This window comes from Lunatimonas lonarensis, from assembly GCF_000390185.1.
Taxonomy (GTDB): domain Bacteria; phylum Bacteroidota; class Bacteroidia; order Cytophagales; family Cyclobacteriaceae; genus Lunatimonas; species Lunatimonas lonarensis.
The window spans coordinates 288,358-330,294 of the sequence record NZ_AQHR01000088.1 but is presented as its reverse complement, the minus strand read 5'-3'; the positions used below and the strand labels follow the sequence as shown (position 1 = coordinate 330,294).

Sequence of the window (41,937 nt, the reverse complement as noted above, 5' to 3'; positions counted from 1 at the left end):
CGGTATTACCAAAACGATGGCTAGTTTAACTTAGTAAAGTAGAATTAGACATGGAAAGGATCAAAAACAAGTTCAATCGTCCAATGGCTTGTATCCCATACTAGGTACAGGAGGATTAATGGGATATGCTAATAATTACCTATACAATAAACCGTCCGTTTTGATTGGTCGGAAAGGTACTATTGATAAACCTCAGTATATGGAGACTCCTTTCTGGACAGTTGATACTCTCTTTTATTCAGAAATTTCTGAGAATTATTCGGCAAGATTTATTTTTTACCTTTTTCAACAAATTGAATGGAAATCATTTAATGAAGCATCTGGTGTTCCTAGTTTGAACGCCAAAACTATCGAGAATATAGAAGTTTCATTCCCGTCATTTGGCGAACAAAATCGTATTGCTAAGGTGATATATGATTTTGAAAAAGAAATCAAACTTACTGATTCCAAACTCCAAAAACTCAAACTCCAAAAACAGGGGATGATGCAGGCTTTGTTGACGGGAAAGATACGGTTGGTCTAATGGAAAGATACCAGAACAAATATCGTGTAGCCTCCGCCCGTGCCTCTTGGTGGGATTACAGCTGGGCTGGTGCCTATTTCATTACCATTTGTACACAAAACAGGTTTCATTATTTAGGTGAAATCAATCATCAAAAAATGGTTTTGTCGCCTGTCGGGGTTTTGGCAGACGTATTTTGGTACGAAATCCCCAAACACGCCCCAAACGTGGAATTGGGTTCATTTGTCATCATGCCCAACCATATGCACGGGATATTGATCATTAATCCGCCCAAATTATCGGATTTATCGAAATCGGGTGGTGACGTTGGCGTTGGCGTGGAACCCAATATCGGGGCCAAACGATTTCAAAATCCGGGGAAAAATACGGTTTCATCGATTGTGGGATCCTATAAATCCGCCGTCACCCGCCATGCCAACCGATTGGGGTTTGAATTTGGTTGGCAATCCAGGTTTCATGACCATATTATCCGCAGCGATGCCGATTACCAACGAATCAATGATTATATTGAAACCAATCCCATCAAATGGGCATCGGATAAATTTAATTCAAACCAGCGATGAGAAAGGAACGGATCACACAAAACAGGGTTGTCAAGCTGCTGCAAGAGCAGTTGGGCTATTTTTACCTGGGAAACCTGGAAGATCAGGAAAACAGCAATATCCGGGAAGAAAGCCTTAAACCTTGGCTGCGGGAAAATGGCTATTCAGATGCTGTGATCAGCCGTGCGATTTTTGAGTTGAAGAAAGCAGCAGCCCTGAATCCCAGTGATGACCTCTATCCCATCAATCGGGAGGTGTACACCAAGTTGCGCTATGGGGTGAAGGTACGGGATGAGGCATCGGATCTGGTGCAGACGGTCCGCCTGATCGATTGGGAGGAACCTTATAATAATGCATTTGCCGTGGCGGAGGAAGTCACCGTCCGTGGGGAAAATTCTAAGCGCCCGGATATTGTGCTGTATGTGAATGGGATTGCTTTGGGTGTTTTGGAACTGAAGCGGGCCAGTGTATCCGTATCGGAGGGCATCCGACAGAATTTGGACAATCAGCAGCACCGTTTTATCAAGCCTTTTTTCTCCACCGTGCAGACTATATTGGCGGGTAATGACAGCCAAGGTCTGTACTATGGCACCATCAAGACGCCCGAGAAATTTTTCCTGAAGTGGAAGGAGGATAATTTCACCTACGATCCAGACAAGAACATCTTGGATCAGCATCTCTTACAGTTTTGTGAGAAATCCCGCTTTCTGGAGTTTATCCATGATTTCGTAGTTTTTGACTCCGGTATCAAGAAAACCTGTAGACCAAATCAGTTCTTTGGGGTAAAGGCTGCCCAAGCGTTTATCAAGCGAAGAGAGGGAGGGATTATCTGGCATACCCAAGGATCCGGCAAGAGTCTGACCATGGTTTGGTTGGCCAAGTGGATACGGGAAAACCAAACCGATGCCCGTCTGCTGATCATTACCGATCGAACAGAACTGGACGAGCAGATTGAGAAGGTATTCAAAGGGGTAGATGAACAGATCTACCGCAGTAAAAGCAGCAGCGATCTCCTTCAGCGCTTGAATGATTCCACCCCTTGGTTGCTCTGCTCCCTGATCCACAAGTTTGGAGGCAGGGAGAATGAAGAGGATATGAAGGATTTTATCCGTGAACTGAAAAAGCCAGCGGATTTCAAGCCCAAAGGAAACCTGTTTGTCTTTATCGATGAATGTCACCGTACCCAGAGTGGAGAGCTGCATACGGCCATGAAGGAATTGTTGCCCGATGCGCTGTTTATCGGTTTTACAGGTACGCCCTTGTTGAAGACAGACAAGAAAAAGTCCATTGAGGTCTTTGGCAGGTATATCCATACCTACAAGTTTGATGAAGCTGTAAAGGACGGGGTGGTCCTGGATCTCCTGTATGAGGCCCGTGATGTGGACCAGAAAATCACCGATCAGAAAGGGATTGATGAATGGTTTGATACCGTCACCCGAGGGATGAACGACCTGCCTAAAGCCGAACTCAAACAGAAATGGGGGACCATGCAGAAAATCCTAAGCACCAAAGACCGCTTGCAGAAAGTGGCTTTTGACATCATCAAGGACTTCAGGGTGAAGCCCCGGTTGAAAGATGGTAGAGGCAATGCCATGTTGGTAGCCAGAAGTATTTATGAAGCCTGCCGTTATTATGAGATTTTTCAGCAGTTTGGCTTTAAGAAATGTGCCATTGTAACCAGTTTTGAGCCTACCACTTCCAGCATCAAGGGAGAAAGTACAGGAGATGGAGAAACCGAGAAGTTGGAGCAATACGAGATTTACCAAAAGATGCTCAACGGCAAGGACCGGGAGCAGTTTGAGAAAGATGTCAAAAAGCAGTTTATCGATGAACCTGCCAATATGCAGTTGCTGATCGTGGTTGATAAGCTGCTGACAGGGTTTGATGCTCCTTCCTGTACCTATCTGTATATCGACAAGGAAATGCGTGACCATGGTCTGTTTCAGGCCATCTGTAGGGTGAACAGGACAGAAAAGGAGGACAAAGAGTTTGGATATATTGTGGATTACAAAAACCTGTTCAATAGCCTGAATCAATCCATTACCGATTACACCTCCGATGCTTTTGATGATTTCGAGGAAGAGGATGTCAAAGGCTTGTTGGTGGACCGCTTGGTGAAGGCCAAAGAAAGGCTGGATGATGCCCTGGAAACCCTGTATGAATTGACCAAGCAGGTAGAATCTCCCAAGGAGATTGAGCAGTACTTGAAATACTTTGTAGGCAATACCGAGGACAAGGATGCTCTGAAGGAAAATGAGGAAAAGCGACTGACTTTTTACAAGGCGGTGGTTTCCCTGATCCGTGCTTACAACAACATTGCTCCCGAAATGAAAGAGGCAGGTTACAGCGATGCAGAAGCTGAGCGCATCAAATACAAGGTGGATAGCTACACCGAGTTGAGAAACGCCATCAAAACTGCCAGTGGGGAATACATAGACTTGAAGCAATATGAGCCCGATATGCGGCAATTGTTGGACATGTACCTGAGTGCAGATCCGAGCAGGACCATATCCAATTTTGAGGATGCTTCTTTGTTGCAGCTGGTGGTGGAGATCGGTATAGGAGCTGCAACCGACCGATTGCCCAATATGGTCAAGAAAAGTAGGCAGGCAGTAGCAGAAACCTTGGAAGCCAATATGCGAAAGGTAATAACCCAAGAAATGCCCATCAACCCTGTGTATTATGAACGCATGAGTGTGCTCTTGCAGGAATTGATCCATCAGCGGAAAAGTGGGGCAGTGGCCTATGAGGAGTTTTTGAAGAAGATAGAAGAACTGGCCAAAAACCTGCAACCAGAAAACAAGCAAAGCCAATATCCGGAAGGGATCGATACACCAGTCAAACAAGCACTCTACGAGGTTTTGAAAGATGTAGAGGCAACGATAGCCATGGAAGCAGATGTGGCTTACAATGTGGAGGAAAACTGGATTGGCAATACCTTGAAAGAACGGAAGGTGAAACGAGCCATTAGCAGGCATGTGGCAAATGAAGAGGATGCCACTAGGATATTAGAGATAGTAAAAAATCAAAAGGAGTACAGAAGATGAATGTAGCAGGAATAGAAGTAGAGTTGGTACAGAAGGAGATCAAAAACCTGCACTTGGCTGTTTATCCTCCCGATGGCAGAGTACGGTTGGCAGCGCCTGTGGAGGTCAATGAAAAGACCTTGGAATTGTATGTGATTTCCAAAATCCCATGGATCCGCAAGCAGCAGCGCAAGTTTGCCAATCAGAACAGGCAGTCTCCCAGAAAATATGTGGATCGGGAATCCCATTATTTCCTGGGTAAGCGCTATTTGTTGCGGGTGAACGAAACGGGCCATTCCTACCGATCTGCCAAAGTGGAGGTGAAGACAAAAACCTATCTGGATATGTATGTGAAGCCTGGCTTTACCACCCATCAGAAAGCAGAATTATTAAAAGAATGGTATCGTGCAGAATTGAAGAAAGTATTGGCTGAGTTGCTTCCCAAGTGGGAAAAGATCCTGGGCGTTCATGCCAATGACGTAAAAGTAAAGACCATGCTTACCAAATGGGGCAGTTGTAACACCGAAAAAGGCAATTTGCTATTCAACATCGAACTGGCCAAAAAGCCTTATGACTGCATCGAGTATGTAGTGGTCCACGAACTCGCCCACCTACTCGAACGCACCCACAATGACAACTTTATCGCCTACCTGGACAAGTATCTTCCTAATTGGAAGCATTTGAAGGAGGAGTTGAATAGGTTGCCTGTAGCCTATTTGGATGCGGGTTATTGAATTGCCAGAGGATTGGTGTTGTTTGTTAGCGCATTGTTTATGATTTAATTCGTTTATAATCCCTAAAATCCGCAGGATTTTAGGCACTATTTAAATGAGGAAAACTCACCGAGAAAAATCTAAACCGAATACCTACAGATAAATGTATAGACTCTCCCAATCCAACCCATTTACTCAAATTTTCATTCTAATTGTTTCCGTTCAAATTGTGTTCGCTTGCTATCCAGTCGGCCCCGGGCAACCCAAGGTCGGGAACGATAAATTCCGGACCATAATCCTTACGGATATGACCCATGATGACGGCAATTCATTGATCCGTTACTTATACTATGCGTCTTTTTTTGATTTGGAGGGGTTGATCATTACCAATCAGCTGCCGGACTTTGACTACGATGATGCCGGTCCTTGGGACAAAGGAATGGGGATTTTAAATGCCTATCGCGATGAACTGCCGCAATTGCGCCTCCATGATCCTGAACTTCCGGATTACGAAGACCTGCTTGCGGTGACCAAAAAGGGAAGAGGGGCATTGCCCATTATTTGGCTTACCAATACAGGTGAGTTTTCAGGCAAGATTGCGGATCGATATGTTACCTCAGCTTGGGATTCGGTCAATTACCATGACTGGATCGGTGAAGGGCTCACGCCACATGGGGAGCCAAAGGATTCCGAGGGCAGCGATTTTTTGGTACAAGTTTTTGAAAAGGACGATGACAGGCCTATTTTCATTCAGGCCTGGGGAGGAACCATCACCTTTGTACAGGCCTTATACCGATTCAGGGAAAAACATCGTGTGGAGAAGTTTAAGGAACTTCTCCAAAAACTGCACCTATACGGCATCCTGTTTCAGGATATTTCCTTTGAGTTTTTTGCCGACTTCATTAATATGCAGGAGGAAACCTGCGCCGGTTTTGGAACAGCCATTCCTACTTATGGAGAGAATCCCGTGGATTTGGGAATGGTTTTGTATGACAACGGACACTTTTGGCATTTTGTGGGGAGCCAAGATCCGGAGTGGGTAAAGCCTATCACAGCCAATGACGTAAATGGCCACGGACCAATGTCTGCTATCTATGATGATGGGGGTGAGGGGGACACGCCGGCTTTCCTTTACCTGCTCAGTGCGGCCTTTGGACTGAATGACCTGTTGGAACCGGAACAGGGAAGTTGGGGAAGCCTCTTTAAGCCCATGGGTGAGGGATTTCCAGATCAGTATTACAGCACTTGTAAAGTGGACAAACAGGAATTGGTTCGCTGGGTGCCTGCATCCACGGCAAGCTTTAAAAACCGGCTACAGTGGTCCGTGAAGGCTCCGGGAGAAGTTAACCGGGAACCTGTAGCTACCATTAATGGGGATAATACCAACCAAATCCTTCAAGTTAAAGGCAAAGCCGGATCCCAACTAAAATTGGATGCTTCCGGATCCTCAGACCCCGACGGAGATTCAGTCCGTTTTAACTGGTTTCGGTATGAACCGGCTGACACCTATTCGGGAGACTTCTATATTCCCAACCCAGACCAAGCAGTACAAGAATTAACCATTCCCGAAAGTTTGGGAACAGCAAACATTCACCTTATTCTGGAAGTAACGGACAGCGGAGAACCGTCTTTGGTAAGTTATAGAAGGGTGATTTTGCAAGTTGATTGACTTCGTTAAAAAAGGGACACGGCGCACACAGAGTGGACTCAAAGTCCATAAAGGTAATTTTTACTGTCCGTCTACTAACTGGGGCATTGGCAGTCCTATTTGATTGGATAGTATGATGGGTGCTATGCCTGTCATCCAAAGACAATTCTGTTATTGGGTTTCAAATTCTAAAATAAAAAAAATTTAGTTGAAAACCCATTTTGGGATTCCGTTTATAAAGAAAATTGTATATACGAACGCCATCGATCGCCCTTCTCTTCCCACAAGGGGAGGGAAGCCGAAGGCTAACCACCTGTTTAACCAGCATCTAGCTTTCATTTCGCACGGCCTATTTCCTGTTGACGGTACCAAAACAGCCCTTATTCAATAACCAAAAAACCTCCTTGGGGAGCGATAAAGGCCTGCGCGCACTTGTCAGGTGTGCCCAGCATAAAGCCCCTGCCCGGAAACTGGGGGAGAATTTCAAATTCTCCGGACTTGATTACATATTCCTCCCAACTATCCGAATGGTCCCGCAATCTCATGAGAATTACGTCCTTGGGGGTTGGGTTATAGAAGAGGTAGTAGTTGAACATGGGGTATTGCCTTTCCCAGTTTCTGGGCAGGGATTCGCAGGGTACGGGAATCAGTGGCTTAAGACCCAATGACTGGTAATAGGCAGTCCATTCCGCCGGTGCCTCTCCTTTTAGTTTTTTGATTTCCCCCATCATGGCCGCCCTTAGGGCTGTTAATGCGGTGATATGCGAGATTTGGGAACCGAATTTTTTACGAAAGAGGGACAGGCGGTTCCTGTAAAACGGATCGGACAGGTAGTATTCCAGCCGCTTAAGTTGGTCCTCTCTGCCCTGCCCCGAAAACCAGTCGAAGTTTTCGGCCATAAATTGATCGTTCCAGTTGGACAATTGATTCATCTCCTCCACAGCGTAGTCTAGGTCATCCAATTTTGATTTGTAGCTTTTGATCAATTTAAAGAGCTGATTGTAGGTCGGGCTGAAATCCCTTTCCTTTTGGAGGAGGGTCATGATATTTTCATCGTTCAGCCAGGTGTACTGTGTGCCCGGCGTCATCAACTCCGTCAGCATGCGGTTTCTACCATAGCTTTCCTGAGATACCTTGTTTTGTATCACCGCCTCCATCAGGGAATCCTGGCTATATACCCTACGGGCAAAGCGTTCCATCAAAAACTGGTTGTTCATCAGCCCTTTTTCGAGATCTGTCACCAAGCGGATATTTTCCCGTTCCGCCTTTTTTTCCGAATTCAGGTTGTTGAGGTATAGGGCTATCAATATGCCAATGACTACCAAAAAGATTTCCCCAATCGAGTAAAGGAAATACCGCTTTACCTGGCTCTCTTTTAAAAGTGCGTTCCGGATGTTTCTGAATATTCTTGACATAAGCCTCAAAGTATAGGTTATCGGGGAGAATTGCAAAACACATCAGTGTAAAAGTTGAAAGGTACAAGCTTTTTTGTTTGTTCGCCATCGAGTTTGCCGACGATCAGTCCCTACCGCTCCCTAGGGCAGGGAATATTCTGTCCCCTCTTTGGGAATATACAGTGGTGGTTGGGGAATCTTCAGCCCCTTGAAGCCACCGCATTTCGGTTTGGGGCGGACAGATCCGGCTTTGTGGGGCCATCCTGCGTACGTTTTTGGCCAAATTTTTTTTGAAACCTGTCTAGCGGTTTTGCTTTCACATCGATCCAGGTAACCGATTCGTCGATTAGGTGTCGTTTGAGAATTTCCCTCAGTAAACCACGGAGCTGTTTTTTGATCAAAGTAGTGGATCCGAAAGAAAAATGAAATAGACCCCTCCAACGCCAGACAGGCAAACCTGGAGCGTCAGATACTGGGATGCCCCGATAGCTATGCGGGACAACCATACGATCTGCCACGAAGGATAGTGGTTGGTTATCAGACAGAAAGAAAACTTAAACACATGAAATCGAGCACGACGCAAGCGACACACGGAGGGACGATTGTAATTCGTGCGAGATTCCATCTGACCGCTTAAAGACATATTATAAAACAGATGAAAACTTTACATTTAGTACTCGCAATATCCATCGCTTCCATGCTGTTTCATTACTTGGATGTAAATGCGCAGCAGGCAGGTGGCGAATCCGTGATAAAAGGAAGAATCATAGAGGACAGTTCGGGTGAGCCCGTGCCCTATGCTTCTGCTGCCCTCGTTGAGGTCGAAGCTAGCCAACGTGTAATGGGTGCCGTGGCGGACATTGATGGGAAATTCCAAATTGGCAACGTCAAACCGGGAGCATATCAGCTTAAGGTTTCCTTTGTGGGTTATTCGACGTTCGAGTCAGGACTAATTGAAGTAGCTGAAAACCAACGGTCTATTGACCTGGGGACAATAAAGCTGGCGTCGGCAGACATTGCCTTGGAAGAAGTGGTGGTAGTGGGGCAAAGGGACCTGATAGAAGAAAAGGTAGACCGGACGATTTACAACGCAGAGCATGATAGGACCCTGTTGGGAGGCGATGCTTCCGATGTCCTCAGAAGGGTGCCCATGCTGTCGGTGGACATGGATGGGAACGTGTCCATGAGGGGAAGCTCCAATATCCTGGTTTTGATCGACGGCAAGCAGTCTGCCATCGTGGCTTCCAACGTTTCGGATGCCTTGAAGCAGATCCCTGCCGAGGAGATCAAAACGGTCGAGGTGATCACCTCACCATCGGCCAAGTACGATGCTGAAGGAACGGGTGGCGTGATAAATATTGTGACCAAAAAGAGCAACCTGCAGGGAATGTCATTGAACATTAATTCTACGGCAGGTTGGAGAGCTTCCAATCTCGGATTGAATGCCAGCCTGAAGACCGGAAAGATGGGGTTTACGCTTGGTGGATTTGGTAGAGCGGGCTATAATATTCTTGGTTCCTTCGCAAATGAGCAATGGATCACCCATGGAGACGGCAATACCCTGCATGTCCTGCAACGTGCGACCACACAGACCAACCAACTCTTTGGACGGTACAATTTTGGGTGGGACTACGAAATCGACACGCATAATTTTTTGATGGCCTCTGTAGGTTTTGGACTGAGAAACAGAAGTTCCCACCAAGATGGGTTATTGACGGATACCTACCTGGGCGATGATTTGTTGGCCTCGGTGTTGAGGGATGTGGAGATTTCCAATCTCTCAAATAATATGGATGTCAGTTTTAACTATACCAAGACATTTGAGCAAAAAGGCAAGGAATTCAGTGCCTCTACCCTTTATTCAGTGAATAACCTTACCGATAACTTCATCAATAGCCTGTACCTCGGTACGTTCGATGACATTGCCAGCCGGATCAGGAATAACAACCTGGGGAGAAACGAGGAATTCACCTTGCAGCTGGACTACATCAATCCTTTGGGGGGGTCAAACGGACCTTTGTTGGAATATGGTGCCAAGACGATCCTGAGACGGGCAGAAAGCGATTTCACCTACTTCAGGGCGGAAGGGCCGGAAGGCCCCTATGAGGTCATAGATGATCTCGCGTTGTCCAACGAATTCAGCTACCACCAAAACGTGACAGCCGGTTACTTCACCTTTATGAGCAATTTCCTTACGGATTATACCTTCAAAGGGGGGCTGCGCTACGAATACACCCATATCAATGCTGACTTTGGGAATGCCGAATCAACAGCGGATATCACTTCCTACGGGATCCTTGTACCCAGCATGAATTTGAGCAGGAAACTGGAAAATGGCAATATGATCAAGATGGCCTACAACAGAAGGGTACAGCGGCCTTTCCTGAATTTCCTGAACCCAAATATCAACGCAGCCAACCCCCAGCAGATTTCCCAGGGCAACCCGTTTTTGGATCCGGAACTGACGGACAACTATGAAATGTCCTACAGTACCTATTTGTTGGGGTCTTCGTTCAACGTTACCGGATATATGAGAAACACCACTGGATCCATTCAGCCTGTCCGGACGGTTATGGATGACGACGTGATATTTACCACCTTCGAAAATATCGGTGGAGAAAAGGCTTATGGGTTGTCCCTGTTTACCAATGTCAATGTTTCCAACAAGTTTAGCCTAAGTGGAAGCGTGGATAGCTACTTTGCCCGCTTGGAAAATGGGCTGACGGATCCCATGTATGCGGCCAGTAATTCGGGATTTGTGTTGAGCGGACGGGCGCGGGCAAGTTATCAGTTGGAAAACAACTGGCAGTTGGAAGCCTTTGGATTTGCCAGGGGAAGGCAGGTACAGCTTCAGGGGTCGGCAGGTAGTTTGGCCATTTACAACCTGAATATCAACAAGCAGTTCAACGATAAGAAGGGATCGATTGGCTTTGGGATAGAAAACTTCCTGACCCGGGAATTTACGATGAGAAACGAATTGATCACACCGACCATCCTACAGCAAAGTACGGTAGGTCTGCAAAACATGAGCTTCAAAATCAACTTCAACTATCGTCTTGGAAAACTCAGCACAGATAGCCGTAAAAAGCAACGAGGGGTCACAAATGACGATATCAAGGGCAGTGGAGACAGTGACGCTACTGTGAACTAACGAAAGGCAGCTTCTTTTGGATGGGTGCTTGCTCAGGGTGAAGATGTAGCCTAAACTCCCTTTCCCGTATCAGCTAGTTGACGTAAGACATCCGCCTGCCAATGCCATCGTGCATCAGCAGGCGGGTTGTTTTTTTAGATACCAAGCGTTATGGGCTGTTCCTTGGATCGGTGTCCGACGGGCTTGATGGGGCTATTAATCCAAACGATTCAGGATGATGTGTGGGACTGGTTGGTTTTTGGTGAATTGAAGTTGTTTCGATTATTCCCATGCAGCTACAGTGCAAAGCGGATAGGAAGTCTAAGTATCCCCTCCTTCGGGTTGCCATATCGATCTTCCATGGGCTCAAAGGTCAAGGGGTAGGCGCTGACCACCCGCAGGGCCTCTTCGATCAGTATTGGGTCCACGGCTTCCGGATTTGCCACTTCTATAGACCGCAGCCTGCCTGAATCATCCATATCGAAGGCAAGGTACACGACGCCAACCAGGCCTTTTTGCCTTGCTTCCTTTGGATATCTTATTTCTTTGGCCAGGTATCGATAGAAAATCTCCTGTTGCGACAATCGGGGGATTTGCCTCACCTCATCCATGGGAATCCTGTCTCCATCGTCATTCAGCTGCCAACCTTCTTTGAATTTTCCGTTGTACATGATTGCTTCGGCAAATAACAGTCCATCCTCATAAAAAAGTAGGCGATCGCTTTTTCCTGCAAGGGTGTGGTCGGATACCGATGCCGTGTCACCCTCCGAAGTAAACCGGATCGTAAGGTCCCGTTCAGTCACCCATTCCTTTTTTCGCTTGGTTGACCAACACTCTGAAACTGATTTCAGTTGTCCCAGTGTATCGTACACTGCGGTTTTGAGGTATCCGTCTGATTCGATCAGCGTGGTACGGAAACTGCATGCTGTATATTTTTTGGTGTTTTTGATCTCAAACCCATGGGCATTTAGCGGGGTGCTTTTTTTCTGGGCCTGGGTAGGGGTGCAAAACACCAACGATACCAACCAAATGCCTGTGAGGCAGGCAAGCCATGGGCGGGTCTTACCCAAATACATCAGTGCCCTAGGGGCAGAGGAATAAAGTGTTTCAGTGGAAAGGTTCATAGGATGGTATTTTTTGGTTGATACTAGGCTTGTTTATGGGGGTATCTGTGAGGCTATTTTTTTTGCGTTTCCGGATGTATCGAATGGGTGAAAAGCTTCCCGTCAAAATTACTCCCATTCGCGAAGCGATCACGCTGTTTAGCGAATTAGTACACGCTAAAATGGATTTCGATTTCTAAATTTTGTCGTTGAAACTTTGTTGAACGCTAGCGACACCCAATGGGAAAACTCCGCAATAGGTTCATTTCCCTTTTTCCCGGGACTGGTTTTGGCCATTGAAAAAACGATTTAAAAACAGAAATACCGATTGAATTGAAAAACAAGGGGGGTATTGGCTGATTTCTTTCCGTTCACGCCCTCACCTCCTGAGCATCAACTAGTCAAAGATACCACTTAAATGCCCACGTTTATGAAACCTATGATTCTTTTAGCACTTTTTTTTGTCCTTCAGATGATAGGTGCCCCGTTTAGTTTTGGTCAGCGCGACAAAGACGCCCAGAAGAGTGCGCGGGAGGCTAACCGAGCGTATAAAGACAAAGACTACTACACGGCCATCATTGCTGCCTGTGATGCTTTCCAAGGAAGTTTAAACAAAAAAGGGCTGAAGGACATGGGCCAGGTTTTGGCCGATTCCTATCGACTCTACCTGCCCGGTACGCTGGACAGAGTGAAGCGTCATGAGTCTGAGCGGTCAGGTTCCTACAGTGGAAAGGCATCTGTGGAAGAGGCCCGATACGTTGTTCAGGCCTACGAGAAGATGATCGACATACAGCAAGCCGTTAAGATGCTTTCTCCTGGGGTTTTGAGTGATGCGGGCATTCAAGCCGTCGATTTGGGGGATTATGGCGAAATGCTGGAAAGGGCAAGGCATTGGTATGATGTCTTTGCCGGTCAGTACGCGAAAGAATGTTATGAAAATGGGCAGGCAGAGTTGGCGAAAGGGACGAAGGGTGGAGCTTTACGAGCCTACCATTTATTTGCCGAAGCCAAGCAAGTGGACAAAAACTTCAAGGATATTTCAGATGAAATCCGGCAGGCCCACCAATCTGCCCAATATAGGATAGCGTATGTGGAATTTGGCACCAAGTTTACTATGCCCGTAACCTCTTTTTTCAGTTCGAATGGGTTATCGGTTTCGAGCTCAGCGGCGGAGTTTGTGGCTAAAAACCCCTATCCCAATTTCGTGGCTATTGTGCGGCACGAGGAGACCTTCGACTTGTGGCTGAATGCGGGAAATGTACAAGCGATCCATGATTTTTGTGTTGCCAAGGGGTTTGACGGGGTAGTGTTCGGTTCTTACGAAATTCCTAGTGGATCATCGGTAAACCTACCGGTTGATAAAAAGGAAATAGAGAAGGAAGTAGTCGTTGGAGAGACCAGAACAAAGGGTTCGGATGGCAAAGAGGTTGTGCAGCAGCAGAAGCAAAAGGTAAAAGGCGTTCTACATAGCTATGTCCGGGAACATCGAGGTGATGTTACGGGTCAGGTTTTTTTTTACGATGCGGTACAGGGCAAGTACGTGCTCAATCGATTTGTGGTAAAAGGGGAGACTTTTCATAGGGAAAGTTGGGAAAGAGGAACCGGAGACCTTCGGGTTTTTTCGGAGCGGGAGCAAAAGCGGTTTAGGGAAAAGGATCCGGCCCCTACTCCTCCTGGCGACATGCAGATTGGTGCCATCAGCAATTTTGGATCCCGGGTATATGTGAAATTTCTGGAAACCTTGCCGTCGCTTTATGAATAGTCCTATAAGAAAGCTAGTCTGGATCTTCTTGCTGCTGGGGTGTTACAGACCGGCGGTTTGTCAGTCGGTTTACGATCTGGAGTTTATTACGCGTAGTACGGCCTCCATCTTTACAGGTGAGGGAAAGGATTTTTCCCCACAGGCCGAAGCCTATGCAATTTCCCCAGGTGCACAAAGCGAAGAGGGCTTTATGGCGGTTCCTCAGTGGTTCAATTTAGGTTACGGGACAGGTGGATTCTACATTTCGTACTGGAATACGCATTTAAAGGCATTGTTTAAGCCCTTGACCGAGGCGGGAAACAGCAGTGGTCTGTATATTGGGTTGTATAACACCTTGCGGGGACTTGATGAAAAAGATCTTGCGGGAGATTTTGGGGTCAGGGGAACTTTTTTCCTAAATAATCTAGAGGACAAATTCAATGTTTATGGTAAGGGGGAGTTGGCGTTGGTGAATTTTGGGGACGATGACTTAAGGTATTTTCTTCCAAGAGTCGGAATAGGTGTAAGATGGAGGTTCCTTTATGCAGAAGCAGGCACTGGGCCTAATCCGCTTCATGCTGGCATTTGCTGGCAATGGAGTAGCAAAAAAAACCGGTAACCAAGAGCTATTGGGTTTCGGGATTTGCAGGATCCCTTTAGGCAGATATTGCAGTATTATCTGAAAAATCACTTTTTTTTTCAAATAACTGAGGTTTTCTATTGTCGATTTAAATTATTTATGGTCTATGTCTTTCAAACCATTTAGTATATGAGCTCAAAATTAATCTATGGAAGTTCTTTTGCCATTTTTCTTATCGGCATCACTGTTTCTTTCATCGCGCAGTCACAAAGTGTTTCAGCTAGTATGGATACGTTATTTCACTGGGTCAATTCCAACCAGGCTATTGAGGGTAGGGTTCTCAATCTACCGCACATTCAGTACGAAACCAATAGCCATGACCTTACCAGGGAATCTAAAATGGCAATAGATACGCTAGTGTATGGTCTTCAGGAAGTTAACAATTTGGCTATAAGTATCGGAGGACATACCGACGATGTTGGAGACGAACGTTACAATATAGAGTTGAGTGAAAGGAGGGCACAGGCCGTTTATAACTACCTTATTGACAAAGGTATTGAAGTTGATCGACTTGATTTTCGCGGGTTTGGGAAGTCAAGCCCCTTAGTTCCAAATACGTCAGCTGCAAATAGAGCTTTAAATAGGAGAGTTGAAATAGTGCTGAAGTTAAGAGACGATATCCAAGTTGAACATGTTTCGCAATCGATATACCTTGCCAATGGTAGAGTTATCCCGGTAAAGGAATATTCCATCGAAGAGACCGTCTTGTCCTATCAACAATATGGCAGTAAAGAGCGATACACCGAGCCCTTAAGCAATGTCCAATATATTTTGGGGGTAGATGGTAGACGAAGATATGAGAATCCAACGTTTGGATTTAGAGAAACCAGTACGAAAGCTAGTCCTACGCCAGTTACTCCTCCGAAGGTTCCTGCCAATCCGAATGACTATTCCGGGTATTATATAGGAGTTGGTGGGAGGTCGACCAATATTGAAAGTGTTCTTATCTCATTAAACTACGTTGATGAGAGTCCCAGCAGAGATTCTTTTTCAGGTGAGAAAACATTGAAAGAACAAGAATTTGGGATCTCATTCGACTTTGGGCTGCAATATGGAAATCTGAGAGGATATCACATGGAGTTTGGAGGTAGTGGTATTACAGGATCCGTAAATTTTTTGGCTTTCCATATTGGTTACGGGAACAATTTTGCTCTTGGTGCTACGGGAAAAACCATAATCAGGCCAGTTTTGGGTCTGGAATTCGGAAGAGCCAAATCACCTATGGGAAAGATCGTCAATAACGATACCTACATAAGAGTGAATCAAACAGATTTTTATAGTGATGAAGTAGCAATAAAAATTATCTCGAACCAGGGTACTATTAAGCCAAGAGTTGATTTATGTTTTCCAGCAAAAAGGGTCGATAATCATTCATTATTTTCTTTATCACTAGGATATTCCTATAATATTTACTCGAATGAGCCGATGATTAAGTTTACTGGAACGAATTCGGCAGGAGAAAGTGTGCGTGCAAAGGAGAATTTGGAAGATGATAACGTCGATTTTAGGATGGATGGTGCCAGAAGTACCGAAAAATTGCCTTTCAATTTAAATGGTCCTTTTGTTGGGTTCAGTTATAAGTTCTAACACATGAGGAAGGCCGAATACAAAATCTCTAGTCGGAATTCGAATGGGTTTAGAACATAAATGTAAAGAAATTGTAGACGCAGTAAGGTCATCAATCATGGGGAGAATTTCCGAAATCGGGACGGACTAACCTGACTTGTGATTGTTCGCAAAACTTGGCTAAAAAAAATAGACAAATGGAAAACCGCCTAAAACGAGTTGGATTGCTAATGATAATCTTGCTCTCAACAACTTTCAATTCGTACGGATTCGATGGTCTATGGTCGGGACGGTTAAAGGTAACTGGGTTGGGCCTGAGTTCGAATGTGCACCTTTACTTGGAAGAAATTCCGGCTGGTGGAGGTTATAAAGGAATATTGATTTACAATTTGGGGAAGAAATCCGAAAATATTACCTCTGTATTTGGCTATAGTAACTCCAGGGGCATCCGGATTATGGAGGTTTCTCAAATCAGAGGTGTTGCCAATACCAACTTGATCTCGATTTCGCTTCGGGCCTCGAAAAACCCGAAAACCGGGGTGGATGTGTTGAGGGCAGAACGAATTTATCAGGTTAAGTCTTCATTGGTTTTCGATACAGGGAGCCTAGAAATGAGTCAATCAACGGATCCATTATCTGCATCATACCGGTCGCTGGTAAATCATAATCCTCCTGTAACCATTAGGAGTCCACTGGTGAAAAACGCGGCCTTTGCAACCACAAAAATAGCACATAATTCCTACTCTATTCTCCAGTTTGGACTTGGAACTTCCCAGGATTTGAATAGGGATTTGATTGAGCCTTTGATGGAGATCATTCCTGATGAAAATAGCTTTAAGGAGCGTTCGCCAGATTATACGAGTTACTTGAAGCTACCTAGTCCCGAGCAAAATGAAGGAGCGAGGGTTCTACTAAGGTCCGTTTTTTTGTCCAGTAGTACTCAGGCTCAAGTAAAAGTCAAGCTGTCTTTGGTGAACGAGTATTACAAAGACACCTTTCGTCTAGCAGAATCTATCTTGTTCCTGCCGGTGGAGGATCTTTTTGCCGAGAACCAATCTAGTGCGGCAAATTATAATGATAATCCAACTATGAAAGCAGTGGGTTATGAATATGGTCTAGGGCAGATGGAGCCTGTGGTGGGAAGGCGGACCCTTGAAGGACTGGCCCAACAAGGGGATGCTAAGGCAATAGGTTGGCTCGGATATTTTAAGTTTTTTGGAAAGGGAGGATTTAATATAGACAAAGGAAGCGGTAGGGAGTTAATGTTTTCAGTAAGAGATAGGTTGACCCGGCAAGCTGAAGGAGGAGATCCTGAGTCTATGTTTCTCATCTACCAAATTCTGTCAAATACTTCCCCAAACCCAAGTGAAAGGAAAATTTCCATCAACTATTTGCAACGAGCCTCATTTATGGGGTATTTACCGGCGCAATACGAATCAGGGCTGATCGCTCTGACTTCGGGGAGCACAGAGGTAGCCCGCAAACTGGCTGAACAATCCTTCGCAAAAGGCCTTCCCAAATCAGCACTGATTTTGGGTCTAATGCATGTGGAGGGCAGGGGGGGTCGGAAGGATGTCAAACAAGCACTTGCCTGGTATCAACGTGCAGCAGACGCGGGTGATGCGACAGCACTCGGAATATTGTCCCAACTATATTCCAATGGAATGGATCTTCCACCGGATCCAACGAAGGCAGTTGCTTTTGCCAAGCAGGCAGCCAATCGTGGTAATTCCGGAGCCATGGTCTTTTTAGGAGATGTTTTTCTAAACGGAAACCAGGGTGTAAAAAAGGATCCTAAGGAGGCATTGAAATGGTACACAAATGCTGCCGAAGCGGGGAATTCCCAGGGAATGTTGAGCTTAGGTTTAATGTTTGAAAAAGGGAACGAGCTAGGATTAGTGACGGACCAGAAAAGTGCTTTTTATTGGATTAATTTGGCCGGAATAAACGGAAACGTTTCGGCTATGTTTGCACTTGCGGGGATATACGAAGAAGGCGTCTATACAGAAATGAGCCAAGTGAAATCTCGCTTTTGGAGGGCAGAGGCAGAAGCCCTTCGACCATCTGAGCAGCGGGCGAGTCCTAGGGCAGGTGAAGATATTGCCAATTTTTGGAAATATGCAGATTTTTCTCCAACCTATTATTATCTACCCGACGAGGATAGGGTTGTTAGTACCGGTACAGACGTAATGGGAGGTATTTTTTCCGGCTTATTTGGCTCATATCTTGAGAGCCGTTCGCAGGTTCAACCTCAATTTAATAAAGTGGAATTGATTTATGAAAAGGATGGAGAAAGGGTGTATGGTGGTACCATTAGCAGTGGTGTGCGCGAGGCTATTAGGATTGTGGGGGGTAAAGAAGTAGAAGCCTTTGCTAGAGGTCGTATCAAACTTGGATTCCTTTTGGACAATGTCACTGCCAACGGAATCAGCGGATACCAAAATTTCAGTATAGATCCCAAGTTGCCTCATGGGGCCTTTATTATGCGTATCCCGGGATCTCCTTGGGTCAATTTTGGTACAAATAACGTGCATCGCTTTAATCAGGGTGGCCTTATTGATATAGCGATTAATGATGCAGATTACAGTAACAATGCTGGATATTTTGATGTGAAAATAATTGTTAGAGACTAAAAACAGGGTTGCTTTTTTTATAGGTTTTTTGTCCGGTCAATTTCCACTTTAGTCGTAATATCTCGGCTAAACGTTAACTTTGTTTTAGGGTTTGTTTGAAAGATGGATTCTCCGGTGCATCGGGTGTAGCGTTCTTCAAGATGCCATGACCATTACAGGAAAACGGCGTCCGGTCTGGGTACAGGTATCCACGCTCTACCCTAATCCCGCCCCTGCGCCACCTGCTCCCGCGCCAACCAAGACGGAGCTAATCGTAAAGAATTGGAAATTGACCTCGGTCACATTTAATAATCAGTCGGCCAATGTGTCGCAGTTCTCCGTAAAATTTGAAGCAAACAAGAGTTTTAGTTTCACAACGGAGGGGCTAACGGGATTTCCTCAGAGCGGTACCTGGGCCTTGAATGTCAACGAGACGGTGATCATTCTCAATGGGACCATCGAGCTACCGATAGAAACCCTCACCAGTACCCGATTTGGATTTAAATATTCTTACAAAAACCACAAAGAAGGGAATGTGGATGTTCGGTTTTCGATGGACTTATGAGCTTGGATGATGGGTAATCATGGCGATTGAAGAGTGCGATACACTTTGTCCTTACGTGTGTTGATCATAGTGAGAAGCAAATCAGCATGGATTAGTTATCTCCGTCGCCGATTCCCAGACCCCCACGTAACTTGTAGCCCAGCCTAGCAAAAAGCAGTCGTTTGGCGTCACCGTTTTTGGGGATGGGAAGCCGAAAGTAGGGGTCTTCGTTTGCATTACTTACTTTTCGAGGTAGTATCACATGATTATCTTTGATCTGGATGACATGGTCGAGACTGAAAACATATTTTCTTCCAAGGTGATAAAAATCTTTCAAGAGGTAAAGATGGCTGTGGTAAAAATTGCGCAGCCCGGGTGACGTAAAGTGTATGGGTGCCGCTTGGTCTGCGGTGTAGGCACGCATCAGTTTGTCGTCTGCTTCCAATAGAACTAGGTTTTTGATGGGTATCGCGGTGATTTCTCCGTGGTTGGTGGTAATAAAAATACTTTTGTTCTGGATCGAATTTTTTAAGTTAGGCATGTTCTCTACCTTATTTCGCTGAAAATTGTAGATGGAAGCCAGTTCTATTTTTTCCATTAACCGCTCCATTTCAACCGGTTTGGGAATAAAGTCTAGGGGCAAACTATGCTTTGCAAGGTCAAACCCCAATTTTTTTGGGAGGCCAGACAAAAAAATGGTGGGTATCGGATGAGACTGATTTAGGTATTGGGAAAGTCGGATACCAGCATCCATATCATCATCCAAAGCCACGTCAAGAATGGCAATGTCTGGAGAATGTTCGTTGATAAGCTCTACAGCATGCATATAGTTGTCTACCGGGCCTATAATTTCAAGCGAGGTGAATTTGAATCTCTCTCTGATTGCCTCTGATAGGTCTTCCCCGGTAATGAGGTCATCTTCCACGATTAGAATTTTCATAGATTTTACCGTTTATCGTCAGGGTTCATTGGAAAAAGTGGTCGGGGATTTTCTGATCGGGAAGCTCAATTGATGCTGTATACCATGATCACTCTTCATACTATGTGAGGCTCTTAGGTCTCGGATAAAAAGGTCATTCAACTGAGATCCTGTTCCCACCGGAGAGGTGGCTTGTCTACCTTTTCCATTGTCCATGTACTCCAGTTTTATTCCTTTGGAGGTCATACCGATTTTTACCGTTATTTGTCCGGTAGTTTTTTCCGGAAAGGCGTATTTCAAGCTGTTGGTAATCCATTCATTAATGATTATAGACGTGCTGATTACCTGATTTACAGGAAGGTAGATTTTGCTGTCGCAGTGGAAGTTGATTAGAATGTTGCGATTTTCCAATTGGATAGCCTGTTGTTGTAATTCAATCAAGCTTTCCAAGAAATCTCCTAAGGCAACCTCTTTTTCATCTTCGATGCCAATCAAATGTCTTTCAAAAGCCGAGGTGGTAAAAAGAACTTGGGCGGCACATTGCAGTCGATCTTTTATCTCGGGATCATCGATTTTTCGGGCGATGGAGTTTATTATTCCCTGACTTCTTGATAATGAATTACTTAAGCGATGACGCAGGTCGTTTTTTTGAGCTTTTATTATTTCGTTTTGTTTTTGAATATGATTGGAAAGACTTTTTTGGGTCCGCAGGTTTCGGCTGGTGGAAATTCCGAACGTAACCGTCAAAAGGACGATGATGCCCAGCAGCAAGATGGTTTTCTCAAACTGGGCATTTTTGATTTCCAAGAGTGATGCCCTGGTCTTTACTTGTTCGTTTTCGAACTCCTTTTCTCTTAGTAGGTAGAGGTTTCCGATTTCCTGCACGTTGAATTTTTCTTCAAGAAAAAGAGAGGCCTTAAGACTGTCATAACGCTTATAGGCACTCAGTGCCCGTTCATAATTGCGAATACGCTCGAATAACCTGATCTGGAGTTCCAGTGCTTCGATCAGATAGTCCTGGCTTTTTATCGATTCCAGTAGTATCAATGCAGAATCCAGATAGGCACTACTTAGATTCAGATCCCCTTTTCTTAGGGCAAAATCTGCTTTATTTTTCAGGCTTACAGCAATTCCCTCCGGGTCATTGATTTGCCGATGTAGCCGGTAGGAATCTATGAGATAGGGCTCACTTTCATCTACTCTTTTGAGGTTAAGTAGGTTAACGGCGATGTTGTTAAAAGTGCTTGCAAGTTCTTTCGGGTCATTTTCGATTTTTTTCAGAGTCAAAGCAAGCTGATTAAAATGCAACGCCGAATCGTAGCTCAACAAATCGTCGTAGCAGATGGCCATGTTGGTCCATACTCTTGCCAGATTTAGCGTATCACCCAGCGTTATGTTGATTTCTTCTGCTTTTTTCAACTCAGAAAGACCTGCTTTTGGATCATTAAGTTGTTGGTAGAGCAGCCCCAGGGAGTTATGGATTTCAGCTTTAAACCCCAAGGAATTTCCGTTGTTGCGTACCAATTGAGTGGCCTGTAGATAGTTTTCCAGTGCAATGGAATAAAGCCCCAGCCGCTGAAAGCTCAAGCCCTTGCTGCGAATAAACCTGGCAGCCCGTAGTGTATCTCCTGTCTGAATGGCCACTTCGGCAGCTTGTGTGTAAAAGGTAATGCTTTGATCAAACTGTCCGGAATGAAAGTGAGCATACCCCAGATCAGCCAAGATCTTTCGTAGTTCGGACGAGTCCCGGGCATTCGGCAAAGCCTCTTCAAGCACCGAGATCGCCTCAGAATATTCATTCTGATCAAAATACCTATTAACTCGGGCTGTCAAGCTATCCAAGGATTGTGCATGCTGCCCATGGATGGATTCAGATCTCATCCAAAAAAAGGCAAGTGAGCTGGCCATCAGCAGCTGTAAAAGTGAAAGCTGAAAGTTAGTAGGTGTCACGTTTATAAAGTTCAATCCGTTAAATATAAGGTAAATAATGTATTTTTATTTGTATTTTAAAATAAAAATAGGGGTGTATTGCTACAAACCATCAAAAATATGGGTAAAGTCCTTGGAAGAAAAAGAGGATTCACGAATCATTTTCCGCTGTTGGCGAACGGTAGTCAGTCATTCACGAAGAAGTTTTTTTATTTCTTTTGAAAATTGATAATATCACATGCTTTTAACTGCGTGAGGCGAATTACAATCCAGTGACAGCGTTGATAAAAATAAATAATAGGTGCCCCACAATGGTAGGGCACCCGCAAACGGGATGAGAAATCCCGTACCTGACTGGCCTAATTTCCTAACTAGTCACGATCTGGCTTGTCACCATAAATGTTGGTCGATTCTCGATTTGCGGGGTTGAGAGTCGGAATTTCATGATCTTGTCTTGGTTCAAGATCATCTGTCCCAAGCAGGTTCCCGCAGCCCGTGACCACAGTCGCGAGTAGGAATAACACAATTGACAGTGCCTTTTTCATAATGAATAGGTTTTCTGCCTCTCTAAAAACGTGCGGTGTAAGGTAGGCGAAAGGCGTTTTGTTCCTTCCTTAACACCGGCACGTCGGGGTGCACCCTTGGACCATCCAGTGATGCACACATGAGCGTCCTCAATTCCCTATGGGAATATAAAAAGCATTTTTGTTAAATAAAAGGCTTTAAAACATCTATATAAGTCAATATAAGACCTAATAGGTATAAAAATACCCTATTAGGTCTTATATTGAATGGATTGGGTACCACTAGTTTCAGAATGAGTATTATCAGGTACTGAATAGGTCTTGGTAGGTATTAAGGCTGCTGGCGCAGGTACTACATGGCCTTTTAAGGTATTTTCAATTTTTCAAAAAAAAAATCAGCGTGTTCATATCTCTTCGGGAAATTTACGGTCTTTGATGGGAACTGTCAGGAAAAAAGCTGCCAAATATGTCTCCTATATAGAAAATCACCCCCGTCTCATGGTGAGGATAAGAATGGGACTAAGCCTGTACCATCCCATCCTTCAAATCGGTAACCGGTTGACAAGTCAACTCAGCGATATTTTGAAGGCGATAGGCGATGGAAGATCCCAAAACCTCACGGATTACCTGCCGTTTTATAGGGGGCTGAACGCAAAAGTTTCACAAGATACCAATGGGAATCTGGTAGATTTGATTTATTTAAAGATATCCAAGGACGGAAGAGCCTCAGATTGCTATATTCAAAAGGAAAGGAAAAACCACATTAAACAGTTACAAATTTTTTGGTATTGTTATGCCCGAGCCATTAATCCAGAGGCAAATCAAATGACTAAGTGGGCAAGCGTCAATATGCTGGACATGATTTCGGTTTTTTTGGGATATGCAAATTTTAATGAGTTTTTAAAAGACGAATATCCGCCTGTCAGTAATAGGGTCAATATCATTTTTTTGCCGTTCGATACCAGCGAGCAAAATGCTTTTGTGGGGCGAATGGTATTCGATCTACTTAGAAAATTGGAAAGAGAACATGGTGGAGACATAAAAATCCTAACCTACCAGTCAAAAGACTACCAGGATGAGCGTTCGGGGATTGACCGATACATTAAAAGCAATGATTTGAATCCTTCCGAAACTTTGGTGCTTATTGGAACCTCTGGACAATCTGGAAAGTATAGATTGGAATGTAGGGTCTTAAATGAAGTATGGGCGAGGCCCAATGGAGCATGGTCCGGATTTTTTGATCTAAGGGATCTTGAGGGTCCTGATTTCGAGGCCTATAAAAAGATCCGCCTTTCGATTTATTGGTGTTTGTTTAACCTACGTTTTTTTTATCAGGATTACGAAGCCAGCGATCGCTATTTACGGTATGCTTTTGACCTTCAATTGGACCGATATGAGGTACCTTTTCGTGTCGTAGCATTACATGTCATAAGAGGTAACCTAAAGAAAGCAAAAGTGGATTTTTTGGGTCTGCTCGCTTTTTTGGGCGTTGAAAATGCGAAAGAGCAGTTAGGGGAACTGTTTACCAGCCACTTGGAGGATAGCACGTCGGACGTAGGGACCTACCTTGAAATATTGGGGGAAAGAATCCGTTTGGATGATTTGCAGGTAGATTTTAGTGAGTTTCACCCGGATAAAAAGACCATATTCTTTGATATATTTAGAATGCGGTGTTTCTACCACCTAAAGTCTAAACTCAGCCCTGAGAATTTCCTGCGAATTCTTAAGAAAATTGTTAAAAACCCACGAACGCATTGGCTCACAGACCCATATAAGGGTCTTTTCGGCGAGGCAAACTTTGAGATGGGAAAATGGCTGATCAGCAAGTGTAGACCGGACGAACTCCTAAGCCCTGCAACCATAGCAGACTATTATGTCAAGGCTGTTACCTATTCCTCCCTTGACGCGATCCACAAGGAGTGCATTCCCTTCCTGAAAAACTATGGTCGGTTTGAGGAAGTTCGTTCCAAAGTCCTTCAGGTGCATGCGCAGCATCCTTCCGTCCTCGCGCTGTATGGGCCGGACGATGGAGATAGGGAGAAATCCAACTAAGTTGATAGCTACCACATCCGGCTGTTACCCTCCCCACTTTTTCTGCTGGATACGTATTTTTCAGTCCATTTAGTAAAAAAGATAGGTAAATAGTTGGGTATTATTTGGTAAATCGTTAGATTTCCTACTGTTTTGGTTTGGGACTGTAATAAAGGGAAAGATTGGTTTTCGTGGTGCTTCCCAGATCTGAGGATAAAACAGCCGGTTAGTTTTCGCCCCCCTTTTTCTTGATAGCCCCTATGGACAATCAGATCAGCAATACCTACCATGAGATTATTTCCAAGGCAACTGACGATGCCCAATGGTACGTAGACAATCAGGTTTGGATGAAGCGCCTGTCCAAGTCCATCCGGTTAGGTTCTATTGTGCTGTTTGCTCTTGGTGGTCTTATTCCCATGATACATTCGCTCCTGTTGGAAAACGAGTTTCCCGTAAACATCGTGAACCTTGGCTATATATCCATTGCAGCCGCTGGAACGCTGTTGTTATTGGATAAGTTTTTTGGGTTTTCCTCGGGGTGGATCCGGTTTATTACGACACACCTGGAGATGAAGCGGAAGATCGTGGAGTTTGAAATGCGATGGAAGATAGAGACGTTTGGGAAAAACCTGGACGAGATATCGGAGGAAGAAGGGAAAGTGTTGTTGAGCATGTTGGCGGATTTTATTTCTCAGATCAACGATATCAAGTACCAGGAAACCAACGCGTGGGTGTCCGAATTCCAAAGTAACCTGGCCGAGCTGCAGCGTTCGGTACACCAAAAGTCGGAGTCCTCCAGTCCGGGCAATATCAAAGTAAGCCTCGTAAATACCGGGCCTTTTGACAAGCTGAAAATCAGGCTGGACAATAACCTGGGAATGGCAGACGTAAAGGGGCCGGGATATTTGTTCCGGGACGTTAAGCCGGGTTATCATCAGGTCACCCTCTTGGCGGAGTCCAGCTCCCGGGGATCGAATCAGGAATTTACGGCGGTGGCCCATGTTGAGGCTGGCAAACTTGCGGAAGTACTGATCGATTTGGGCGGTGGTGAGGTTTGATTCCACTCGAGTCACCAAGGCCTATCCGTGGAAGCAGCTGTTTTTTCTTTATCACATAATCAATGTCCTAGTCCGCGATGGAAACATTCCTTACATCCGAGCAACCTGATTTCAAAGGAAATTGGGAGCATTTGCAAGCTTTCCTAAGATTGGCGGCATCACCGATTCGAACGATTGAACGGGAGAAAGCCTTGATCGAATGGGATGAATACAAGAAGCGGGTTCAGTTGGATTTTTTCCTTAGTGAGAATGGCCGAGAGAATCAGCCCATAAGAAAGTCGGACTATATTCAAAGCCTAACGGCACCGGCTATGGATTTTACCGGAGCTGTTTTCAAGGATGTTTGTCTCGGCTATGTCGATTTGCGAGGGGTTCGGATGGATGGAGTCAGGTTTGTCCACGACTTGCTTTGCTGGACGGCCATGAAGGGTGCCAGTTTCCAATCCGCCAGCCTTCAACATGCCAAGCTCCCCAAATGCAGATTAATGAATGCAATTTTTCAAGGTGCCAACCTAGCGCACGCCGATCTGACCCAAGCGGATTTGGAGAATGCCGACCTAAGTTACGCCGATCTATCCAACACCATTCTGACAGGAGCCAACCTTAGAAACTGTAACCTTTCCCATGCCAACCTAAATGGGGCAGACCTGCGCGAAGCCAACCTTTCCCTGGCAAATCTAGTCCATGCTTCCTGTCTTGTTTCAAATTGCCCAAGAAGAATCAGGTTGAAGGGGAGGTATGGTTTTGTAGTCTTATTGTATAGGTCATTAAAACCTGACAAAACCTTACATTCAGGATTTTATAAATCAGAAAACATCCGAATTTTGGATAAATTGGGTATTACCCAGGGAAAGGTGGTCCAAAAATTGGCAAAAGTAGCATTTGGTGATTTAGTTTAATGTTTGCAATCTGGAAAATCTGATGGTTTTTAAATGAAATAATGTTAATAAATAATATGGTTTTATTTTGGAAAGATAAAAGCAAGTAAGTGCAAACAAATGAGGTGAATATTTATGATTTTTTAAGAAACTGTGCCACAATTCCACCTAAGCCCAAAGCTGCAATTATGGTCCCGCCTACCTCAAATCCTTGTAAAACCGTCCAGAATCCCCCTACTAAGGCTATAATACAAAGTAAAAAAGCAAGAACTTGTCCCGTTCTCTTTAAAGAAAAATCTTTTTGCAAATAAATTTTGTCTAACTCATGCTGATGTTCCTGTTCCTTTAAGACCATTTTCTTCATTTGAGAAGTAAGGTCTGGATCAATTTCATGGTAATAGTCATAGTCCTCAGGAGAGGGGTAAGGGCCTCTTTTAATACTTATTTGCCTAGAAACAATTTGAACAATTTTTCTTGCCTCATTTCCTCCAATTTTTGGAAATTGGCTTTGTAACTGCTTAATTATGACCTCGTCATTTCTTTTCTGAGTCATAAATATCAGTAAGTTTCTAATTCACCTTCACCTGAAAATCTTCTGGGTAATCCTTCTCTTTCAGAAATATTATCCAAAGCTCTTTTATAAAACACCCCTACATTATGCCAGCTAGCTTCAATGTTTTTGGAGTTTCTAAATTCAATGGGGCTTCCTAGAATACTAAATGAAGTCATTGCACCTAAAAAAAATGATTTTCTGGACTTCGAATATTTTCTTCTCATTCTCATTTCCAATTTGTCTTTGCTTGTAATAAACGACAAGTAATAACAAACGGTTCAATATTGAACATTGAACAATCAATGTCAATTTAATATTTGTTTATCAATTTAGCAATAAATTATCATTTTAGAGTAAAAAAAAGACCCACATTTCTGTGAGTCTAAGTACCCAGGGCCGGAGTCGAACCGGCACGAGTGTAACCTCATTGGTGTTTGAGACCAACGCGTCTACCAATTCCGCCACCTGGGCATTTCAATCTTCTGCGTTCCTTGCTGAACGGGATGCAAATATGGCTAAAGATTTCATTCTACACAACAAATTGATGTCACCGACCTTCATTTTTTTTGGCGTTTCAGCCGCGTTTGAGGTATTGAATTGCTAACCAACCGGTTACTGATCGAAGTGGATATGGACTGGGCTGTCGTATTTCATGCCCAGTAGATTGGCACCGTGACCGTGGTTGATTCCTATCTCCAGCAGGCCCAAACTATTGAAAAAGGCGAAGCAATCCCCCGGTTCTACATCATGGTAGGTTTGCTGTAGGCTGTCCAGGGTTTCCCGGCCAAATTCTATCAGGTAACGTCCTGGGTTTAGCTTATCGAAAAGATCTTTAGGTATGTTGGTGATCAGGTTCCCGTAATGATCCACTCGAAGCACGTAGCCTATGATCTCTTTTTTGCTGGCCTTGAACTGACGGGAGATTACCTTGCGGATGCTTTGCAGGGGTCCCCCAAAATCGTGAATTGCCGCCCCACTCGCTACTTTGGCCGCAATGGGAGCCAGAATGTCTTTGGTAGGGAACGTGCTTGCCTTCAGGTGTGCATCGGAAAATTTTACGATAATCCCCGGGTCATGATCTGCCAGCATACTAAGTACCCCATTGTTTGGGCCGATAAACACATGCTCGTTCAACTTGATGCCTATGTACCCATGTTTTAGTGCGTTGGTGCTGTTCAATGCTACCAAATGGACGGTACCTTTCGGAAAATCATTGTATACCGCACGAAGGACAAAAGAGGCATGCGCTACGTCATATAGCGTAAGCTGGTGGGTTATGTCCACGATGATCAATTGTGGGTTTATGGAAAGCATCTTCGCTTTGACCGCGGGAACGTAATAGTCCTCGAGGCCAAAGTCGGAAGTGAATGTTATCAAGGCCATAGACGCATTTCGTTTAAAAATTATTACTTTTGTATAAAGCGTAAAACAAAAATAGGGATTTTATCCTTCTTAGAGAGAGTGATCGTTAAATAGAAATTTCAGGATTGGTAGAAAAAGTAATTACACTGGAAAATGTATCCATGTTGGATTTTTTAGGGTCTGACAACGAGAACATACGGCAAATTGCCTCCGCTTTTCCCCAAAGCAAGATTATTTCGAGGGGAAACGAGATACGTATAAAGGGACAGGCACCGGAAATCCTCCGCATCAATGACATATTGAACCTGTTGCTGGAGCATTTTAACCGCTTCGGGAAGGTAACTCCTGAAAACGTCATGGATTACCTTTCGCTGGAAAGCTCCCCGGTGGATCTGCTTCAGAGTAAAAACGAAACCATATTGTATGGCAACAAAGGGCTGGTCATCAAGCCCAAATCCGCCAACCAGAAGAAGCTGGTGGAGGCTTCCTTCAAGAATGATCTGGTATTTGCCCTCGGACCTGCCGGCAGTGGAAAAACATATATTGCGGTGGCGTTGGCGGTTCGTGCCTTAAAGAATAGAGAGGTCAAGCGCATCATCATAACACGACCAGCCGTAGAGGCGGGTGAAAACCTGGGGTTTTTGCCCGGGGACCTGCAGGAAAAGTTGGATCCCTACCTGAGGCCCATATACGATGCGCTAGGCGATATGGTACCCTCCGAGAAGCTGAAGTTTTACCAGGAAACCCGGGTCATCGAAATTGCACCGCTCGCCTACATGCGCGGGAGGACACTGCACGATGCGTTTATCTTGTTGGATGAGGCGCAGAATACGACAAGCGAGCAGATCAAAATGTTTCTAACTCGGATGGGGCCTAATTCCAAGGTGATTATCACGGGTGATCAGTCGCAGATTGACCTTCCTAGGAGACAGAAGTCCGGGCTTACCGAATCCCTTAAGATATTGAAAGATGTAAAAGGCATTGGGGTTGTACAGTTGACAGGAAAGGATGTGGTACGTCATCGGCTTGTCAAGTCGATAATCGATGCCTACGAGAAGCACGAGAGTAGCGAACAAAAGGAAGTGACGAATGCAGATAATAGAAGTAAGCAAAGTCATTAGTCCCGAAGAGTTGGAATTGGTCTTTCGGATAAGGGAGGAAGTCTTTGTGTTTGAACAGCAGGTGGCCCCGGAGGAGGAGTACGATGAGTTTGAACATCAGTCTGTTCATTTTCTTGCCAGGTACGGAGATCTTCCTGTAGGTACCGCTCGCTGGCGCTTTACGGGTAATGGGGTGAAGCTTGAGCGATTCGCCATCCTAAAGCCCTACCGGTCGAAGGGGATAGGAAAGGCGTTGGTGAGTGCGGTATTGGATGATATAAACCAAACACCTGCGGCCAATGGCAAAGTGCGTTACATGCACGCCCAGCTGACGGCCATTCCGCTCTATTCGAAATTTGGGTTCGAAAAAGAAGGGGAGATGTTTGAAGAGTGCGAGATTCTTCATTACAAAATGAAACTTTCGGCCCCCGTTGTAGATACAATGAATTGATTTTTGTTTTTTTCACGATAAATTAAGTAAAAATGAAAAAGTATGTGTTGATGTGGTTGGTTGCATTAGGGTTTTCGGCTTCCACCTATGCGCAGTCGTATGCGGAGCTTCCGCAAAACGAGGTGAAGTTGAATATATTTAACACCATACTTATTGGATCGCTGGAATTGGGTTATGAGAGTTTCATTGACAGAAACCAATCGATTAGTGCGGAGATTCACTTCTTTGACCGTTTTGGGTATGTGTCTGCAGGAAGCAGCAGTGTGGACTTCGACGCTACCAGTTTTATGGTGGGCTACAACTACTATTTTGTAAGCGATGCAGAGCCCTCCGGCCTGTACGTGGCACCTTTTCTAAAATACCGTGCCGGGTCTTTTACAGAAGTGGTCAATAATCAAGCGGTTGAAACCAATTTGAACAGCTTTATCATCGGGTTTGGGGGCGGCTATAAGTGGGTTCACAATGATAAGTTTGCTTTAGGCCCTTACGTTAATATTGCGCGCGGATTCAACAATGCCGTATCGGATCGGTTCTCTGCCATAGAGTTTAATGCCGGTTTCAGCATTGGATTTAGGTTTTAGTTAAAAAGGTGTTTAACTATTCTGTCTAACGTTCTACAGATGATGTGGTAGGTTTTTGATGTTTTTTCGGTTTTTTTTGTGATATTTTAAACACTTTGTGCTTGATCTTTTGGTGTATAAAGGATATTTTAGTAAAAATATCCAACCTATGCCGTTCAATCAGTTTCCTTTTTTGCGGTATGTTTTGTTTTTCGTTTTTGGTGTATGGATTTATCCTTACACACGGGATCTCTACGTAGGTGTATGGCTGGGTGCTGCATGTTTTCTTTTTGGTTGCTACCTTGTTTTACTGCTGCTCGATTTACGGATTCAAACCCGGTTCTTTTCTCTTCCTTTGCCAATGCTGGCCTACGGTATTCTGATTCTCTCAGGGGTTGGATTCGCCAGTCTCCGCGATAGTAAAAATGACCCGGATCACCTGCTTCACCAGGTAGCGATCGAAGGGTATTTGGCCGCGGTGCACGGAGTAGATGAACCGAAGGCCAGGAGTGTGGCCAATAAGGTAGAGGTATTGATGATTAACAGGGAAGGTCAGTTTCTGCCATCGAAGGGTACGGTGTTATTGTACCATATGGGGGAGCTGGAATTGCGGCCCGGCGACCTGGTTTACATAGAGGGTCAACCGAGCCGGATAGAGCCCCCAATAAATCCTGGCGAGTTCGATTATCGCCTTTTTTTGGAAAGGCAACAGGTATATTTCCGGCATTTTGTGAGAGGTTCAATAATTCACTTGAACCAAAAGCATCCACTCGGGTGGCGGCAGCGCGTGGCCTTGGTCAGGCAGGAACTATCCGCTCGAATCGATAGGTACCTGATAGACTCCCATGCCAATCAGATCGCCAATGCTTTGCTGCTCGGTCAAAAGGATTCGATGGAACCCACGTTGAAGGAGGCCTATGCTACAGCGGGTGCGATGCATATTCTGGCGGTATCGGGCCTTCATGTAGGGATTGTGTATGGTTTTTTCTTTCTTTTTTGGAAGCCTCAACGTCTTCCGGTAATTCGTCGGAGCCTATTCTTGACGCTTGTGATTGTCTTGGTGTGGGGATACGCAGTGATTACGGGGCTTTCCCCTTCGGTGCTTCGTGCCGCCACCATGTTTACACTGATCGGGTTGGCGCAGATGAAGTCCCGCAGCCCATCCATTTTCAATCCGTTGGCTCTTTCCGCGTTGCTTTTAGTGCTGTATGATCCCTTTGTGGTACATGCCGTAGGTTTTCAACTTTCCTATGCGGCCTTAGTGGGGATTTTGGTTTTTCAACCGGTGATTGTCAGTTGGTGGACGCCCACTTCCAAGCTGGTCGACTATTTTTGGCAAATCGCAAGCGTAAGCGTGGCTGCCCAGTTGGCTACTTTTCCACTTACCCTTCATTATTTCAACAGTTTCCCGACTTATTTTCTGTTTTCTAATTTGTTGGCGATTCCTGCGGCCTTTTTCATCATGGTGATAGGGATTCCCTTTTTACTCTTTTCCCCCATACCTTTTTTGGCATCTTGGTTAGGTAAATTACTGGAAGGGTTTATTACTGTCTTCAACCAGCTGATGTATTCTATACAATTCCTCCCTCGGGCGCGCCTGGACAACCTTTACATGGATTGGGTTGAAATGGTGATTGTTTGGTTGCTAATCGCTCTGCTGTTTTGGTGGTTGGCCCAGCGCAGAAGGCTGGCGTATCAACTTGCCCTTCTAGCATTATCGATATTGGTATGCTATCGTTTTTGGATCCTGTTCGAGTCCTACAAATGGGAGGAGCCGGTCATCTATCGTCTTTCCGGAGGTGTTGCCGTTGATTGGTTTTTTCGCGGGGTTGTTTATTCCTACGAGCAGGGTGTGAGCCCGGAGGAATACCGCTATAAAGTATTGCCAAACCGCATACAGCGGGGATATCCCCCTTCCTATCCGCTTCTCGGTATGAATTCTGGGGGCGGCACCTATCTTTTGTCTCCCAATAACGAGTGGTTTTTCCTCGACCCAAAGCGTGGCCTCGTGAGAAAATTGGTGGAGGCTGGATTAAAGGGTGATCAGACGTACCTGCCAGGTGGCCCTCTTTTATCACCACCAGCGGAGGAATATTCGGATTAAGTTGACAAGCCTCTCCCGGTAACCTATCTTAACCAAAAATTTCGGGATCAGAGGTAAGACTGCTAAAATTTGCCGTTTTGTCTTTGCGAAAAACTGAGTACCCAATTGAAAGAACGCGCTCTACATGTTCTTAAGAAGACCTTTGGGTTTTCGGCCTTTCGACCTATGCAAGAGGACATTGTCCTCTCTGCTGCCATGGGTCGGGATACGCTTGCCATTTTGCCAACTGGCGGAGGGAAATCGCTGTGTTTCCAAGTGCCTGCATTAATGCATGATGGCATATGCGTGGTGGTAAGCCCGTTGATTGCGCTTATGAAGGATCAGGTGGACAACCTCCGAAAAAAAGGCGTGAAAGCGGTAGCGATTTTTTCGGGAATGCGTCCCCGGGAGATTGATCGAGCCTTGGACAACTGTGTCTATGGGGATATCAAGTTTTTGTACGTCTCACCGGAACGGTTAAAGACCGAACTATTTTTGGCTCGGTTCGAGCGCATGAATGTTTCGCTGATTGCCGTTGACGAAGCCCACTGCATCTCCCAGTGGGGGTACGATTTCCGCCCCCATTACCTTGAAATCGGGGCTTTGAGGTCGATCCACCCGCAGGTTCCCTGCATTGCGCTGACGGCAACGGCTACCCTGGATGTGCGGCAGGATATTGTTGATAAACTTTTGCTGAAAAATTGTGCGGTTTTTGCCCAATCCGCCAAGCGGGAAAACCTCTCGCTTGTGGTACGTGAAGCCGAAAATAAGTTTGAAAAAGCACAGGAAGTGCTTCGGAAGGTAAAGGGAACCGGCATCATCTATGTCAGAAACCGGAAAGGCACCAAACAGATCTCAGATCAGCTAAACAGAACGGGAGTTTCTGCCACCTATTACCATGCGGGGTTGAATGCAGAAGACCGGACGGCCAGGCAAGCCGACTGGATAAGCGGCGAGGTCCGGGTGATGGTAGCTACCAATGCGTTTGGAATGGGTATCGATAAGCCGGATGTACGGGTCGTACTCCATCTTGATTTGCCTGAAAACATAGAAAGCTACTACCAGGAAGCTGGAAGAGCGGGTAGGGATGGATTGCGGGCATTTGCGGTTCTTTTCTACAGTCCGCTTGATCTGGAGCAGTTGCGTTCACGTGCGGCTCAGGTTTATCCTCCCTTGGAGTTTATCCGAAGGGTTTATCAGTGCTTGGCAAATCAATATCGAATTGCGGTAGGCAGTAGTGAGATGGGAAGTTATGATTTTGACCTGCACACGTTTACCCAAACCTATCAACTGGATCCGCTGTTAACCTACCACGCGTTAAAGGTAATGCAGGAGGAGTCCCTGTTACTGCTTAGTGAGGGGTTTGCGACTCCTTCTACCCTTCATGTGCCGGTTTCCCAATCCCAGCTTTATGAGGTACAAGTCAGGTATGCCCCGTTGGATGCGTTGATCAAGGTTCTGCTTCGCATGTATGGCGGGGAGTTGTTTTCCGGATACGTGAAAATTCAGGAGGCAAGGCTTGGGCAGGTGTTGGGGATTTCCGAAGCGCAGGTGACAAAAATGCTGCAACAGCTGGACGGCATGAACGTAGTGGCCTATCACCCTCGAAAGGATCAGCCTCAAGTGACCTTTTTGACGCCCAGATTTGATGCAGGAAAGCTGCCCCTGGACCAAAAACGCATCAGTCAGCGAAGGGAGCTTGCCATGAGCAAGGCAGAAGCCATGGCGTCCTATGCTGAGAACACTCGTACCTGCCGGGGGTGGGTATTGCTGGATTATTTCGGGGAGAGCTCGGATGGGTCATGTGGTGTGTGTGATATTTGTATTCAGCAGTCGAAGTCTCAAAGCGGAAGGAACGGCGTGCAGCAGATCCGCCAAAAAATACTGGCAACATTAGCAGGGGGAAATGGGTTCTTTCTGAGAGATCTGTTGTCCGCAACTGGTTATGCGGATTCAAGGGAGGCGGCGGAGGTTATCAGGAGTCTGGAGGATGAAGAATTAATCCATACGTCCACGGATGGAAAAATTACGTTGGTTAGCTCATGAACTATATCGAAGATTTGCTCGGTAAGCTGTTTCCCGAAAAGCGCAGGAAAATCTCGCACAAAGAAAACTTTCTGCAATCAGAGGTAGAAGTCTCCCAAACGAGGGCTTGGATAGCGTCTGATAGGGGGGAGGAGCTGATGGGATTGGTTTATAATAATTACCATCTTAAGACGGTAGGGGTCAATAAAAAGCCTGAGGTGCATATTTTAAATAGCCCGTATGCCAATGGGTTAGCCATTTCTTTTCAAGACCCCCTGTCTCCCTCGGATTTTAATCATTTGTTCTTTGCTTTTGGCGATCGTTTGCTAGCTTTGGGATATCATCGGGTTAGTTTGGATCGGAAGCTGGAGGAATTGACCGATCGTGTCCGTATTACAGAAAAACTCTATTACAAACCGCCTTTTTCCAGTGGTTCCCTGGATCAGCCCATCGATCAGCTATTTGGCAATGTGGCCATCGAAAAGATCCAAGTGGACAATGAACCCAGTTACCTGAAAGTATTGGTAACGGTATATTCAGACCGAATGTACTTGCCAGCGTTGCCTTTCCGCGATTTTGTGGAGAGGTTGTTTAACCGATAAGACATCATGAATAGAAGCCAGTTGCGATATTTGCTTGAACATTACAGAACGGTATTCGAAGAAGAACAGCAATTTGTAGCGGAATTTTTAGACCTAGTGGAGGATCCGCTGGCCTTCCATCGTGAGCGAACAGCTGGCCACTTCACGGCATCTTCATGGATCGTAAATAAAACCCGCACCCATACCTTGCTTACCCTTCACAAGAAACTCAATAAGTGGCTTCAGCTGGGTGGCCATGCCGACGGCAATGACAACCTGCTTGAAGTTTGCCTCAATGAGGCACGGGAGGAAAGTGGCCTGACTTCTTTGAGGTTGGTGGATAGGACTATTTTTGATATCGACCGTCATTTGATCCCATCAAAGGGAGAGGTTGAGGAACATTACCACTATGATGTGCGGTTTTTGATAGAGGCAGAAATGGATGAGTCGCTCACGATGAGTGATGAAAGCACCGAATTGGCTTGGATCAGCTTTGATATGGTCGAGGCAGTGGTCAATGGCAATGTCTCCATTCTCCGTATGTTGGAAAAAACCAGCCGATCGGAGATATTTTCCTGAATGGTACCCCTTATACTTATCAATCTCTGCAATCTCCGGTGGCATACACGGAGGGATTCCTTATCTTTGCCAAAAAAAACTATGTACACGCGAATCTGGCTGTTCGCCATCCCCCTTCTATGGGCCTTGTCTTGCAGTCCGTCACCCGATAAGCTTTTTGAAGCCGGAGTGGAAGCAATGGAGGCTGGAAACCTGGAGAAAGCAGTAAGCTTATTTGGAAGAGCAGTGGAATCGGATGAATCTTTCGCGCGGGCGTGGAACGCGCTGGGTGTCGCCTATTTTGAAAAGAAAGAATGGGATCAAGCGATAGGAGCGTTTAACCGGGCCATTGCGATAGATAGTACGTCCTATAAACCCTTTTTCAATCGAGGTAATGCGCAATTGGAAAAAAGGGAATTCCGAAGTGCCTTGCTGGATTACAATACCGCCAATGGTCTCGATCCCAGTCAGACCGATATATATTATAATCGAGGCCTTGCGCTTTTGGGAATGGAGGCGTACGAGGATGCACTTTTTGATTTTGACATGGCACTTTCGGTAAATCCCAACCAGTCCATTGTGTATTTTAATAAAGCAAAGGCACAGCTGGGCAATAACGATCCGCTCGGTGCGATTTCTTCCCTTACCGAAGCGATCAATCTGGATAAGCGAAATGCGGCTGCTTTTTATTTAAAAGGCGTAACGCAGATGAGTGCCCTTGGTGAGAAAGAAGGAGGCTGTGCTGACCTCAAGGTAGCTCTAAGTTTGGGTTATACCCAGGCAAAGGAATGGATAGACGAATTTTGCGTGGACTAATGGCGGAACTGGGAAGCGATATTCGACGAGCGGCGGAGATACTTCAGGCTGGCAACCTGGTTGCTGTTCCTACTGAAACGGTATATGGACTGGCAGGAAATGCACTGGATCCGCTGGCCGTAACTAAAATTTTTCAGACAAAGAACCGGCCTAGCTTTGATCCTTTGATCGTGCACGTAGCTGATATCAGCCAAGTATTGACGTATGCTGCCGAAATACCGGATGAACTTAAGAAGCTTGCCGACGTATTCTGGCCGGGGCCATTGACGCTACTTTTGCCCAAGCGGGCGATCATACCCGATTTGGTAACGAGCGGATTGGAAACAGTGGCCGTTCGTGTACCTGCCCATCCGGTTACCAGTGCCTTACTCCAAGCGCTTGATTTCCCGTTGGCAGCCCCCAGTGCCAATCCCTTTGGATACATCAGCCCGACACAGGCATCACACGTGGAGGATCAATTAGGCAGCAAGATCGATTACATATTGGATGGAGGCAACTGTGAAGTGGGTTTGGAAAGCACCATTGTGGGTTTGGAGCACGGTCAGTTGATCGTATATCGATTGGGGGGGATTCCGGTGTCGGCGATTGAGCAGGTGGTCGGACCAGTACTGATTCTGCCTCAGTCCAGCAGTAACCCTAAATCTCCGGGTATGCTCAAAAGCCACTATGCTCCGGGAACATCTGTCCTCTTGGGAGATTTGGATGAGTTGGTTGCCGCCCATGAGCAGTTGGGTGTGGACTATGCCGTTTTATCCTTTTCGAAAGATTACCCAAACTTACCGCCGGAAAGAAAGGTGATACTCAGTCCTTCGGGTGATTTCGGAGAGGCTGCCCGCCATCTTTTTTCCGGGATGAGGTTCTTGGATAAGGCCGGGGTTTCCGTAATTTTGGCGCAGGAGCTGCCGGAAAAAAACCTAGGCAAAGCCATAAATGACCGACTTAGGCGGGCAGCTGCCAAGTAATTTGTTTATTTTTGAGCAACTAATCGATTTTACCTATGAATAAACGAATCAAGACTGTAGATAATGTGGATTTCAAAGGGAAAAAGGCGCTCATCCGCGTTGATTTCAATGTTCCTTTGGATGGCAATTTTAATGTGACGGACGATACCCGTATCGTGGCCGCCGTGCCTACGATAAAGAAGATTTTGAATGACGGAGGTTCCGCTATTTTGATGTCCCACCTGGGAAGACCAAAGGGTGGGCCTGAGGATAAGTATTCGCTAAAACACATTGTGCTTGATTTGAATAAGGCACTTGGAGTGAGCGTAAAAGTTGCTTCAGATTGTATTGGCACCGAGGTAAGCAATTTGGCTACTGCATTGAATCCCGGAGAGGTTTTGCTGTTGGAAAACCTACGCTTTTACAAAGAAGAAGAAAAGGGTGACGAGGCTTTTGCAGAGAAGCTTTCCAAGTTGGGGGATATCTATGTAAACGATGCGTTTGGTACAGCCCACAGAGCACATGCTTCCACAGCGGTAATTGCCCGTTTTTTTAACGACAAGGCAGCAGGGTATCTTATGCAAGCTGAGCTAGAAAATGCCGACAAGGTAATGAGCAGCGCGGAGCGGCCTTTCACAGCCATTATGGGCGGTGCCAAGATATCGGACAAAATATTGATTATTGAACGGCTGCTGGAGAAGGTGGATAACCTGATTATTGGAGGAGGAATGTCCTATACCTTTGCGAGAGCATTGGGAGGTACAATTGGTGACTCGCTTTTGGAAGCGGACAAGATGGACTTGGCACTTGAGTTGTTGGAGAAAGCCAAATCAAGAGGGGTTAATTTAGTGCTGCCTTCGGATACGGTGATTTCGAAAGCCTTTGCCAACGATGCAGAGCAGGGTTTGGCCCAACGCGGACAGATCCCCGACGGGTGGATGGGATTGGACATTGGACCGGAAACTGCTGCTTCTTTCGCCGAGATCATTCGCAATTCCAAGACTATTCTTTGGAATGGCCCTATGGGGGTATTCGAAATGAGCAGTTTTCAGGCAGGAACCAAAGCGGTTGCCGAAGCCATCGCGGAATCAACACAAAACGGGGCTTTTTCGTTAATAGGTGGAGGAGACTCCGCGGCCGCGGTGAATATATTCGGGTATGGCGACAAGGTTTCTTACGTGTCTACCGGCGGAGGTGCCTTGTTGGAGCTAATGGAAGGCAGGGAATTGCCGGGTGTTAAGGCACTGGAGCCCTGATTTTCCCGATAAATTGGATGAAAAAGACCTTGCCCGACCTGGTTGTCGGCAGGGTCTTTTTCTTTTTTACACCAGCATTTTTCCCTGTTTTTTAAAATGATATCATTAATTTTAGCGTCTTAGTCCGTAACCCAACAGATGTCAATAGAAGTCAATCAGCTATCCAAGTCGTACGGAGCCCAAAAAGCATTGGATGAGGTGACCTTTCAGGCCAAACCAGGCCAAATTCTAGGTTTTTTGGGGCCTAACGGTGCGGGGAAATCTACCACCATGAAGATTGCTACCGGCTATCTAGCCGCTGACTCCGGAGACGTATTGATAAAGGGAGTTTCCGTTGGCAAGCACCCCAAGGTAGTCAGCCGTATGCTTGGCTACCTTCCTGAACATAACCCGCTGTATCCGGATATGTATATTTCGGAGTTTCTGCATTTTGTCGGTAGCCTATATGCAATTGATAAAAAAAAAATCGAAGTGCGAATCCGTCACGTCATGGAACGCTGCGGATTGATGCCCGAGAAATCGAAGCGTATTGGTCAGTTGTCCAAGGGGTACAGGCAGCGCGTAGGGCTGGCAAAGGCATTGATTCATGATCCCGAAATCATCATTTTAGATGAACCGACGACTGGTTTGGATCCCAATCAACTGGTAGAGATCAGAGGGCTAATCCGAGAGATCAGTGAACAAAAAACGCTGATAATCAGTACCCATATCATGCAGGAAGTGGAGGCGATCTGTGAAAAAGTGGTCATCATCCACCGAGGTAAGGTAGTAGCCCAAGACCTGCTACAAAACCTGACGGTTTCCGGGCAATCTGATGGGCTAATATTGGAAACGGAAGAGCCTTTGGAGCTGGGTTGGTTTGAGCGGTTTCCCGTCCGAACCATCCGCGAATTGGCGCCCAATCGATTTCTTCTATTGTCATCCGAGCCTATTCCGGTGCTACGGAAACAGGTGATGACACTGCTGGCCGAGAAGAATTTATCCCTTGTGGAAATGAAACATCAGTCCAAAAACCTGGAGGCTATTTTCCACCAACTTACCCAAAGCCGGTAAGAACCCTAGAGACGGAAGGTTGGTACGACGAAGCTCTTGGACGGAATGAAGCAAGTTGAAAAACAGTAGACCAATACACGTAGGTATCCAAGAAACTAGATATAGAAAAGTAGATGCAAAGCCTTATTTGGAAAGAAGTAAACACCTTTTTTAACAATTTGAGCGGATACATCGTGTTGATCGTTTTTTTGGTATCCCTTGGATTGATCGTTTGGGTATTTCCCGGAACCAGTGTGCTGGAATACGGCTATGCCGAATTGGAGTCGTTGTTCGCCTACACCCCCATGGTGATGGTTTTTCTCATTCCGGCCATCACGATGAGACTGATAGCGGAGGAAAAGAAGACCGGCACCTGGGAACTCTTGGTAACTTCTCCAATTAGCGGGTTTCAGATTGTACTGGCCAAGTACTTGGCTGCGTTGGTATTGGTTGTATTGGCTTTGCTCCCCACCTTGCTTTACTACTATAGTGTGTACCAATTGGGCGAGCCGCCAGGTAATATCGATTCAGCAGCATTTTTCGGTTCCTATTTGGGCCTACTGATGGTAAGTGCTTCCTTTGCAGCCGTGGGCGTGTTCAGTTCCTCCCTGACCGACAACCAAATTGTAGCCTTTGTCGTTGGTGTGTTCGTAAGTTTTCTGCTCTATGTGGGATTTTCCTCGTTGGCTACCTTTGGGGGAGGTTCTTGGGAGCTTTTTTGGGAGGAGGTATCCATTGCATATCATTACGAGCGCATGAGCAGGGGTGTCGTGGTTTCCAATAATCTATATTACTTTGTTGGGCTAATTGTCACGTTTTTGGCACTGACCTGGGGGGTGGTCGAGAAAAGATGATCCGGAAGATACCGATTTTTGCCCGATCGGGCTTGATGATAGCCTCTACTTGGCTTTTTGTTTATGCCCTGAACCAAACGGTGTCCTTTCGGTGGGATTTGACGGAGGAGAGGCGTTTTTCTGTGAGCAGCGCCACGCGTGACATTCTGGCCAATTTGGACGAAGCGTTGGAGGTGGAGATTTTGCTGACAGGTGACCTGCCCGGTGGCATGCGGAGATTTCAGAAGTCGATTGAAGAGGCCCTCCGCATCTTCGATGCGTTCAGTAACGTACCTATCCGTTTCTATTATCAGAATCCGCTAGACTTACCCGCTGATATACAACAGGAGTATATCTTGACACTGGCCGAATATGGTATCACACCTACCAATCTTTTTGCCTCCCAGCAAGGTGGGCAGACTTCCCGGCTGATATTTCCGGGAGTGGTAGTGCGAAATGAAGAATACGAGGTGGGTGCCCTGTTGCTGAAAGGGGAGCGTGGCATGTCTCCGGAAGAGATACTAAATCACTCCATTGAAAATCTGGAGTTTGAAATGGGCCAGGCGATAAAACGGTTGGTGGCCAAATACCAGCGATCAGTTGGTTTGATTATGGGGCATGGCGAGATGGATCTCGACGATGGGTACGGGTTAGTGGAGGCGCTGAACGATGATTTTGAAGTATATAAGGTACCCTTGGAGCAGGCCGGTAAGGTGGAAGACTTGCTGGACTTTGAGGCTTTGATCGTAGCAGGCCCTAGGAAGCCCTTTGACGAACGGGAGAAATTTCTCCTAGACCAATACTTGATGTATGGTGGAAACCTCCTCTTTTTTATAGACCAAATGGCGGTTGATCTGGAGTATGCAGGAGGGGATGGAACCGTAGCTATGCCCTTTGACACTGGGTTGGATGATTTGCTATTTCGGTATGGCATTCGAATTAACCGGGATTTGGTGCAGGATCTCAATTTTGGTTACCATCCCGTAGTGGCCGGAGAATTTGGTGATCAGGCCCAGATAGTACCTCTGCCCTGGCCATTTTACGTAATGGCCGGTCGAATGGCCAACCACCCCATCACCAAGGGGTTGGATCAGGTACAATTTAGGTTTGTCAGTAGCCTAGATACCGTAAAAGCGGATGGGGTACGGAAAATACCCCTGGTGTTTTCCTCTGACTATAGCCGTAAACTTCAGGCTCCGGTAAGGGTGGCATTTGAAGACATGACCCGTGAGCCGGATGTGGAGTCCTTTGGACTCTCGCGGTTG

Annotated in this window: 34 protein-coding genes and 1 tRNA gene (1 of these 35 only partly in view); 27 read left to right on the top strand and 8 right to left on the bottom strand. The window is 45.7% G+C overall.

Annotation, left to right across the window (positions count from 1 at the left end):
- Positions 1 to 43: 43 nt before the first annotated feature.
- The 5 genes from ADIS_RS15725 (at position 44) to ADIS_RS15705 (ending at position 6,473) form a co-directional block, all read left to right on the top strand.
- The gene (locus ADIS_RS15725) at positions 44 to 523 is read left to right on the top strand and encodes a restriction endonuclease subunit S (RefSeq protein ID WP_035806325.1); all 480 of its coding nucleotides are present in this window, start codon (positions 44 to 46) and stop codon (positions 521 to 523) included.
- Positions 523 to 1,086 carry a transposase gene (locus tag ADIS_RS15720; protein WP_010855615.1) on the top strand — a complete coding sequence of 188 codons (564 nt, stop codon included), beginning with the start codon at positions 523 to 525 and terminating at the stop codon, positions 1,084 to 1,086. Before ADIS_RS15725 ends, ADIS_RS15720 begins: the two co-directional genes overlap by 1 nt.
- The gene (locus ADIS_RS15715; protein ID WP_010855614.1) at positions 1,083 to 4,112 is read left to right on the top strand and encodes a type I restriction endonuclease subunit R; all 3,030 of its coding nucleotides are present in this window, start codon (positions 1,083 to 1,085) and stop codon (positions 4,110 to 4,112) included. Before ADIS_RS15720 ends, ADIS_RS15715 begins: the two co-directional genes overlap by 4 nt.
- The gene (locus tag ADIS_RS15710) at positions 4,109 to 4,825 is read left to right on the top strand and encodes a M48 family metallopeptidase (protein ID WP_010855613.1); all 717 of its coding nucleotides are present in this window, start codon (positions 4,109 to 4,111) and stop codon (positions 4,823 to 4,825) included. The genes ADIS_RS15715 and ADIS_RS15710 overlap by 4 nt, the downstream gene beginning before the upstream one ends.
- 208 nt (positions 4,826 to 5,033) lie before the next feature.
- A complete protein-coding gene (locus ADIS_RS15705) occupies positions 5,034 to 6,473 on the top strand; it encodes a DUF1593 domain-containing protein (protein WP_262493042.1) in 1,440 nt (479 codons plus the stop codon).
- Positions 6,474 to 6,832: 359 nt separating this feature from the next.
- On the opposite strand, the gene ADIS_RS15695 is transcribed toward ADIS_RS15705, so the two are convergent.
- Positions 6,833 to 7,867, bottom strand: a complete 1,035-nt coding sequence (locus tag ADIS_RS15695) for a DUF6090 family protein (protein ID WP_010855610.1) — start codon at positions 7,865 to 7,867, stop codon at positions 6,833 to 6,835.
- 634 nt (positions 7,868 to 8,501) lie between these two features.
- Here ADIS_RS15695 and ADIS_RS15685 point away from each other — a divergent pair.
- The gene (locus tag ADIS_RS15685; protein ID WP_035806320.1) at positions 8,502 to 10,997 is read left to right on the top strand and encodes a TonB-dependent receptor domain-containing protein; all 2,496 of its coding nucleotides are present in this window, start codon (positions 8,502 to 8,504) and stop codon (positions 10,995 to 10,997) included.
- Between the two features lie 275 nt (positions 10,998 to 11,272).
- Here the strand turns inward: ADIS_RS15685 and ADIS_RS15680 are convergent, their stop codons facing one another.
- Entirely contained in the window at positions 11,273 to 12,100 is an 828-nt protein-coding gene (locus ADIS_RS15680) for an energy transducer TonB (RefSeq protein WP_010855606.1), read from the bottom strand.
- A 409-nt stretch (positions 12,101 to 12,509) separates the two neighbouring features.
- Here ADIS_RS15680 and ADIS_RS15675 point away from each other — a divergent pair, with 409 nt between their 5' ends.
- From ADIS_RS15675 to ADIS_RS15655, 5 genes are all read left to right on the top strand, one after another.
- On the top strand, positions 12,510 to 13,841 hold the full coding sequence (locus ADIS_RS15675; protein WP_010855603.1) for a hypothetical protein: 1,332 nt from the start codon (positions 12,510 to 12,512) through the stop codon (positions 13,839 to 13,841).
- Positions 13,834 to 14,439: a hypothetical protein gene (locus tag ADIS_RS15670; RefSeq protein WP_035806315.1), complete on the top strand. Its 606-nt coding sequence runs from the start codon at positions 13,834 to 13,836 to the stop codon at positions 14,437 to 14,439. The genes ADIS_RS15675 and ADIS_RS15670 overlap by 8 nt, the downstream gene beginning before the upstream one ends.
- A 150-nt stretch (positions 14,440 to 14,589) precedes the next feature.
- Positions 14,590 to 16,047 (top strand): OmpA family protein, encoded by a 1,458-nt coding sequence (locus ADIS_RS22420; protein ID WP_010855601.1) that lies wholly within the window; start codon positions 14,590 to 14,592, stop codon positions 16,045 to 16,047.
- A gap of 176 nt (positions 16,048 to 16,223) precedes the next feature.
- Entirely contained in the window at positions 16,224 to 18,659 is a 2,436-nt protein-coding gene (locus ADIS_RS15660; protein ID WP_010855600.1) for a tetratricopeptide repeat protein, read from the top strand.
- 145 nt (positions 18,660 to 18,804) lie between these two features.
- Entirely contained in the window at positions 18,805 to 19,203 is a 399-nt protein-coding gene (locus tag ADIS_RS15655) for a hypothetical protein (RefSeq protein WP_035806313.1), read from the top strand.
- 91 nt (positions 19,204 to 19,294) lie between these two features.
- On the opposite strand, the gene ADIS_RS15650 is transcribed toward ADIS_RS15655, so the two are convergent.
- Together ADIS_RS15650 and ADIS_RS15645 are read right to left on the bottom strand one after the other, a co-directional pair.
- Positions 19,295 to 20,122 (bottom strand): response regulator, encoded by an 828-nt coding sequence (locus tag ADIS_RS15650; RefSeq protein ID WP_010855598.1) that lies wholly within the window; start codon positions 20,120 to 20,122, stop codon positions 19,295 to 19,297.
- 18 nt (positions 20,123 to 20,140) lie between these two features.
- Positions 20,141 to 22,051 (bottom strand): tetratricopeptide repeat-containing sensor histidine kinase, encoded by a 1,911-nt coding sequence (locus tag ADIS_RS15645; RefSeq protein ID WP_155907533.1) that lies wholly within the window; start codon positions 22,049 to 22,051, stop codon positions 20,141 to 20,143.
- Between the two features lie 1,001 nt (positions 22,052 to 23,052).
- Between ADIS_RS15645 and ADIS_RS15640 the strand changes: the two genes are divergently transcribed.
- From ADIS_RS15640 to ADIS_RS22415, 3 genes are all read left to right on the top strand, one after another.
- Complete coding sequence (locus tag ADIS_RS15640) at positions 23,053 to 24,606, top strand: hypothetical protein (RefSeq protein ID WP_155907531.1); 1,554 nt, start codon at positions 23,053 to 23,055, stop codon at positions 24,604 to 24,606.
- Between the two features lie 239 nt (positions 24,607 to 24,845).
- Complete coding sequence (locus tag ADIS_RS15635) at positions 24,846 to 25,643, top strand: SLATT domain-containing protein (protein ID WP_010855594.1); 798 nt, start codon at positions 24,846 to 24,848, stop codon at positions 25,641 to 25,643.
- A gap of 77 nt (positions 25,644 to 25,720) precedes the next feature.
- Positions 25,721 to 26,542, top strand: coding sequence for a pentapeptide repeat-containing protein (locus ADIS_RS22415; protein WP_010855593.1), 822 nt, complete (start codon positions 25,721 to 25,723; stop codon positions 26,540 to 26,542).
- Between the two features lie 112 nt (positions 26,543 to 26,654).
- Here the strand turns inward: ADIS_RS22415 and ADIS_RS15625 are convergent, their stop codons facing one another.
- From ADIS_RS15625 to ADIS_RS15615, 4 genes are all read right to left on the bottom strand, one after another.
- The gene (locus tag ADIS_RS15625) at positions 26,655 to 27,074 is read right to left on the bottom strand and encodes a DUF2335 domain-containing protein (RefSeq protein WP_010855592.1); all 420 of its coding nucleotides are present in this window, start codon (positions 27,072 to 27,074) and stop codon (positions 26,655 to 26,657) included.
- Between the two features lie 5 nt (positions 27,075 to 27,079).
- The gene (locus ADIS_RS23015; RefSeq protein WP_155907529.1) at positions 27,080 to 27,304 is read right to left on the bottom strand and encodes a hypothetical protein; all 225 of its coding nucleotides are present in this window, start codon (positions 27,302 to 27,304) and stop codon (positions 27,080 to 27,082) included.
- Positions 27,305 to 27,461: 157 nt separating this feature from the next.
- Positions 27,462 to 27,545: transfer RNA gene (locus ADIS_RS15620), tRNA-Leu, on the bottom strand.
- 141 nt (positions 27,546 to 27,686) lie between these two features.
- Positions 27,687 to 28,457, bottom strand: a complete 771-nt coding sequence (locus tag ADIS_RS15615; RefSeq protein WP_010855590.1) for an SAM hydrolase/SAM-dependent halogenase family protein — start codon at positions 28,455 to 28,457, stop codon at positions 27,687 to 27,689.
- 104 nt (positions 28,458 to 28,561) lie between these two features.
- Here ADIS_RS15615 and ADIS_RS15610 point away from each other — a divergent pair, with 104 nt between their 5' ends.
- From ADIS_RS15610 to gldG, 13 genes are all read left to right on the top strand, one after another.
- The gene (locus tag ADIS_RS15610; RefSeq protein WP_010855589.1) at positions 28,562 to 29,557 is read left to right on the top strand and encodes a PhoH family protein; all 996 of its coding nucleotides are present in this window, start codon (positions 28,562 to 28,564) and stop codon (positions 29,555 to 29,557) included.
- Positions 29,526 to 29,987 carry a GNAT family N-acetyltransferase gene (locus ADIS_RS15605; protein ID WP_010855588.1) on the top strand — a complete coding sequence of 154 codons (462 nt, stop codon included), beginning with the start codon at positions 29,526 to 29,528 and terminating at the stop codon, positions 29,985 to 29,987. Before ADIS_RS15610 ends, ADIS_RS15605 begins: the two co-directional genes overlap by 32 nt.
- 32 nt (positions 29,988 to 30,019) lie before the next feature.
- Positions 30,020 to 30,568 carry a DUF3575 domain-containing protein gene (locus ADIS_RS15600; protein WP_010855587.1) on the top strand — a complete coding sequence of 183 codons (549 nt, stop codon included), beginning with the start codon at positions 30,020 to 30,022 and terminating at the stop codon, positions 30,566 to 30,568.
- 148 nt (positions 30,569 to 30,716) lie between these two features.
- Positions 30,717 to 32,651: a ComEC/Rec2 family competence protein gene (locus ADIS_RS15595; protein WP_051113332.1), complete on the top strand. Its 1,935-nt coding sequence runs from the start codon at positions 30,717 to 30,719 to the stop codon at positions 32,649 to 32,651.
- Between the two features lie 105 nt (positions 32,652 to 32,756).
- Entirely contained in the window at positions 32,757 to 34,676 is a 1,920-nt protein-coding gene (locus ADIS_RS15590; protein WP_035806396.1) for a RecQ family ATP-dependent DNA helicase, read from the top strand.
- The gene (locus tag ADIS_RS15585) at positions 34,673 to 35,257 is read left to right on the top strand and encodes a hypothetical protein (RefSeq protein WP_010855584.1); all 585 of its coding nucleotides are present in this window, start codon (positions 34,673 to 34,675) and stop codon (positions 35,255 to 35,257) included. Before ADIS_RS15590 ends, ADIS_RS15585 begins: the two co-directional genes overlap by 4 nt.
- 6 nt (positions 35,258 to 35,263) lie before the next feature.
- A complete protein-coding gene (locus ADIS_RS15580) occupies positions 35,264 to 35,815 on the top strand; it encodes an NUDIX hydrolase (RefSeq protein ID WP_010855583.1) in 552 nt (183 codons plus the stop codon).
- Between the two features lie 81 nt (positions 35,816 to 35,896).
- Entirely contained in the window at positions 35,897 to 36,610 is a 714-nt protein-coding gene (locus ADIS_RS15575) for a tetratricopeptide repeat protein (RefSeq protein ID WP_035806306.1), read from the top strand.
- Entirely contained in the window at positions 36,610 to 37,572 is a 963-nt protein-coding gene (locus ADIS_RS15570) for an L-threonylcarbamoyladenylate synthase (protein ID WP_010855581.1), read from the top strand. The genes ADIS_RS15575 and ADIS_RS15570 overlap by 1 nt, the downstream gene beginning before the upstream one ends.
- 35 nt (positions 37,573 to 37,607) lie before the next feature.
- Entirely contained in the window at positions 37,608 to 38,807 is a 1,200-nt protein-coding gene (locus ADIS_RS15565) for a phosphoglycerate kinase (RefSeq protein WP_010855580.1), read from the top strand.
- A 138-nt stretch (positions 38,808 to 38,945) separates the two neighbouring features.
- Positions 38,946 to 39,860, top strand: a complete 915-nt coding sequence (gene gldA, locus ADIS_RS15560) for a gliding motility-associated ABC transporter ATP-binding subunit GldA (protein WP_010855578.1) — start codon at positions 38,946 to 38,948, stop codon at positions 39,858 to 39,860.
- A 113-nt stretch (positions 39,861 to 39,973) separates the two neighbouring features.
- Positions 39,974 to 40,693, top strand: a complete 720-nt coding sequence (gene gldF / locus ADIS_RS15555) for a gliding motility-associated ABC transporter permease subunit GldF (protein ID WP_010855577.1) — start codon at positions 39,974 to 39,976, stop codon at positions 40,691 to 40,693.
- A protein-coding gene (gene gldG / locus ADIS_RS15550) for a gliding motility-associated ABC transporter substrate-binding protein GldG (protein ID WP_010855576.1) crosses the window boundary here: on the top strand, positions 40,690 to 41,937 show its 5' portion. 435 nt of this gene lie beyond the right edge of the window; only the first 1,248 of its 1,683 coding nucleotides appear in the window; it begins with the start codon at positions 40,690 to 40,692; the stop codon falls past the right edge of the window. The genes gldF and gldG overlap by 4 nt, the downstream gene beginning before the upstream one ends.

Bases quoted from the DNA above. Each gene is read 5' to 3' on its own strand.
- gldF (WP_010855577.1), top strand. From the start codon at position 39,974: ATGCAAAGCCTTATTTGGAAAGAAGTAAACACCTTTTTTAACAATTTG.
- ADIS_RS15600 (WP_010855587.1), top strand. From the start codon at position 30,020: ATGAAAAAGTATGTGTTGATGTGGTTGGTTGCATTAGGGTTTTCGGCT.
- ADIS_RS15615 (WP_010855590.1), bottom strand. From the start codon at position 28,457: ATGGCCTTGATAACATTCACTTCCGACTTTGGCCTCGAGGACTATTAC.
- ADIS_RS15685 (WP_035806320.1), top strand. From the start codon at position 8,502: ATGAAAACTTTACATTTAGTACTCGCAATATCCATCGCTTCCATGCTG.
- ADIS_RS15570 (WP_010855581.1), top strand. From the start codon at position 36,610: ATGGCGGAACTGGGAAGCGATATTCGACGAGCGGCGGAGATACTTCAG.
- ADIS_RS15675 (WP_010855603.1), top strand. From the start codon at position 12,510: ATGAAACCTATGATTCTTTTAGCACTTTTTTTTGTCCTTCAGATGATA.
- ADIS_RS15580 (WP_010855583.1), top strand. From the start codon at position 35,264: ATGAATAGAAGCCAGTTGCGATATTTGCTTGAACATTACAGAACGGTA.
- ADIS_RS15635 (WP_010855594.1), top strand. From the start codon at position 24,846: ATGGACAATCAGATCAGCAATACCTACCATGAGATTATTTCCAAGGCA.
- gldA (WP_010855578.1), top strand. From the start codon at position 38,946: ATGTCAATAGAAGTCAATCAGCTATCCAAGTCGTACGGAGCCCAAAAA.
- ADIS_RS23015 (WP_155907529.1), bottom strand. From the start codon at position 27,304: ATGAGAATGAGAAGAAAATATTCGAAGTCCAGAAAATCATTTTTTTTA.
- ADIS_RS15640 (WP_155907531.1), top strand. From the start codon at position 23,053: ATGGTGAGGATAAGAATGGGACTAAGCCTGTACCATCCCATCCTTCAA.
- ADIS_RS15565 (WP_010855580.1), top strand. From the start codon at position 37,608: ATGAATAAACGAATCAAGACTGTAGATAATGTGGATTTCAAAGGGAAA.
- ADIS_RS15695 (WP_010855610.1), bottom strand. From the start codon at position 7,867: ATGTCAAGAATATTCAGAAACATCCGGAACGCACTTTTAAAAGAGAGC.
- ADIS_RS15720 (WP_010855615.1), top strand. From the start codon at position 523: ATGGAAAGATACCAGAACAAATATCGTGTAGCCTCCGCCCGTGCCTCT.
- ADIS_RS15585 (WP_010855584.1), top strand. From the start codon at position 34,673: ATGAACTATATCGAAGATTTGCTCGGTAAGCTGTTTCCCGAAAAGCGC.
- ADIS_RS15655 (WP_035806313.1), top strand. From the start codon at position 18,805: ATGACCATTACAGGAAAACGGCGTCCGGTCTGGGTACAGGTATCCACG.
- ADIS_RS15710 (WP_010855613.1), top strand. From the start codon at position 4,109: ATGAATGTAGCAGGAATAGAAGTAGAGTTGGTACAGAAGGAGATCAAA.
- ADIS_RS15680 (WP_010855606.1), bottom strand. From the start codon at position 12,100: ATGAACCTTTCCACTGAAACACTTTATTCCTCTGCCCCTAGGGCACTG.
- ADIS_RS15670 (WP_035806315.1), top strand. From the start codon at position 13,834: ATGAATAGTCCTATAAGAAAGCTAGTCTGGATCTTCTTGCTGCTGGGG.
- ADIS_RS15575 (WP_035806306.1), top strand. From the start codon at position 35,897: ATGTACACGCGAATCTGGCTGTTCGCCATCCCCCTTCTATGGGCCTTG.
- ADIS_RS15595 (WP_051113332.1), top strand. From the start codon at position 30,717: ATGCCGTTCAATCAGTTTCCTTTTTTGCGGTATGTTTTGTTTTTCGTT.
- ADIS_RS15625 (WP_010855592.1), bottom strand. From the start codon at position 27,074: ATGACTCAGAAAAGAAATGACGAGGTCATAATTAAGCAGTTACAAAGC.
- ADIS_RS22415 (WP_010855593.1), top strand. From the start codon at position 25,721: ATGGAAACATTCCTTACATCCGAGCAACCTGATTTCAAAGGAAATTGG.
- ADIS_RS15660 (WP_010855600.1), top strand. From the start codon at position 16,224: ATGGAAAACCGCCTAAAACGAGTTGGATTGCTAATGATAATCTTGCTC.
- ADIS_RS15715 (WP_010855614.1), top strand. From the start codon at position 1,083: ATGAGAAAGGAACGGATCACACAAAACAGGGTTGTCAAGCTGCTGCAA.
- ADIS_RS22420 (WP_010855601.1), top strand. From the start codon at position 14,590: ATGAGCTCAAAATTAATCTATGGAAGTTCTTTTGCCATTTTTCTTATC.
- ADIS_RS15650 (WP_010855598.1), bottom strand. From the start codon at position 20,122: ATGAAAATTCTAATCGTGGAAGATGACCTCATTACCGGGGAAGACCTA.
- ADIS_RS15605 (WP_010855588.1), top strand. From the start codon at position 29,526: ATGCAGATAATAGAAGTAAGCAAAGTCATTAGTCCCGAAGAGTTGGAA.